The sequence below is a fragment of the Nocardia arseniciresistens genome, assembly GCF_046764875.1.
Taxonomy (GTDB): Bacteria; Actinomycetota; Actinomycetes; order Mycobacteriales; family Mycobacteriaceae; genus Nocardia; species Nocardia arseniciresistens.
In genome coordinates, this window is record NZ_JBKORD010000018.1 from 113,314 (window position 1) to 168,121 (window position 54,808).

The window sequence follows — 54,808 nt, forward strand, 5'->3', positions numbered from 1 at the left end:
AGGTCGAAATTCGCGTCCTCCACCCAGACCGGATGGTCGAGATTGAAGGGCACCTCGTGTACCCGCCGCCGCATCTGCGGGACCAGCGGTAGCCGTCTGCCGAGTTCTGCCTTAAATGTGTCGAATGAGTACTGCGTGCCTCCTGCGGCGGGATCCAGGATCAACAGTGCACACACGTGCAGGTGCTGGGTCCCGGTCTCGAGATACAGGAAGCTGGCATCCAATCCGGTTAGTCGTTCCATAGCAAAACCCTACTAGAACGCGTTCTAGTTTTCTGGGCATTGGGAGGGAGGTCGATCACAGTCTAGTTCTCGATTGTTAAGCGGGCTAACGATGTTGGGATATCGGATGCCACGGGAGTGTTCGCCGGTCGATTGGCGCGTTGTGGCGCTCTCGATTCCTAGCGCTGACCGGGTACGCATTGTGTGTTACCCGCGGTTCTAGATATGTGTATGCTTATCGCTACAGCCACGCAGGAAGGTGTGCAACGAAGCGGCGTGGCTTGTGCGAAAAGGAGTACCGATGAAGCTACTTCGCTGGGCGCAGCGGCCGCCGGACATCGATCCCGGCGAGGTCGCTCTGCATGCCCGCAATGTGCAATTCGACTGGGCGGATACGCCGCTGCACTGGATGCCCGTCGAGCCGATCGCGTCGCATCTGATCAACGCACTGAACCTGCTGCTACCCGAGGGTGAGCGCATGTTCTGTGCCACCTACACGGAGGCGCTGCCGTTCGTGAAGGACGACAAGCTCCGCGAGGCCATGCTCGGCTTCATCGGCCAGGAGTCGATGCATGCCGAAACGCACGACAAGGTGCTGCACGAGGTGCTCGCCGCCAACGGCATCGACCCTGGACCGTATGTACGCCAGGCCGAGTTCCTGTTTCGTAAGACGCTGGGGCCGAAGGATGTAGCGGGCGTAGCGCAGCGTCAGGTGATGGTTGAGCGGCTGGCGTTCATCGCCTGCCTGGAGCATTTCTTCGCCTTCCTCGGCGACTGGGTGCTCAACGCGGATCTGGAAAAATTCGGAGCCGACCCGCGGGTGGCCGACCTGTTCCGCTGGCACGGCGCGGAGGAAGTCGAGCACCGGCACGTCGCCCATGATGTGGCCGTCTACTTCGACGCGGGATACCTGCGGCGTGCGGCGCTCATGACGATCGTGTTCCCGATCTTCCTCACGCTTGTGGTGCGCGGCACGAAATACATGGTGCACCAGGATCCGGCGCTGCCCGACCTCGGCTATCCGCGGTTGATCAAGCGCGTCCTCGGGGCGATGTGGCGCGGTGCGCTGCCCGGGGTGCCGTCGCTGCTATGGAGCGCGCTCTCGACGTTCAAGCCCGGCTACAACCCGGAATCGGTCGGCTCTACCGCGCAGGCTGTCGCGTATCTGGCCAAGTCGCCCGCGGCGCGTGCGGTCGCATCGTGAACAAGCCGAGCGCAGGTCAGGCGGCATCGTGACCTATCTGCCCACCCCGGAACAGCTACCAGCGGACCTGTTCGGCAAGCGCGATCAGGACCGGGCGGTCCGGGTGCTCGACGTGGTCGCCTCGGCGCGGTTGCGGTGGAGCACGCTGATCAACCGCAAAGACTTGGCGCCGCGCATCGACGACCACCGGCTTGCGCTGGTGGTGACCGGTCGACGGATCGAGGCGCACGATCAGGACGTGATCAGTCTGCGGCTGGAAGCATCGGACGGCCGCGAACTTCCGCCGTGGCGTCCCGGAGCGCACCTGGATCTGGAATTGCCCTCGGGCCGGCTGCGGCAGTACTCGCTGTGCGGCGATCCGGCCGATACCCGTGCCTATCGGGTTGCGGTGCGTCGTATTCCGAACGGCGGAGGTGGGTCGATCGAGGTACACGACGAGCTGCCGGTCGGCTCCCGCATCGCGGTGCGCGGGCCACGTAATGCCTTTCCGTTCGCGGTGCCTGGCCGCGGATCATCAGCTGCCCGTTTGCATTTCATCGCGGGCGGAATCGGGATCACGCCGATACTGCCGATGGCACGACTCGCGATGCGGCTCGGTATCGATTGGTCGATGGTGTACACCGGCCGCAACCGTGACGCCATCCCGTTCCTCGACGAGATCGAGACTTTCGGAGATCGGGTCACGGTCCGCACCGATGACGAACACGGACTGCCGGATGCCGCAACGCTATTGGCGGGCGTAGGCGGCGATACCGCCGTGTACTGCTGCGGCCCGGTCCCGATGACCGTCGCCGTCGCCGCCGCGGTGCGCGAAATGTCGGGCGTGGAGCTGCATTCCGAACGCTTCTCGCCGCCACCGATCGTGAACGGTCGACCATTCGAGATCGAATTCGCTTCCACCGGTGAGGTTGTCGAAGTGGCCGCGGACCGTTCCGCGCTCGACACCATCCTCGACAGTCGACCGGACCGGCCGTACTCGTGCCGCCAGGGCTTCTGCCGCACCTGCAAAGTTCGGGTGCTTTCGGGTGCACCCGAACATCGCGAAACCGTGCTCACCGCGGCCGATCACAAGGCGGGCGAGATGCTCGTCTGCGTCTCGCGGTCACAGGGTGGGCGATTGGTAATCGACCTATGAGCGAGCGACCGCTGCACAGCGGCCTGGCGAAGTACGAATCAGGGGAACAAGGAGACACGTCAATGACGACGACCGAAATCGGCACGGTGGTCACGGAGCGGATCGTTCGCAGCGGCGAATTCGATATCGCGGTCTACGAATACGGTGATCCAAGCGCGGAAACTATTGTGCTCGTGCATGGTTGGCCCGATACCCATCACCTCTGGGATGCCGTCGTGCCGCTGCTGACCACTCGGTTCCACGTCGTCACCTACGACACCCGAGGCCACGGCCGGTCCACCCGCACCCAGCGCACCGAGGACTACCGCCTCGACGCGCTCGCGTCCGACTTCTTCGCGGTAGCCGACGCGGTCAGCCCCGACCGGCCGGTGCACGTGCTCGCCCACGACTGGGGTTCGGTGCAGGTGTGGGAGGCGGTGTGCGAACCGCAGGCCGCCGAGCGGGTCGCGTCCTTCACCTCCGTGTCGGGTCCGAACCTCGATCACATGGGTAAATGGATGCGTGACCGGCTTTCCCGGCCGACGCCCCGCAACCTCTGGCAGCCGTTCAGTCAGCTGCTGTCCTCGGCCTACACGTTCTTCTTCATGACGCCGGGACTGCCGCGCGCGACCTTCGGGCTGCTCGGCACCGAGCAGCGTTGGCAACGGGTCGTTTCGATCATGAACGAGACCGCGCCCTCGAACGTCACCCTTGGACCGACCTTCCGCAAGGACATCGTCGACGGTCTGCTCATCTACCGGGCCAATATCGTGCAGCGCATGCTTTCGCCGCGCGAACGGCGCACCGAGGTGCCGGTGCAGCTGATCGTCGCAGGTCGTGACGTCGCGGTTCGTCCGGCGGGCTATGACGACGAGCGCAAATGGGTGTCGCGGCTGTGGCGTCGCGATGTCCCGGCCGGGCACTGGATGCCGTTCTCGCACCCCGAACTCCTCGCTACCGCGACCACCGAGCTCATCGACACGCTCAACGGCGGATCGGTGCCGCGCGGGCTGCGTCGCGCCGAGGTCGGCCGCGGTAAGCGGCCCTTCGAGGATCAGTTGGTCGTCATCACCGGTGGCGGCAGCGGCATCGGCCGTGAGACCGCGCTGGCCTTTGCCGGGCTCGGTGCCGAGATCGTGTTGTCGGACATCAATCTGGTGGCCGCCAAGGAAACCGCGGACCTGATCAGCGCCCAACACGGTATGGCGCACGCCTATGAGCTGGATGTATCGAACGAATCGGACGTGACCGCGCACGCGGCGGCCGTATTCGAGGCGCACGGAGTGCCCGACATCCTGATCAACAACGCGGGCATCGGCCAGGCCGGAGGCTTCTTCGATACCCCGTCGGCGGAGTTCGATCGGGTGCTGCGGATCAATCTGGGCGGCGTGGTCAACGGCTGCCGCGCCTTCGGCTCCGCCATGGCCGAGCGCGGGCTCGGCGGGCACATCGTCAACCTGTCCAGCATGGCGGCCTACAGCCCGCAGCAGGGGTTCAGCGCCTACTCCACCAGCAAGTCGGCGGTGTTCATGTTCTCCGACTGCCTGCGCGCGGAACTGGCCGCCCACAATATCTCCGTGCACACCATCTGCCCGGGCATCGTGCACACGAATATCGTTGCCACCACCACATTCTCGGGTCTCAGCGCCGACGACGAGAAGCGCAAGCAGGAGCAGTACGACAAGCTCTACCGGATGCGTCGCTACGGACCGGAGAAGGTGGCCGAGCAGATCGTGCGGGCCGTGGAACGCGACCGCAGCATTGTCCCGGTCACCCCGGAGGCGCGGTTGCAGTACCAGTTCAACAAGTTCGCACCGGCGGTCGTGCGATTCGTCGCCGCGCGGGTGAAGCTCACCTGAGACCTACCCGGATGTCTCCGACGCCCGGCCGAGTTCGGCTTCGATAGCCGTGACTCGCCGGGCGTCGATGCCCCACGGGTGGTCTACGCCGACTCGGGCATCGAGATCCCAGAGCACGCAGGTTTCCTCGGGTGCCGCGACCATGGACCAGGCGACGACGGTACGGCCGAGCTGTTCGGCCATCGTGCCGTGCGACTTCTTCTGAGGCGAATTCCGCAGGGGCCCAACGCCATCCGGATAGTGGTGCAGGAATCGTCCGTAGGCGGTCGCGCAGAATTCGGCATAGCGCTCGGTGCAGAGGATAAGGCCGTGCCAAGCCTCGTCCACCGCGTGCGACGGCATGCCGATCACCTGGCCGTCGCGCATCGCGGCACCACAGCAGCGCAACCACTGCCGCAAACCGGTTTCCACCAGCTCGCGTGGCTGCCACGGACTGGTCTTGAACACGGCCTCCGGCAATTCGAGTGTGGCCACGGTTCTTTCGACCTCGTGGAGATCGATTCGACGCCGTAAGCGGTTTCGGGGGCGCAAGAGGACCACGATTCACTCTACGACGCTTTCGGACCCCGCCGAGATCTTCCTGGCGCCTGCGGTCAGTTTCTAACGGTTCGGCTACCGGTAGAGAACGGGGCCGCTGAGCCGTTCACGGGGTGGCTTCCGGCCGATACCATTCCCCACATGGTGTCGATCGGCCTCGCGCTCGTGTTTTTCTTCGTCTTGGTGGCGGGGATCGGCGGCTTTATCGCGGTCGTCGTCCTGATCATCGTCAAGGCTTCCAGCGCCCAGCCGTCGCGCCGTCGGCGTCCAGGGCGCGGTTCGGCGTGGATGGCTGGTGATTCGGGCAGTGGTGGTAATTCGGGTAGCGGTTGCGGCGGTGGGAGCAGTGACGGTGGGAGCAGTAACGGTGGCAGCGGTTGTGGTGGCGGCAGCAGTTGCAGCGGCGGCAGTAGTTGTGCCGGTGGCGGAAGTAGTTGCGGCGGCGGCAGCAGTTGCGGTGGCGGCGGTTCCTGATCGATTTCGGCGGCTCAGTCGGTGGATTCGAGCCGTGACCGACGATGAGCGGACGGGGCGAAGCGGAGACGTTCGCGGCGGCGGAAAACTAATACACCATATTGGCGACCCGAGCTATCACCACATCGATGCCACCCGCAATCGGCGTCAGGAACAAGCCGCTTCACCTGTATGCGACGCCCGCGCCCGGCAGCATCTTCGACGAGAAGTGTGATTCAGCGGATGCTCGGTGCTGGTCTATTGGGACGCCGGGCCGTCGATGCTGGTCCGTGTGGCCCCTGGCAATTCTGGTTCCGGTCCCGCGGCGCGTCCATGCGTCCTTCGGCGCCGGGCGATAGGTACGTTGTTGCCGTTGGACCCGCTCGATCGTGCCGATGAATGATCGCCGCGGATCGCTCCGGGTCGCCCCGATGTCCTGGGCAAGTCCACTTCAGGACGACGGAAGAGGTTGCGGCGGACGGCGATCAGAAGTCGCGAAGCGGGAACTTCTGCGGTGGACCGCGGCGGCGGGTACTGGCGGCGGGTGTCGGACTGCTGGCGGGGATGGCGCTGCTCGTGGTGGGGCCAATGTGCGGCTATGGGTGGTCTCGTCCGGGCGCAGATTCGACCCCGCCGCGGCGCCAACGGTTCCGGTGGTGATCGTGCCGGGAGCGAAGGTGGGGCCGGACGGTGCGCCGATGGCGTATTTGCGTGGGCGGCTCGATGTCGCGATCGAGTTGTTGCGGGCCGGGAGGGCCCGCGAGATTCTGGTTTCGGGTGATGCGGCGGGCACCTCTGGGGATGAGATTGTCTCGATGACAAGGTATCTCGCTGAGCACGGTGTCGATCCGGCGCTCGTGCGGTCCGACGGTGCGGGGCTCTCGACGTGGCAGATGGATGATACTTCGATCGGAAGTGTCGGTGTTGTTTGCTGCCGTCGAATTATTGTGGGGAAGCGGCACTTTCGGCCGCTACCGTTTGGGCACCTGCCGAGCTGATCAAATGCGATCGACGAGCATCTCTGGGTATGCCGCATGCGAATTGCCAAGTGCTCGGCCATGGACGCCCGAACCCGATCGAGTTCGAGATAATGTGATTCCCGGGCCGTCGCCTGAATCCGGTATGGCATTGTAAACCTCACGTATATCACGTGCGACTGGCCACATTCCCAGCACTGGGAATGTGGCCAGTCGGCGCGAACAGGGCGCTTGGTATGCTCGGCCGTCACTGCGGCAAAACGGGAGCGTCGGCATGGCTCAGGTTCAGTGTATCGGACCCGGCACGTTGAGTAAGTCGGTCTGGGTATGACTGTCACGCACTGGTCCAAGCTCACGAACAAGGATCAAACGTGACCGGGCACATGACGTCGGCGGAATTCCGAAAGATCGGCCACGAGCTCGTTGATTGGGTGGCCGACTATTGGGACACCATAGAAGAGCGTCCAGTCCTGTCTGCGATCGAGCCCGGCGGTGTCAGTGGACTTCTGCCGAAGAGTCCGCCGGAAAAAGGGGATGGCCTCGGGTCGCTTGTCGCAGATCTCGACGGGATTATTCTGCCTGGACTTACCCATTGGCAGCATCCATCGTTCTTCGGGTATTTTCCGGCGAACACCTCCGGCCCTTCGGTGCTCGGAGACCTGGTGTCTGCCGGGCTCGGGGTGCAAGGCATGCTGTGGACGACGAGCCCGGCGTGTACCGAGCTGGAAACCGTCACCATAGAATGGCTCGCGCAGTTGCTGGACCTGCCGGAACGATTTCGCGCAAATTCCACCGGTGGGGGTGTCATCGAGGATTCTGCATCGTCGTCCACCTTGATCGCTACCTTGGCTGCCTTGAATCGTGTCAGCGGCGGCGCATGGTGCCGTGACGGCCTGGGGGGTCCGGGGGGCCTTGACTACGTCGTATACGCGTCGACGCAGGCGCATTCATCCGTGGAGAAGGCTGCTCGTATCGCAGGCTTGGGCTCGAGGGGCTTGCGGTCGATTCCCGTCGGTGCGGTCGACCTGGCGATGGACGCCGAGCGCTTGTCGGCCCGGATCGCCGAAGACAAGGCGGCAGGCAGAGTTCCCGCACTGGTCGTCGCGACACTCGGAACCACGTCGACTACGGCTTTCGACCCGCTCCCGGAAATTGGGCGGATATGTGAAGAGAATGGTATCTGGCTGCATGTGGACGCAGCTTATGCAGGAGCGGCTGCGATTTGTCCTGAGTTTCGATGGATGCACGAAGGTATCGAATACGCTGACAGCTATTGTTTCAATCCGCACAAGCTGCTACTCACCGGCTTCGATTGCAGTGCCTTCTGGGTGGCGGATCGCAGTTCACTCATACAGGCGCTTTCGGTGCTCCCGGAGTATTTGAGGAATGCCGCCAGCGAATCCGGATCGATCATAGACTACCGTGACTGGCAGATTCCTCTGGGCCGGAGATTTCGGGCGTTGAAATTATGGTTCGTGTTGCGCTGGTATGGAGCAGAAGGCCTCCGGAAGCATATTCGCACGACAATTGGGCTTGCCGAACAGTTCGAGAATCTCGTCCTGGCCGACACGCGTTTCGAGTGCGTCACTACTCGAACACTAGGGTTGGTGTGCTTTCGGCTCCGAGCTGATAACGAGCTGAACGAGGAATTGCTCCACCGGGTAAATTCCGATGGTATGGCTTTCCTGACCCACACGGTCGTGGCGGAACGATTGACGCTGCGGCTCGCTATAGGATCACCGTTCACGGAATCATCGCACGTGTCCGCCGTGTGGTGTCGGCTGCAGAAGTTCGCAACGGAAGTCCTGTCGAGTTGAAGATGACACGCTCGGAATTATTGTCATCAGTGATCGCCTACCGGCATTCGCATCGCTTTTCGAAGGTTTTTTCAATTGAATCTGCTCCATCTGATCCACGGCTTTCACTGTAATTCTAGTCATTTCGCTGCACCGCCTTTTCCGACGAAGGGCTGACAGTGAAAAATTCAATGCGCGGTACGTACGAGCGCGGACGGCACAGTATCCATTTGCTGGCCGATCCGAAGACGATCGCCGATCCCTCGGTCTACCAGCGGGCCGTCCATGAGCTGGATCCGGTCTTCTGGGACGATGTGGGGAAGGTCTGGGTCTGTACGGGATACCGCGAATCACTGGCTGTCCTGCGCGACTCTGCGCGGTTCGGTTCGGCCCGATTGCGCAGTCCAGCGGACCTTTCCGACCAGGGGTTCACCGAGATAGGCCGGATAACCGGGATGCTGTCGCGCCAGATGCTTTTTCTCGATCCGCCCGCACATACCGCGATCCGAACCGTGCTGAAGCCCGCCTTCAACCCCGCGGCTGTGGCTGCGCGGGAAAAGCAAGTGCAGAAGATCGTGGAGGACCTCCTCGCAAAGCTTCCCCAGAGCGGGCGATTGGACATCGTGGAAGGCCTGGCCGGACAACTGCCGACCTTACTGATCGCCTCTCTGCTGGGACTGGACCATCGGGTTTCGGAAGTTTATGCCTGGGCGGAAGCCTATGAAACATTTCTCGGTGGATTATCGACGCTGCCCGATATTCGTGACCAGGCCATCATTCCGATATTGGCGGAAGCGTACGGCGCATTGCGTTCGGAGGCGTCGATCCGGCGGGGTGGCACGGGCGAAGACCTCGTCACGATATTGGCGAACGGACTGGCCGGCGCCGAATTATCCGGCGATACGCTCGCCGAGGCGCTCGACCTGGTCGCCGCGAATGCGTTGGTGCTGATCGGGGGCGGCTATCAAACCTTGACGCAGCTGATCGCGATGGGAATCGTGTTGCTCGCCCGCCATCCCGAGCAGCTTGACATGCTCAGGGCCGAGCCCGAGTTGATCAGTGATGTCATCGATGAGGTCATGCGTATGGAGGGGTCCAGCCAGTACGTTGGCAGGCGCGCCACCGAAGCAGTGTCATTGGCAGGTCATGATATTTCGGAAGGCGAATCGATACTGGTTCTGTTGGCGGCTGCGAACCGTGACCCCCGCCAGTTCTCCGATCCGGATCGGTTCGACATAGTGCGCCGAGAGGGAAAACATCTCGGTTTCGCCAGCGGACGCCACCATTGTGTCGGAAGCGTGGACGCACAGCAAGCGGCCCAGCTGGCGCTGCTCGCTTTTGTGGACAAGTACGAATCGTTCAGTGTGGTCGACGAGGACGATGCAATAATTTGGGGCGGGCATGCGAATACACGAAGCCCACAGCGAGTGTTGCTCACGGTCAGGCCACATGCCGCTGTGGCACACGCTATCGATGCGAAACCGCCAGTCGAAGCCCGAGCCGAAGGGCTCGGGCCTGAACCGGGCACTGAAGCCGAATGGATGCCGACCGACTCGGCACCCGGTCTTGAACTCGAAGCCGAGGCCGCGAGATCCCGGCCCGATTCGGTCCCGGGCCACGTTGGACGGGCACGACCGTGGCATCGAGCGACAACAGCCGAAGTCGACCGATTGCGCTCCCGGAACAACCGACCGATCTCGCTCGATGGTGAACGGCTGTGGATGGACGTAGTGGCCCGCTTCGCGGTCAGCGCGCCGCATTCTGTCGCGCTGCGCCAGGGCGGGCGGCAGATGTCCTACCGCGAGTTGGACCGCGGCGGCGATGTCGTCGCGGGCCGTATGCAGGCGCTGGGAGTCGAGCCGGGCGTTGTCGTCGGTGTGCTGATGCCACGATCGTTCGAGCAGTTTCTCGGCGCCCTCGGCACAGCAAGAGCAGGTGGTGCGCTGCTACTGGCGGACCTCGCCTGCCCGCGTGAGCGATTGCGAACAATGCTTGCCGAGGCGGGTGTCTCGGTGATCTGCGCGCACGCACGCGCACAGTCATTGGCGCAGGACGTATTGCCGGTCGGAGCGCGCGTCGTTGTCGTGGACGCCGATGAGATCAGCGATGCGGAGCGCCCCCGTGAAGTGGTTCCCGGTCTGAGGCTCGGCGACACCGCGTATGTAGTTTTCACCAGCGGCTCGACAGGTACACCCAAGGCTATTTCAGTCGACCACGAGGCGCTGCTGAACCTCCAGGTTGCGGTTCGGCAGGTGTTTCGAGCTACCCCCGCAGACCGGATACTGCAGTGGTTCTCGCCCAACTTCGACGGCTGGCATTTCGATATGACCGTCGGCCTCACCGCGGGCGCGGCTCTCGTGCTCGCACCAGAAGCGAATGTATGCACCGGCCCGACCCTGGCCGGAATAGTTCGTGACGAGGCCGTCACCATCGCCTCGCTCACACCTAGTGCGTGGCAGACATGCTCGTTCGATCAACTGCCTGGATTGCGTATTGCTGCGGCGGCCGGTGAGCCGGTTCCGGCGGGGCTTGTCCGGCAACTGGCTGCACCGAATCGACGGGTGCTCAACCTGTATGGTCCGGCCGAGGCCGCGATCTGGACCACGTGGTACGAATGCCGCGCCGACGAGAGTGATCCACCCATCGGCGAGCCGATCGTGAACAAGTACACCTACGTGCTCGATGCCGACGGCCGACCGGTGGTGTCCGATGAAATCGGTGAACTGTGGATCGGTGGCGTCGGTATCGGACGTTATGTGCACCAACCGGATTTGATGCGAGAGCGCTTCCGCCCTGATCTGCTCGCCGGCAGCGCGGGCAGGCTCATGTACGCGACAGGCGATATGTGCCGGTGGCGTCCCGATGGCCGCCTCGAGTATGTAGGGCGCCTCGACCGGCAGGTGAAAGTACGTGGTCAACGTATCGAGCTCGACGAAGTCGAGCGGATTCTCGTGAACGCGCCAGGTATTCGGCATGCTGCGGTGACCATCGAGGGCGAGCGTCTTGTCGCGACTGTGGTGACCGACGCTTCCGTGTTCGACGAGGCGGCGGTGAAAGCGCACCTGCGGGGGCGACTCCACAGCGGGATGATTCCGGCACTGTTCCGCGTGGTGGACGAGCCGCGATTGTCGATCAACGGAAAGCTGCGACTTTCGCCCGTCGGCCTGCCGACGCCGAGCGTCAGCCCACCAGAGGCCCAGACGGCGGGTATCGAGTCGGGTATGCCCGAGCGGCCCACCGCTTCGGCCCGATGGACTCATACCCGATTGGTATGGGCTTTGGCTCAACTTTTCGCCACATGCCTCCGACTGCCGCAGATGCGTGTGCGAGACACTTCCGACTTTTTCGAGCTTGGAGGTGACTCACTGTCGTTTGTCGATCTTTTGTCCGGTATCGAGCAACGATTGGATCTTGTCGTCACGGTCGACTCGATTCTGGAAACTTCGACGCCGGCTGGCGTCGCCGATCATGTGCTGGCGCAACAACTTCGGCTGGCGGAATGACCGGCCTGGAACTGCGCACCAGAAAAGCCGTCGATGGTGAATCGTTGGCACATGTTGTGCTGATTCATGGTTCGCTGGACGACAGCAGTAGCTTTCGTCGTGTCTTGGACGCGCTTCCTACCTACCAGCTGTCGTGGTATGACCGGCGCGGCTGGGGTAAGGCCGCCGACCTCGGAATCGGTAGTGTTACCGATCATGTCCAGGACTTGATTGCCCTTCTGCCTCCCGATCCCGTTATCTTGGTCGGCCATAGTTTCGGGGGAACTGTTGCCCTTTCCGCAGCGCAGACGTGTCCGGAGCGGGTGCTCGCCGTTATCGCATACGAGCCGCCTTTACCGTGGCTGCCGTGGTGGCCCGATATCGCACCGTGGGAAGAAATAGTGTTCGCACAGGGGCGCAGCCCTGAGGACGCCGCCGAGGCGATGATGCGCCATGTGCTCGATGATGCGAGGTGGGAGCAACTGCCGAAACGCATCAAGGAGCGGCGTCGTAACGAGGGGTCGGCATTGGTTACCGAGATGAAGACTCTGCGCGACGTCGGCCCTACGTTCGATCCGGTGACCCTGGTCCCCCACATCTACACAAGCGCCGGAAGCGAGAGCTTGCCACACCACAAATTGGTCAGCGAACGGCTGGCCGAGCTGGCACCGCGAGGTGGATATCAGGAGCTGCCCGGCGCAGCCCACAGTGCGCACGTCACGCATCCGATGACCTTCGCACAACTGATTGATGGTGTCGCCAGGGCCGTGCGGTCAGCGTAGAGCAGCCCTCGCCTGTGGGCCGGCTCCGACGTCCAGGGCGCGGCTCGGTGTGGATGGCTGGAGATTCGGGCAGCGGCAGTAGACGACCCGAGCGATCACCACATCGGTGCCACCGACAATCGGCGTCAGGAAGAAGCCGCTCCACCTGTACGCGACGACCGCGCCTGGCAGCATCTTCGACGAGAAGATGTGATTCAGCGGGATGCTCGGTGCGCAAAGGTCTATTGGGACGCCCGGCTGTCGATGCCGTTCCGTGTAGCCCCTGGCAATGCTGGTTCCGGCCCGGCAGCGCATCCATGCGTTGCCCGAGTTGGCCTGTCGGCAATCAGGCCTGTATCGACCGAGCCGCCGCCGACTGATTCTGCGCAGAGCGTAATCGGCCTTCGTCGACTTGACCTGAACAGTGCTTAAGGTTCCATGCTGAGTCGCGACCGATCAGGCAGTGAAGCGATGGAGGATGACATGCGTGCTGTGCAGGCGACAGAGTTCGGTGGACCGGAAGTGCTCTCGATGCGTGAGGTGCCGGAGCCGGTGGCAGGGCCGGGTGAGGTGGTCGTCGACGTCGCGGCCGCCGACGTGATGTTCCTCGACACCCAACTGCGGAGTGGCTGGGGCGCTGAGTTCTTCAAGCTGGAACTGCCGTACGTGCCCGGCGGCGCGATCGGCGGGGTGGTCTCGGCGGTCGGTGCCGATGTGGACCAGGCCTGGCTGGGCAAGCGGGTCGCCACCGCGACCGCGGCGAGTGGCATCGGGGGCGGGCAGCCGATCGGGGGATACGCCGAAAAGGCACTCGCGAAGGCGGACACCCTGGTTGCCGTGCCCGAGGGGCTGAGCGTGCCGCAGGCCGTCGCGCTGGCACACGACGGCAGGACCGCCCTCGCGGTGTTCGACAAGGCGGAGTTCGTGCCGGGGGAATGGGTGCTGATCACCGCGGCGGGCGGCGGCTTGGGCACCCTGCTGATCCAATTCGCCCGCGCCGCAGGCGCACACGTGATCGCCGCGGCGCGCGGTGCGGCGAAGCTGGCACTGGCCACACGGCTGGGCGCGGACGTCGTCATCGACTACTCCGATCCCGATTGGCAGGCCGCCGCGCGTGCCGCGACCGGTGGAGCGGGCGTGAGCGTCGTGTTGGACGGAGCGGGCGGCGCGCTGGGCGGTGCCGCCGCCGAGGCAGCCGCCGACGGCGCTCGATTCATCGGATATGGCGCTGCCTCAGGCGGATTCGCCGAGCTGGACCGGACGGCCGCCGAGGCGCGCGGCATCACCGCGCTCGGACTGTTCGACATCACCGGTGCCGACACCGATTGGCATGCGCTGGCCGAGCGTGCACAGGCCGCGGTGGCAACCGGAAGCGTGGAAGTGGTGATCGGCCAGACTTTTTCGCTGGAAGAGGCCGACCGTGCGCACGCCGCCATCGCATCCCGCGCCACACTGGGGCGCACCTTGTTGACGGTGTGAGTCGGTGAGCCTGGGAGCGCGTCCGGTCGGCTCCCAGGCCCCGGTTTATTCTTCGCAAAGCCGGTTCGCAAGTCACACAACCGGTTAGCGCATCACACAGTCCCCGCTGGCGGTTCGCTATGTGATCTGACAAGCAAAGGTTCGCAAAGTTACTGCGGCAGTGGCCAACTGGTCGCTCGACCCGATGCGTGCTGCTCGACTCGGCGCTACTGTGCCTGCGTGCACACTCTGATCGTCGTTGTCGCTATCGTCGCGGTGCTCGCCCTCTGTGCCGCGGTCGTGCAGTTCGCCAGCAGGCCGCCGAAAGACGGCGGTCGTTGGGACAGAGATGATTTCGACGAGGACTGGGACGACAGCGACCGCTGAGATCGCGAAAGCGGCGACCCCTCAGCCGACCGGCGACAACACCACCACCGCGATCGGCCGCTTGGTCATCTTCTGATACGCGCTGTAGCGCCCCTGATTCACCTTGTCCACAATCTTCCACCGCCGCGCATAGTCCGGATCATCCGGCAACGTCGGCCGCGCGAGCGCCTTCATCTTCCGCCGCCCAACCTGAATCTCACACTCCGGCTCAGCCTTCAGATTCGCCAACCACCCCGGCGGTCGAGGCGACCCGCCATTCGAAGCGGTCACCAAATAATCGTCCCCATCCCGCCCATACGTCAGCGCCGAGGTCCGCTCCAGCCCCGTCTTCCGCCCCACACACCGCAACAACAACGTCGGATTCCCGAACAACACCCGATGCCCCACCAGCCCACCACTGTTCTCATAAACCCACTGATGCACCTTCAGCACAGTCGCGAACACACTGCCCATCGCCCAACCCTCCATATGGTGGTGTTTCCACCCCACCCTAACCATTCCCAGGTATCCGACTGGTGCAAGCCACGCCCCACCCGGTAGCATCCCCCACGCCTGCGGCACACCCGCAGAAGAGGGGCGGTAGCTCAGTCGGTTAGAGCCGTGGACTCATAATCCATTGGTCGTGGGTTCGAGCCCCACCCGCCCCACAAACACCCGCTGACCAGCGGGTTTTTGTTTTCTGGAGAGGGCTCACCGCACACGATCCGCGGCCGTAGCTGCGCACTGCCGTACCGGTTGCGATCGAGGAACCCACGCACCACGCGTCGGCACTCGGTGTAGAGGTCGACCAGTGGGTGCGGGTGGCTGAACTGCTGTGCAGCGCTGACCCGTCCGATCGGCGTGACCCGGAGAAGGTGACCGAGATCCTGCGCCTGCGCCACGCAGGGCTGGGTCGCACGCACGCAGCGCCGAGCACGTCAGCCTCAGCTCGTCCTCATGACCCGCACCCTCACCGCCGCCCGGGAACACATCCAGGAAGGAGTCCACCCGTGACAGCATGACGAGCGAACCCAACACAACCGCAACGCATTCGGCACCTGCGCCACCGTCGAAATCGGGGTCTGCATCCGCGAAGGTGACCAGCAGTAGCCGAAATATCCCGCCGGAAAACTACACATTCGTTGGGTCACCCGTGCGGAAAGTGCCGGGATTTGTCCGGGATAGATCCGGGACTTGTCCGGGACCTACCAAGTCCCGGACAGCCTGCCCGAAAACCCTGTCAGTCGGGTGGAGAGGGAGCCAACACCAAACATTTGAGAGGGGACTGTCTGAACAATGGTTGATCTGATCTCGGTCTAACACATCGAACCTGATGATTCGGCGGGAAGGATCATTCGATGTCCGAGACACTCGATGCCGTGGCAGGCGAGGTGGTGGATCCGAAGAAGCTGGCCAAGCAGCTGCTGGCCCAGGCCAAAGAACAAGGTGTTGATCTGGTCGGCCCGAACGGGTTGCCAATCAGCTGACCAAGACGGTGCTCGAAACCGCTCTGGGAGCGGAGATGACCGAGCATGTCGGCTATGAGAAACACGACCCGGTCGGTCGAGGAACACCGAACTCGCGCAACGGAACTCGGTCTAAGACGGTGCTGACCGAGATCGGATCAGTCGAGATCGACGTCCCGCGTGACACCGGCTCGACGTTCGAGCCGCAGATCGTGAAGAAGCGCCAACGCCGCTTGACCGGGGTGGATGAGATCGTATTGTCGTTGACGGCAAAGGGATTGACCACCGGTGAGATCTCAGCGCACTTCGATGAGATTTATGGCGCCTCGGTCTCGCGCGACACCGTTTCCCGCATCACCGACACAGTGATCGCGGAGATGACCGACTGGTGCAACCGGCCTTTGGAGCGGGTGTATCCGGTGATCTCATCGACGCCATCCACGTCAATGTCCGTGACGGCAGGTCACCAACCGGCCGATCTATGTCGTCATCGGCGTCACCTGCAACGGTGAACGCGACATCCTCGGGTTGTGGGCCGGCGACGGCGGTGAAGGCGCGAAGTTCTGGCTGGCGGTGTTGACCGAGATCAAAATGTCGAGTGCGCACAGCAGTCGCGTAAGAAGCGTCGCCGCTGACCAGGTTCATCCCCTCCGGATCCATTGCCCATCAACTGCTGGTGCCGCGCGGTCTGATTGAGCGAACCCGCCGTGTCCCGTCGATCGAGGCCATTGCCAGCTTGGCACGCACACGATCACGTTCGCGCGGGTCCTCGATAGCGTTGATCATCTCCAGCTTCACCGCCAGGTTCAATGCGTCCTTGGTGCGGCCCGACACGATCAATGACACCCCACCCAACGCGCCTCCGCTCAACGCCGTGTACACAGTCGTGGCGTCGGACACCGATCCCGACACGCCCACACCCACCGACACCACAAACGCCGCCACCGCCGCGAACGCCAAACCTTGCCCGGCCCACAACATGCGCCGCAAGTTGTTGTTCGCGATCTCGGACAACTCCGACCGCGTCACCGCCGACATCGCCGCCCCCACTGTCGGGACCGCCGCCGCCGCGACAGCGGCGATGTCCAGGCCCGGGTCGCCAGTGCCGGACGTGGCAGCGGCCAGCATGATCGCGGTGAGGCTCATACTCAATCCTGTCTCGAGGGAGCGCGCAGCGAGCGAAGCACGCAGATACGACACCAGAGTGCGGCGTCGCGGCGGCCGAATCAGCTTGAGATCAAGATCGGCTTCGTCGTACCGTGTTCGCAATGTGGGTTCGAAAGGATAATGCCCGACCAGGAACGCGGCGTCGGTGAGGACTGCCGGATCAACCGCCACGATATTGGCCCGGTGTAGGCCGCCGACGACGCGGTCATGATTGGCCAACGCGGAGGCCAGATCTCGCCAGAAGTCGTGGTAACGGCCGGGGGTGGCGGTGACATCTGTCCCGTCGAAGTCGATGCGCAGCGCGAAGTAGCGGTCGAGCTGTGTTTTCGCAGCGGCGCGGTGATCGCTGGTGTCGTTCAACCGATATCGAACGCGACACAGCCACGTCGATAGGTCATCGCCAAGCTCATCTACGGGGTTTGCATCGCCGATGCGAGCGAGAAGTCGACCCTGGTACCAGGGCACGATATCCAGGAGGGATCGGTCACGGGCCAGAGTTGCTTGCGTGTCGACGATGGCGGCGGCGAGTAGCTCGCGTAGCAACCTACTCTCCCGCGCGCGCCGATCCCGCGCGCGCCGATCCCGCAGCGTGAGGACCCAATTCCTGGGCCGCGCGGGAGTCGGCATTTCGTGATCATGTCCGCTGCCCATCGTGAATAGATTGTTGCCTGAATAGTCGGTGCGGGAGAGGGTTTCGCTGCCAGTAGCTATCTTGGTGGTTCCCGTTCCGGCGTCAGGTGTCGGTAACAGATCGTTTTTCGACGGTCGTGCGCAGCTGGATGTGTTCTGCCGTCGTGCTGCTGTGTGGACGAACTTCACTATTCGCCACGCACCGCGGTGGCACCCCTGTGCCGGCCCGAGTTGGGCGAGTTCAGCGTCGATGTCGACCTCGATCGCGCCGAAACGCGAACTCGGTGTTGAGCTGTAGGGGTTCCGAACTGGCAGGGACCCCGCGCCAACACCGAGTTCGGCGATGGGGGCGATATGCGGGCGTTCACGCCGGTAGCCCGACTCGAGCCGTCGCATACCGGAGAATGATTGCGATGAAATAGCTATCAAGCGGAATGTGAGCCAACGATTTGCTCTGAACTGCGATATTGTCCGAAGACAAGAAGATAGCCGGGAGCGATCCTGTTCAGTGCCGTTCGCCTGGGAATGTCGAAAATCGGAACGAATGGAAGTGCGGTGAAGATCAAGAAGCTCCTGGCGACTGCGATCTTGGCTATCGCGGCCACCAGCACAACCACCGTCATGGCCAACGGTCAGGCCGGGGTGGCCTCGGACGTCACCGTCGGCTCGAACGCGGGTGCCGTCGCCTACACCACCACCCTCGCCGCCGATCACACCAGCGCGCTGGTCCGGCTGGCATCAGGCAGATTCACGCTCGGCCCCGCCGCGGTCACCGTGACTGCGGACGACGGCACCGTCGTCGGCGCCATTCCGACGACGTTGCAGGCCCAGACCGGGCAGACGTTCAACCTCACGCCAGCGCTGGACAACACCGGCACGGAGTTGACGCTGACCCCGGCGTCGGCCCCCGTGCCCGGGCTGCACCTGGCACAGGGATTCTTCGCCGTCGTCGAGGTCGGCGAGGTGGTCGGTTGTGTCATCGGCATTCTCATCGGGATCTGGTTCTTCCTGGTGGGTGCCATCATCGGCTGTGCGGTCGGTGCGATCATCGGCCAGTTCATCGGCTAGGTGTGCTGTCTCGTGAGATCGGTGTCAGCGGTTGGTCGCTGAGGTAGATCGTCCATGTCGTGAACCAGCCAGCGCAGGAACGCCACCACGTACGCGTTCAGATTCGAGTCGACTTGCGCGACAACTGCTTTCGCGCGTTCGTGTAGATCCGGGTCAGGGCGAACCGTCATGACCGGAAAGCGGTGCTGACTAGGCATTTCCCATTCACTCTCACCGTCACCCGGCAGAGGATTATTCGCCTACTCGCCGATACCGGCTGTCGCGGTGGCGAAGTCGCGAATCTCGGTGTCGACGAGACGCTACCTGCGTGCCGAAGTCAACATCCGTTCGCGATGAAGAGTGAGCGACTGCTATCGGTCTAGCTTGCCTGCCCTCTCCAGCAGGTAACGCTGTTCGGGGAGGCTCGTGGTGCGGCGAGCCGCCAGCAGGTAGTTCGCTCGAGCGGCGGCGTAGTCGCCGGCGAGCTCCTGTAGGTGGGCGCGGACGGCGTAAAGGCGGTGGTGGCGGGCCATTCGGGGGTCGCTGTCCAGTTCTTCCAGCAGTTCGAGTCCGGCCTGAGGGCCGCGGCTCATCGCGACCGCGACGGTGTAATTGAGCGTGACCATAGGGTTCGGTGCGATCCGGCGAAGGATTCCGTACAGGATGCGGATCTGTTCCCAGTCCGTGTCCTCGGCCCGCGGCGCCTGGACGTGCAGTGCGGCGGTCGCCGCCTGGAGCTGGTAGGGGCCCAGAGGTGAGACGGACATGGCGTTGGTCACCAGCCTGGTGCCCTCTTCGATCATGGTGGGGTCCCACCGGCTCCGGTCTTGCTCGGCCAGCGGTATGAGGGCGCCGTCCGGTCTGATGCGGGCCGATCGGCGGGCCTCGGTCAGCAGCATCAGCGCCAGCAGCCCAGCGACTTCACCGTCATCTGGCAAGGATCGGTACAGCATTCGGGTGAGCCGGATCGCCTCTGCGGTGAGTTCGCCGCGGTGCAGCTCGGGTCCGGAGCTGGCGGTGTACCCCTCGTTGAAGATCAGGTAGAGCACGTGCAGGACAGTGTCCAGTCGGTCGGCCCGCTCTTGGGCGCTCGGCATCGCAAAAGACGCTCCGGCGGTCCTTATCCGCTGCTTGGCGCGGCTGATCCGCGGCGCCATGGTGGCCTCCGGCACGAGGAATGCCCGCGCCACCTCAGCAGTGGTGAGCCCGCCGACCGCACGGAGCGTGAGTGCAACCTGAGCGGCGGGCGTCAGCGCCGGATGGCAGCACAGAAACAGCAGCGCGAGCGTGTCGTCCTGTTCGTCGGGGATTTCGTCGCCGGGCATCGGCGCGAGGACGGTGTCCGGCGTCTCCCGCACGGCTGCGGTGACCTCCCGGCGGCGGCGTGCCTGCTCGCTGCGTATCTGATCGACCAGGCGGCGGGAAGAGACGGTGACCAGCCAGGACCGCGGGTTTTCCGGGATGCCCTCGGCAGGCCACTGCATCGCCGCGGCGAGCAACGCCTCCTGGACCGCGTCCTCGCACTCCTCGAACCCGCCGTAGCGGCGCAGCAGCGCGCCGAGGACCTGCGGCGCCAGTTCGCGCAGCAGATCCTCGAGCCGTTCGGGCGTGCTCACATCTCCATCCCGGCCGAATCCATCAGCGGTCGCACCTCAACGCCGACGATCTCACCACTCGATATCAAGCAGGCCAGTTCCACGGCGCGCTCCCGGTTTTCGCAGTCGACCAAGTACTGGCCGGCGACATGATCCTGGGTCGGAAGATACGGACCCTCGGTCACCGTCACTACGTTGTCCCGAACCCGTACCACCGCGCTGATGGACGGATCGGCGAACACGTGACCGCTGATCAGTTCCCCTGCCTGCCCGGCTGCGGCCAGGAACTGCTCGTGGTCGAACTCTTGTCCCGGTAGGGCCGCGGCGTTCAGATAGAGATTCAGCAGGAACTTCACCGCGTGCTCAGCCGTCGGCCGTGCCCGCGAAGACCACCGGCCGCACCTCGATGCCGAGGCCGTCGACGCCGGCGTCGGGGATGAGCGCCGCCAGCTCCAGGGCCCGCTCCCGGCTGTCGCACTCCACCAGGTAGTAGCCGCCGAGGTACTCCTTGGCCTCGAGATAAGGTCCGTCGGTCACAGCAGGGACGCCGGCCCGGACCCTGACCACCGCGGCCTGCGACGGGTCGGCCAACGCGGTGGTACTGATCATCTCCCCGGACTTCGTGATGGTCTCCATGAACGCGCCGTGGCCGCTCATCACCGCGTTGCGCTCCTCCTCCGTCAGCGCATCCCAGATCTGCGGGTTGCTGTGCATGATCAACAAGAACTTCACGTCGTCTCCTTCGATGGTCGGGCAGCCCCTCGGCGCCGTTCACCATCAAGTCGGAGTCGATAGCGCATTCTTGCGGAGCGGACCGCAAGAATCTGCCGCCGACTCCGACTACCCCTCCGAAGAGCGTGCCACCTGGACGTTCCGAACCAACGGCGATCACTGGAGTATATGAATGAACCTGCCACGCATCGGCGTCAGCTTGCCCTACATCGACCCTTACGCCGCCCCCGACGCCGTGGTCACCGTGGCCCAGGCGGCCGAACGGCTCGGATTCCACGCCGTGTCCGCCAGCGATCGGATGCTTATCCCGATCGGACCGCACTGGAACAACGACGCGGGTGTGCCCGAGTCCCACGCCTGGGACTCGCTGGAGATGCTGACCTGGGCGGCCGCGCACACCCGGCGGATCCGCGTGACCACAGACATCGTGAACTCGATCTTCCAGCCGCCCGTCATCCTCGCTCGCAGGCTGGCCACCCTCGATCGGCTGTCCGGGGGGCGATTGGATGTCGGCATCGGCCAAGGCGGCGGAACTCGGCTGCCACCGTTCTACATCCCCGAGGAGTTCATCGCGGCAGGCGTGCCGACCAGCCGCAGAGGCGCTGGATTCGTCGAGCACATCGCCGCAATGCGGGCCTGCTGGGCCCCCGACCCCGTCGAGTTCCATGGTGAGCACTACCGGATCCCACTGTCCACGGTCGGCCCAAAGCCCTGCGGAAGCACCATCCCCCTGTTCATCGGCGCGATAACCCGCCACACCATCGAACGGGCAGCCCGCATCGCAGACGGCTTCGTCACCACCGCGGTCGACTGGGACGACACCCGTACTCACATCCGCTGGTATCGCGAGGCCGGCGGCACCGGCACCGTCGTAGTGAACGCGATGCCGGCCCATCGCGACGGTCAACCATCACCCCGCGCCTTCACCGACGCCGCGCTGAGCGACCTCGACCGCGCGGCGGCCGTCGGCGCTGACGAGATGCACATTGCGCTCCATCTCCTGCCCTGCGCCCCGGAGCAGCAGGTCGAACTGCTGGAAGCGCTCGCGACGGAACTCGACCTGACAACGCCGTAGAACCGATCCAGCGCCCAATCGCCGTCACCGTGCCGATGGACAGCGCGGCGTGCCGCTCCTAGTCCTCTCCTGCGATGTTCGCGAATGCCGACGGCAGGGGCAGGTCAAAGACTCAGCCGAGCCACCATCACTTGCTGGAACGCCCTGTGTTGCCGAATGTCGTGCGTTCCGCGCGGGGGTAAATGGGGTCGAGCGGCGGGGTGTAGGCGATCTAGCATCGCCTGGTGGTGGATGTGGTGGTGAACAGGCAGTGGGTGTTGGGGCGGCGGCCGGTAGGGGCGCTGCGGGACAAGGATTTCGAGTTGAGGAGTGTGCCGGTGCCCGTTCCGGGGCCGGGAGAGGCCTTGATTCGGGTGCATTGGCTGGGGATCGATCCAACCCAGCGGGGCTGGCTCAATGAGGCTGACAACTACATCGACGCCGTGCCGGTCGGCGCGGTGATGCGCGGTAGTGGTGTCGGGCGGGTGGTGCGCTCGAACGATCCGGATTGTCCAGTGGGTAGCTGGGTCGCGGGAATGGTGGGGTGGCAGGACTATGTCGTCCGGTCGGCGGGCGGGTTGTTCGGATTGAACGTGGTGCCCGAAGGTGTGCCGCCTACGTCGATGCTGAGTTTGTTCGGAGCGCCGGGTTTGACCGCGTACTTCGGTATGACGGATATCGGCCGTCCCGAGCCCGGCCAGACGGTGCTGGTTTCGGCGGCGGCCGGTGTCACTGGGTCCATCGCGGGGCAGATCGCAAAAGTCTTGGGCTGCACGGTCATCGGTATCGCCGGCGGCCCGGATAAGTGCTTGTGGATCACCGAGCATGCGGGTCTGGATGCCGCCATCGACTACAAACACGACGATATCGATGCCTGCCTGGCCCGTCTTGCCCCCAACGGCGTCGACGTCTTCTTCGACGGTGTGGGCGGCCGTATCCTCGAGCATGGTTTGGCGCACCTGGCCTGTCGTGCGCGTGTCGTCCTGGCCGGGGCCATCTCCTCCGGGTATCAGGGCGCCGATCCGGCATGTGGGCCGCGGAACTATATGAGGCTCGCGCTGGACCGGGCGCGTATGGAAGGGTTCATCTTCCTCGATTACCTCGACCGTTTCCCGGAAGCCTTTACGGCATTGCGTGACTGGCAGGCCCAGGGAGCGATCACCATTGCCGAGACCGTCAGCAGTGGACTGGAATCCGCGCCGAGCGCGTTGCGTGCCGTCTTCGAGGGTCGCAACCTCGGCAAGCAGCTGGTCAAGATCGCAGAGTCCTGACATGACGGACACGAGATATGGATGCCTCCAGGCCAGCGAACTTCGTTGTGTATGCGCCGTTTCTACCGGAACCCGCGTGAGGCGAGCGCGACCTACAGATCGGCCTTCGCGATGTCGACGTAGGACGTGGCCACTTGCTCCGAACCGCTGTAGCGCATAGCGGTCCGGGGCGCCCATCCCAACCCGCTGTTGCCGGCGGCCAATGCCTCGATCCGCACGTAATCGACCACGTGCCAGATGGCGATCCTTCTGTAGTACCCCGTACGGTCGTTGGACAGTTGGATAGTCGTCTCGACCTCCCGGCTTTGCTCGAGGCTGGTGGCGCTGCCGAGCTTGCGGGTCAACTCGGGACCGACCGAGGGGATCGGTGGTAGGCACAAGTTCACCGTCAGCTCCCGGGATTGCTCCTGTGTGACTCCCATCAGGATGCGCGAGGTCCGGGCCGAACTGGTGCCGGGGGAAAGCTGTTCGATGTGCGCCTCACGTTCCCAGAACTGGCTGACCTGCACCCGGCGGATCTCCTGCGGGGAGTCGGAAGCCTTGTGTTGTTGGTTGCTCTGGCGGCGGGAGACGACGAGCACGGCGAGGACGATCAGGGCCAGGCCATAAGTCAGGACGATGGCACAAATCCACGCGACGGCGTGCATCGCCCCCCGCTGGCTGCGGATATCAACCCAGCTCCGCGAGGACTCGCGGTCGCCGGCGGGGACCTCGAGCGAGCAATCCCTACGTAGCATGTCGATCTGCCGGCGTAGACCAGGATCCTGACCGACCGGGGCCAGCGCCGCCTGATAGCTCGCCGTGAGGCCGAGGATCCGACGGGCGTCGGACTCCTCCGATGCCGCCGGCGCGAGGAAAAAATCGCGATGAACCAGGGCCACGGGGGAGCGCAACGGCGGGTCCTCCCCCTGGGATCCGAACTCCGGTGGCTTTGGCAAACCTGACACCAATCAAACATACGATCACCCTTCGCGTGATGGAAGGGGTTCGGGTAGTGACGGCGAAAAACAACGTAAATGCTGGTCAGCGGCCTATATGGCGAGTAGTTGTCTACTCGTGCCCATCGGGATCTTTCCGGTAGACAATCGTCTCGTCGCGGGTCTTTCGGCCTTCTGTCGATCGTCCGCTCGGGCCGAGGGCGAGATACCGGCCGCCGACTCGTCCTTCTATGGACCGCAGGCGCGTGGTAGGAGGTCGCCGTGAGTGTAGGTGGGCGTCAGGACTTTGCATGGGTTGATAAGCCGGACTTGGAGAAGGATGAGGTCCATATCCCTCCGCGGAAGTGGGCCGCGCCTGTGCCTTCGAGGTGGGAAGACAAGCACAACATCGCCGTGATTGGGCGGGGCACCGCTGGCAAATACTGGGTCCACGTCGGCGGACATGATCCCTTCGCTCCCTATCAGGCTCAGGTCGTCGCGTACGGCAATGACAACACGCGGTGCAAGTTCTACCAGCCGTCGGTGCCCGATTACGAGGAGCTGGGGGGCGCTCTAAGAGGTTGGTATTCCAGGTTCTTCGTTCTCTGCCTCGCCCTCAATGGCACACCTGTCAACTCCAGGTTTGTCTTCTCGTTCAGCGGCTCCCCTCGCCCCGAGGACTCCTCGTGGGCACAACCGCTGGCACCGCCCCCACGGAAGACACCTAAGGCGGCGTTTCTCGAAACGACCGAAGACGGCACGGCGATCGCAAACCACCGTCGAAACCCGAACAGCCCCTATACCCCGACCGCGATGGCCCACAGTTCGGTCGGGTACGTGCCCCCCGGACTGAGTATTCGGCACGAACAGACCGGGATCTACCGGGTAATCCTGCCGGGCCTCGGCACCAAAAATCCGGGTCTTGCGCAGGTCACAGCGGTGGGAGGGTCGGACGCACATTGTGTCGCGGGCTTGCCTTTTCGTTCCTCGAACGACCCGAGCATTCTGGAAGTGGTTGTTCAGGGCTGGAACGAACGGGACCGCGTAGACACGGGTTTCATCCTCAACTACGACGAAGAAGTAACGCGGTCGACTGTGGCGCACCAAGGAGCTCGCGCGTATGCCGGTAACCAATTCGCTGCTTCCTACACTCCGGACCGCTCCTACAACACCGGCCAGGTCAGCGGCTTTCCTGGCACCAACACCGCCTACCACCTCGGAAAGGGTTGGTACCAGATGCATCACAGCGAAATATTCGATACTCCCAACTCTGTGTGGGTGGGTGCCTCCGGCATCTTTCCCAGCTATTGCAAGATCGAGGCGTGGGGTTCTTCGGCGTCAGCGCGGGGAACCGATGTCTACGTCCGCTGTTTCGATGCCGAGGGCAACCCCGCGGATACTCCGTATTTCGAAACGTGTCAAGGCACCGAGATTCGTTCCAGTTGAGTTGTTGTCAGAGGCATGACTTGTAGGGAATTCAGCCCGCCCGCAGTAGGTTTCGTATTTTTCGAAGAGGATCAGGGTCTGGCGCACATGTGAGGACACCTAATCCATTGGTCATCAGATGGTTTCAGCCACGGCTGCGTCCTCGGCATCCGCGCTGATGTAGGTCACCAGCGGGTCTTCATCGGAACTGGTGTTATCAACGTGTCGTTGAATGCGGGAGCCGGGTCTCGCGATTCTCGACCACGGCGTTGTGAGCGAACCCAATTCGGGACGACCCGTACCGGAGCTGTTGATCGCGGACGACATCTGCGGGGGTTGTCCGGAGATGGAGGTGGCACCGGACATGTGCTGCGTGGCGGCGATGCCCGGCGAGTGGGTAGTACCGGGAACCTGCGTCGCGGGGAGGCCATTCGGAGGGAGTGACGGGTTGCCGATCCGATCCTCGTATATAGCGCCTTGGCTGCCGGGCAGGTCCGATAGCCCTTGTGTCAGAGGCATTGCCGTCATGCCCATCGGTGCCATCGCCTGAATCATCCCGGCCAGACCACCGGAATCGATGCCGGCGCCGACACTGTCGATCGGAGCTTTGCCGCTTGCGACAAGCCGGGAGCCGCTCCCATAGGCGATGTCGTTGTTGGTCTGCGACGTCACGTTGACCTTGTCCCACACGGCCTCGACGGCAGCGGCTACTTGCCGCAGCAGGGTTGTCTCCTTTGCGGGCTTCAGCTTGCCGGTACCCGCGGCTTCGACCTTGTCGGCGAGCTCGGTGACGATGGTCTTGATAGAGCTCAGCGTCCGATTCTGTTCGTTGGCCACGAAGACGGACGTATGGAGCACTTTGTCGTCCATCCGCAGCAGCGACTCCTTTTTCGTGTCGACCTCGGCCACGGACTGCATGTATGCCTCGGTGGCCGCGCCGGTGCCGAGATCCTCGGGCGCCACCGATTTCAGAAGTGTGGCCGACTGCGGCGGAGGGGCGGCCGTACCAGGACCGAGCTGATCGACTGCGGTCTGAATCGCGGTCTCAGCCTTCGCGAAATATGCTTTGAAACCATCCGACGCACCGGGCGGGGGTTTCAGCTTTTTCAGCTCTTTCAGCGGTGGTGCGTGGAAGATGTGGACGACTCTGGGTTCGCCTGGTCCGGGTTCATGTCCGTCTTGCCCATCAGAACTGCGGAAAATGCGCGTCAGCCCCGGTCCGTCAGGTTCTCCGAGCACGCTCGTCCCGTCGACGGTATGCAGCACTCGCCCGAGTCCCGGATTGTCAGGTCCCTGAGGCGCAGTCCAATCCCGTTCGGGTTCGAAGAGTTCCCAAGCAGAATCGTCGTCCGTGACGTTTGGCGCCATGCGTCCGTACCGCCTCTCCAAAATCTTCTGTGCATTTCGGGATGGATCCGGCGAGACCGACAATAGGGACGGGATCTTCAGTGCCTCTTCATCAATCGTTAGAGATTTCTTAAACTTCATCGACAGGACTTCGGTCTGCGCTCGTGACGGCAGTTGTCACCGAGTGCAAGGACCAGCGAGGTGCCTCGCCAACCCCGCTGTGCAGCAGTGGCTTTCAATGCAAGACGAGGAGCCGATCAGTCGAGCCAGTCGATCATCTGAACCAGATCCCGGAGCGACACAGTCGCCGCAACCTCTGGAATCGAGAGTGTTGCGACAACCATGCGAACCTGCCATTCGTCGGGCGGCGGGTTTGTGCGCGAGGCGACTACCGGCGATTCTCCATGGCTTCGAGCGGGTTTCGCGTAGAGCGGTCGATCCAGGTGGTGAAGTGGGCGGCGAGATCAGTTGGGGCGGTGGGGCGGATAAGGCCATGTCGGTCGTGGAGTTCGGTGTAGCGGCCGTCGTCGGTGATGTCGTGCCATTGGACGGTGGTGCGGGGTTTGTCCGGTGTGTCGATGGGGCCGGTGTAGAGCAGCGCGGAGCCGCCGCCGTCAGCGGGGCGATGCAAGAGGCGTTGGTAGTGTTCGCGCGGGGTGGTGCTGTCGGGATGGTCGCTGAGGTCTTCGAGGTGGAAGGTCGGTGGCGGTTGAGTGCCTGGATTGCACTGGGGGAGGCAGCCGACGAGTTGCGCGGGTAGGTGGTCGGTGGGGAAGAGGCGGCAGCGGATGGGGCCATTGGTGTCGCCGACAGTGGTTTGAGTCAGCGACATCGCGTGATGGTTGGTGCGTGCGCCGACGATGCGGTAGACCCGCACTCCGCCCTCGGGGTGTTCATGTTGGGTTGTGCCGCCGAAGATTTGGATGCGTATCGTCGAGGTGGTCAAGGTGTGCAGGGCGAGCTCGATCTGTTCGAGTTCGTCGCGGGAGTAGCGCTCGCGCACGGTGGTTCGGTGGGCGTCGAAGTCGTCGCGGCGGGCGAAGCGGCTGGTGAAGCGGAGTGGGTCGGGGAAGCGGTTATACGCTGTGGTGAGCCAAAGTGCTGCGAAATCGTCAGGCTCCCAGGTCCATTCGGACATCGGCAAGATCCAATCGATCGTGAGTGAGAATGGGTTTCGCGCCGCTACGACTTCAGCCACGCGTCGATCTGGTCCAGGCTGCCGCTGTGGATGGGTTCGTCGTCTTCCGCGTCCAGCAGTTTCCAGCCGTATGGTGGATACTCGGCGCGTACTAAGCGATATCCGGCCTGCTCGGCTCTCGCTCGGGCCGAACGCAATTGTGCGGCAATCGAATCCGGTTCGTGGGTCATAGACCGCCCTTCGTGCTGATTCACCAGGGTTTGCCCCAGAGTCGGTGTCGTCGTGCTGAATCGCGGTGGATGCGTCCTGCCGCCACCAGCGCGTCGAATGCGGCGTGCTTGCGCGCGCAGTCGTGCTCGCAATGCAGCTGCATCGCCACATGGGCGTCGGCGAGGGTGAACGGCTCATCGGGTGGGCCGCATGTCCATGCCTTCGGCCATTCGACCGGTCGCAATCGACAGTGCCCGGTGGGCCGGTCGTGACGTGGCAGGTTGATCGGCCACACGCACGCCACCCCGAGCATCGCGAACGTGCCGCCTCCGACGACCGCGAGGATGCCGTGCACCACTTGCCATGCGCTCATGGTGATTCACCGCCCGCATCCGTTGCCCGGTTTGTTGGTAGCGCCAGCTGCGCGAGTCCGTCGAGCACATCTTGGAATGTCTGGAGTTCGGGCGTGCCTTCGGGCAGAGAGGGGATGGCGCCCTTCGGGAACTCGATACCACGCCGATGGGCGCGTTCGCGCGGGCTGAGCGTCGGTGGCGTGATCCGGCTGTGCCGTACAAGCGTGTAGTAGGCGGCTCGCTTCCACACGCACCGCTCGATCCGGCACGCCCGGTGTAGGCGCATCTGTGCGTGCGCCAACTCGACCTCGGCCAAGCCGCAGACATTCGGCGGGATGAGCAGAGCGTCTTCGTTCATCGAGCGGCCCCCATCTCGACGTCGGGCGAGCACTGGGCCGAGCGCGCCCAAGTGCTTTGCGGGCAAACGGTTTCCAGATCGAACCCCTCGTCACAGATCAACGCGGGCAAGCAGTCCACGTGACCGAGGTCGAAGACGACGATCGCTTGCACGCCGATACCAGCTGCCATACCGAGCACATACCCGATCGGATCGTGAACATCGGCCGGTGGCCGGACTGTGTATATGTACTGGTAGCCGAGCGTGCGAGCGTGCCGCTGGATATCGGTGGCGTGACGTGGCGCTGCCTGCCCGGAAACGTCATTGCGCACGAACCCAATGGCTTTCGGTTTGTCGCTCGCATCGATCGTCTGCTGCGGCTCGATGGTGTGCGTAGGTGTCATGGTTCCCCCGGAACCTGGTCGGTGTGGTGGATTGTTATGCGTCCTGAGCATTTCCACGTGGCTGATGCACTTGCGACGGCCACTCTCGAGGCGCATGTTCAGCTCACACCCATGCAGGTGAATTCACAATCTTTACGCCAAAATTCTTCACTTCGAAAAAACGTAGTAATCTAGCGCCAGATTCGCATTTGTCCCGGTCAAAGCGAGGAGAAGATTCCATGCCTGCACAGCCCGCCGTCCCATCGGTCCCTCGTCGTCAGGTTGCTCGCATCCTGTCGAAGCTGCATCGAGAGTCCGGGCTTTACATCAAAGATGTGGCGGAACAGGTCAACCTGCACCACGTCACCGTGACGAAGATGCTCAAAGGGCAGCCGTGCAAGCTCAAGCCGATCTACATCGACAAACTCTGCGAGATCTACCATGCAACACCCGAAACCAGGGCGACGCTGAAAGCCATTGCCGCAGAAGCGGAATCAGCTCGTGGCTGGTGGTATGACTTCAGCGATGTCGTTTCGCCCGACAAGCTCGATGTCTACATCGCCCTCGAAGGCACAGCCACCGCTCTTTCGATATACCAGAACGCCCGCATTCCAGGTTTGCTGCAAACCGAGAGTTACGCCCGCAGTCTGCTCTGCACCAGCCCCGACCTGACGCCCGAGGAGGTTGAGCGTCACGTCCAGGTCCGGATGCGTCGGCAAGGGGTTCTCACCGAATCCAAGCCGAGGTTGGACGCGGTACTCGACGAAAGCGTCATCCGCCGCTTGCTCAGCAATCCCCAACTCGCCGCCGGTCAACTGCACCGCATCGCCGAGGTTTCGAGGCTACCCAACGTCAGTGTCCGGCTCGTGCCATTCGACGCCGGCATCTACCGTGGCACTGAGGAAGGCCACTTCATCATCCTCGACTTCGCGGGGACAGCCGGCCTCGAACCTGAGCCCTCGGTTGCGTTCATCGAAGGAGGGGCCGGGGGCGGCAACCTGTATCTTCAGAAGCCTGACCAGGTGGCGCGGTATCGTCGATCTTGGGCCGACATAGAGCGGTCCACATTGAGCGGGGCCAAGACCCGCGCTTATCTGTCCAAGATCGCGAAGGAGTTACCTCGGTGAACACCGAGTGGTTCAAGAGCAGCTACAGCAAGCAAGGGGGCGACTGTGTGGAAGTCGCCTTCCTTGACCACAGGATGGTCGGAATACGCGACAGCAAGAACCCGACCGGCCCGGCGCTGGTCTTCGCGCCCGGCGAGTGGGATGCCTTCACTGCGGGTGTTGCGGGGGGAGAGTTCGACCGCCTCGTCTGAGCTTGGCGCAATGCCGACCCCAGAGCAGACCTATCCTGATGGGTCTGATGTCGTGTGGGGCCGTTTGTCGTCTGTACGGCGAGCGCACCACTACATACGCGCTAAATCCGAGCTCGCGCATAGCTTCCGGTTTCGGACGAGCGTGTCGTGCGGAAAGCCGGGTGTGCGATCGTGCCGAGGGTATGTGTGAACGCGGAGCCTACAGTCCAGGCCAGGAGAAGATCTTAGGGTTGGTGGGTGCCTGCTTCGGCAGATTCGCCTCCAGGTCTTGGTATTTCGCCGCCTGGTCGGTGTCAACACTGGTGATGCGTTCGCGGACGGTGCGGAAGAGGGTTTGGAAGTCTTCGATGACCTTGTGGTGCGATTCCATAACGGCGTAGACGCTGTTCTCGGAACCTTGGGATTTCTCACGCCAGCGGTGGACCATCGTCTTGGCGGAGAACAGGTCCCGGTCGCCCTGCGCAAGGTAACCCTCGCCGAGACCCCACTTCTCTTGTCTCGAGACCTGGGTCATCGTTCGCTGTATCTGGCGGATCTGGTCCTTGAAGTAGTCGCAGTCACGGTCGATATAGACGAACTTCTCGAGATCCATTCGCACCGACAACCGGCCCTCGCGGGCGTCGCTGATCAGGTTTGCCAGCGGGGTCGCGGGACTCTTGTCATCGTTTGCCATGTCGGTCCTCTCCCCGGTCGATCCGTGGATCAATCAGGCGTTGGCGGGCAGGCTGGGCACAACCTTTTCGGCCAGACCCCGAGCAAGCACACACGAGTCGATGCTGCCTGTGTCTCGATTTGATGGTGGATTACTCAGGTTGAAATCGATACTGCCGTCCTTCATCTCGACATTCACCGTGCACGCCTCTTTGATGAAGGCACCATCGAACTGGCGCGTCGAGATCGCGCGCCTGCCGTTGATCGTGAACTCGGTGGCTTCGGGAAAGTTCCGGCTGCGGGTGAGATCAATGGTGAGGTTGGTGGTGGTGATGCTCACGGCGTAACCGTTCGACCGGACCCAGGCGCAACCACGCCACTTGGCCCCACCGCTTGTATCGCTGTTGGCAAGTTCCTTGCCGTGCAGCTTCTCCGAATCCAGCACGCTCTGCGGGACGTCCTTACACGGGTCATAACCACTGGGTACATCCGCCGCCATCGACGGCCCCGCGCTCGTCGAACTCGCTGCGGGCGTGGCACCCCCATTGGTCGATGACCCACACCCGGACAGCAGGACAGCAGCACCAACCGTGAATGCCGCGCCGACGAGCGCGTTCCCTTTGCGGGCCATGTGATCCTTCCGATGGTCGTCAGGGTCGGATCGGCTCCCCGCCCCCCGTTCAGCTGAAATGACCGTACCGGCGGGTCGACCCGGCGGCAAGCGACCACCGCGCCGCGGGACGGCCCGAGCACGCCTGCATAGCGTGAACGCGCGGGCTCTGGCGCTGATCGCGGAGAAGCTCGGGATGAACTGAGCACTGCCACAACCGAACTCGCGGCCCCAGTGTGATCCCCAGGTCATCGGCCCATGGCTCAATCATAGTCGGGAGCTGAAGCGGCGGCTTCCAAGGCATCGCTACCAATGCCCATACGTCCGATCCTCCACTGCGCGCCTCCGTAAGCCCGGCGTGCCCGCCTTACCGGATCACAGGCCAGGGCAGGTCAGGGTTAGAGAAGCGCGCGAGGAGACACACGAGCGCATCATTTGGCATCTCCGCGCCCGGTATCTACCGCACGGATCGAGATGTCCGGGCATCGACCAGCACCGCGCGGTTCGTACCAGCGGATGTGATAGCTGTGACAGCGGTTTGCTGTCCGTTGTTCCTAGGCGTACGGTCCCAGCGAAGATCTGACGGGACAGCGCGCCCGCTCTGGGCCTGATTGACGAGGGGACTGTCGACTATGGGGGATTCGTCGTCTCTGTCAATTCAGCCTGAGGAAGTCAAAGTGTTGGGGCGCATGGCATTTCAGGTAGCGGAGGAATGTCGGTCCGGGTACTCGTCGCTGGTGACCGATGCGCGGGTCACGATCGACGGCTGGGTCGGGAACAACGCCGGAACTTTTACCGCCGCGTGGGAGGAGTTCCACGAAGGCGCTGACCAAGTGTGGGACGCGTTGTTCGAGCTGGCCGAGAAGCTGGGGGTCACAGCTGAAACCCTCCGTGCGACCGATCAGTCGAACGCGTCCGGTGTCAGCTCCCTGGATCTACCCTGAAATGGGGTTAAACAGCTTATGACCACCGATACGCCAGCATTCTCGGTCGACCTCGACAAGCTCGAGGATTTGGCCGCTCGCGTGCGCGGGTACATGGCGGCCGTTGCCGATCGGCTGGCGGAGCTCGAGGCGAAAGCCAATGACCCTGCGTGCATACGGCACCGCCCTCAATGACGTCGGTTTCGAACATGCCAAGTCCGATGCCACGCTGAAGGGGACAGCGCAACCGGAAAGGCCGAAGGACTCAGCCTCGACGGTGACCTTCGGGCCTTACGCCCTTCCGGCGTCGGCAGCTGGAGGAACTCCGCAAGGCATTGCGAAAGCGTCCATCGAAGTACTCGACGCCATCAATTGCCCGCTCCCGGACGGTAACACCGAGACGCTGGCCAAGGCGGCCGAGGCTTGGGATCGGCTCGGCACGATCCACCAGAACACCAACGCCAAAGACAAGATCACGATCGCGGCCAGCCTTTTCGACGGAGTGACGTCTAAGGACGCTGTGCAGGTCCGTGAAGACCTGAAGACCGTAGAGACCTCCATCGGAGAATTGCTCAACACGTGCAACCAGATCAGCAAGACCTGCACTGACTACAAAGAATCGATCGAAGAACTACGCAACGAGATCAAGGGATTCCTGGAAGCTATCGTCCAGGAAGCTGCGATCGACCTAGCGATCACCGTCGTCGCCACATGTCTTACCGGTGTCGGCGGCGTGATCGCCGGCGCTAAAGCTGTCGAGTCGGCACGAAGATGGGCCGTGAAGATCAAAGCGGCCGTCACCGCCTGGCGAGCACGTAAAGCCTTGCAGCTCAAGGGCCTTGCCGACGGCGCGAAGACTGCGATGACGAAGGCCAAGCAGGCCGTCAAGGACCTATACGATCGGCTAGGGACAGGGAAGGGGAAGAGCCAGCCAACCGTCGCTGCCCTGACCGACGAAGAAGTGCGGGTTCTTAGACAGGGCCCGAGCGACCTCCGCGGCAAGTCCTTGACCGCCCCGGTAACGAGGTTCTGTTCGGGTCGGGGGCAAATTTCCTCGTCCAAAGCAAAACCTTCGATGAGGCAACGCGGCGATGGGTGATCAAGATGGCCGAAATTTAGGAGGACCGGCAATGCCGAAAAAAGTCGGTGGCAAGCTCTTTTACACTGCGGAGGAAGCCGTACAGCTCGGGTTGACACTCTCGCAGGAGGAAATCGCCCAAAACGAAAAGATATTTGCCGAATTCGAGGAGAAGCGCCGAGCCGCTGGCCCGGCACCCGAGGGGAAAATGCCCGGGTTCGGTGGTCGGTTCTCCGATGACCTGGAAGGCACGGAGTTCGAAGGCTGGACTCGAGACCCGAGAACGGACAAGTGGTTCGACAAAGACGGACGACCGGCCTACGACGAGGATGGCCGACGGATCACGTACAACGACTAACCCCGATGGCGTCGAGATATTCAACGGTGACCTCTCACAGCCAACCTCACCCGAGACAGGCACACAGTCTGGAGTCCACGTCGGACACGGCTACATCCTTGCTGTGGGGGCGCTGCCCTCCGGCATGATTACCATGGGTGCGATGCAGGTTGACTTGATGCTCGATTCACTGGACGGACTGTCAGTGGGGGATGCGTTGGGTGCGGAATTCCCCATCATGGGCCGGTCGATTCCGGATCTTCGTGCAGGCAATCTCTCAGCCGGCCAGTGGGGGTGGACCGACGACACCGAAATGGCCTGCACCGTGGTCGCCGAACTCCGCAGTCACGGTGGGATCGATCAGGACCGGCTTGCCGCCGCCTTCGCTGTACGGTTCGAGCCGTGCCGTGACTACGGCTTCGTAACGGTCGATACATTGCGTCGAATCCGCGACGGCGTGCACTGGCGGGAAGCCGCCGAAGCCGCGTTCGATCACCAGGGTTCCTGTGGCAACGGTGCAGCCATGCGGGTCGCTCCGCTGGGTGCCTTTTACGCTGGCGATCCGGAAAAGGTTGCTGCCGAAGCGGTCCTGTCGGCACAGGTGACGCATCTGCATCCCGAAGGGGTCATCGGCGCGGTCGCGGTGGCGCTCGCCGCCAGTCAGGCCGCGCATGCACGCTTGATCGGGACTCGGCCCACACCAACGGCATTCATTACCTCCATCCTCGACCGCATCGACGACGGAGACACGAGCCGACTGATTCGCCGCGCCCGCGCCCTGCTCGGAGCTTCCGCCGAGGAGGCCGCAGATGAGCTCGGCAACGGGTCCCTGGTAACTGCGCAGAACACGGTGCCGTTCACACTGTGGGTCGCGGCAACGCATCTGAACGACTACCCGGCCGCAATCACCACATGTATTGCAGCAGACGGAGATATCGACACCACCAGCGCCATCGTCGGTGGGATCGTCGCCGCTTACACCGGCACCGGCGGACGCCCCGGTCCGATCGTCGGGGTGCCACAGACGTGGCTTGCCGCGCGAGAACCGTTGCCAGGCTGGATCAACCCGGGCCGCCGAACGCGACGGCCAATAATGCCTGGATCCGGCCGCGTTCGACGATGGCTGTTCGGCACTTCGCGAGGATAGCCACCGGTCGATCTCGCTGGTCATCGTAGATCGTCATCATCGCGTGGCCGCATCGAACCCGAATACTGTGGTAATTGCCACGGGACGGTGCGTGGTTAAAAGATGTGCAACGGAGGGGATTTCGGGAAGGAGACCGGGAGTGTGGTCAGCGCGCGCTGGAAGGGGCCGGGACGCCAGGTGAGATCCTCGGCGGGAACGGCGAGTTGCATTTCGGGCAGGGCGTCCAGTAGCTGATCGATCGCGTCCTGCGCGATCATTGACGCTACCGAGCGTGCGGGGCACGCGTGCGGTCCTGCGCTCCAGGCCAGGTGCGAGCGATTGTCGATGTATTCCCCGGTGCTGATCGCGGGATCGTTATTGCTGCCGGTCATGCTGATGACGACCGGCTGGTGGGCGGGCAACCAGACGCCATCGATCAGGATCGGCTGCTTCGGGAAGGTGACGCAGTAGTTCGACATCGGCGGGTCGGTGAACAACACCTCGTCCAGCGCGTCGCACGTCGGGAGGGTCCCACCGATAATGCTGCCACCGAACCGGTCGTCGGTGAGCATCAGCCGCAGTGTGTTGGTGATCAGGTTCTGGGTCGGCTCGATGCCCGCGCCGTAGAACATGAGCACTTGGTGCATCAACTCTTCGTCGTCGAGCTGAGCGGGATGGGCCACTAGTCGAGAGATGATGTCATCGCCCGACTCGGCACGTTTGAGGGCGACCAAATCGCTCATTGCCGAGGCGAGCATCATATTGCCCGCCGCGGCGTTCACGCCTTCGAACATCGCTGCCATGCCGGCCGCGGCGCGCTCACCGATCTCCTGCGGGCAGCCGAGCACGGCATTGATCACCGTGAAGGATAGGGGGAACGCGTACTGACTGATCAGATCCGCCGTGCCGTCCTGGCAGAACGAATTGATCAGCGGTATGGCGATCTGCTCGACAGTGGTATGCAGGGCGAACATGTCGATCTCGCTGACCCCGGCAACGGTCGCCTCCCGGTATCGGGCGTGCTCCGCGCCCGCGGCGCGAATCGCGGCCGGACGCCATTCGAGCATCGGCAGTACCGGACAGTCGCGGGGGACATCTTTCTGCCAGGTTCGCGAATCGGCGGGGAAATGGTCGGGATCGTTGAGGATCCGCAGCGCGGTGTAGTAGCCGATCACCAACGTGGCGGGCACGCCGGGAGCCAGTTCGACCGGTACCAGCGAACCGTATTTACTGCGCATGTCGCGGTAGGCCGAATGCGGATCCGCGGCGAATTCCTCTGAGTAGAGCGGAATGCGGGGGATGTTGGTGTCAATCGGCGATCCGTGCGGGACCGGGCAGGAACGGGTCGTTGCCGACTCTGGCGTGGTCAAAGAGGTGACTCCAGTCAGTGAGCAGGACGAAACAGGCTGCGAGCGTAGCTGTCCCACCCGCGCAGAGCACTGCAAGGTTACGTCGACGGCTAGCTCCGCGCGCGCCGGAGCGGCCGCGTGCACCGGCGTCGGGCACCCGTGCCGAAGCGAGCAGACTCCGACGAAGGAAGGACAGTTCGACCTCGACAGCCTGTTCGTGCGAGTCGAGAAACGGCGCGTAATGCCCGCCCGGCAGGCGAACCACCTCTGCTCGGGAAGCCCGTTGCGCCGCCCGCACTGCGGGCCGCGGCGGAGCGGTCTGATCCTGGTCGCACACGAGCAGCAGGAGTGGGCTCGTGATGCGAGAGGCGTGGCGGCCGGGGCGGTATATGGAGATCCGCAGCCCGGTGCGTGCGGCGATCACCTGCTGCCACTCCGGATACCTGTTGTCCGGGTTGAGCGCTCGGTCGCCGTCGCGACCGTCCGGCGTTGCGAGCAAAGCGACACTGCCGGGCGCGCCGGCGAGCGGCACTAGTAGTGGTTGTCGACTGAACAGTCCGCCGAGGCCATCGACGATGCCTCTGCCCACGAAACGCAGCATGGCGAGTGGCCGCTGATGGCGTCCCGCGATGTTCGCGGCGGCCAATCCGTCGGCGAGCGGTGTCTGGGCGATCACCGCGCCGAGTCGCGGATTGCGGGCCGCGGCCCGCCAAAGATGGCCGCCCGACAGGGAGAAGCCCCAGATCGCGACCCGGTGTGGGTCTACGCCGGGGAGCTTCGAGGCGTACGCGATGGCGGCCTCCAGATCGGCTAGCTGCTCGTTCATCCGGATGACCTGGCGCGGTTGTCCTCCGCTCTCGCCGAGATGCCGGTAGTCGAACGCGAGCACCGTGAACCCGTCGGCATGGAATCGGCGCGCGAACCGATCGGTTCCCGGCTCTTTCGTCACCGCCCCGCCGGCCGCCATGACCACGCAGGCGCCGTTGGTCCCGGGATAGTGCCAGGCGACGCACTCGGTGCCGTCGCTGGCGAAGCGCACCTTCATCCGCTCCGAATTCTCTTGCATGTCAACCTCCGACCAGATCCAGTATCGTACTGATTCAATACTATATGGTACTCATGGAATACGGATCAGATATTTTCCAGGAAGGCTCGTGTCATGAACGCAGACAGCTACCGTCGGATGACCAACACGATCAACAAGGTCATCGTCGGATTGCATCGCAGGGGTATCGTTTTCGGGCCGATGCAACTGCTCACCGTCAAGGGGCGACGGACCGGGCAGTCGCGTACGTTCCCGATCGCGGTGAACACGCTGGGGAACGGCCGATATATCTTCCAGGCCTTTCCGAAGGCCGCGTGGGTGGCGAACGCGCGGGTGGCGGGCACTGTCACATTGACAAGGGGTCGCGTGTCCGCTCTCGCTCGCCTGGTCGAAATGTCGGTGGAGGAACGTCGTCCACTGCTGCATGAATTGGTGACGACCAGCCCGGCGAGTGTCGGCAACCGCTTCGTGACCACCGGCCTGGCCGATGCCGCCACACCGGACGGGATCGCCGCGGCAGCGCATCGGATCGCGGTATTCCGCGTCGAACCAGCCTGATCGAACCAGCGAGGTTCATCGAATACGGGCTGACCGGTCTGCGGGGGAAATCCTTCTCCAGGCTACGTGGGGTTCCGGCTTGCGTGGCGCTGATGCAGGCCACGCATCGTCGTAGCTAGTTCGGGTACCGGTCCTGTGACGGGGATGTTCGGTGCGACCTCGGTAATCGCCAAGGGGAGTACCGGCCCCGGTGCTACTCCGAACTCCTCGCGCCATTCGGCGAGTTGTTGCGTCGAGGCTGCGAATACGATGCGGCCGAGGCCTGCCCATGCGTGCGCGGCGGAGCACATCGGGCAGTGCTCGCCGGAGGTGTAGACCGTGGCGGCCGCACGTGTTGCTGGGTCGAGATGTTGTGCGGCCCAACGGGCGAGCTCGAATTCGGGGTGCTGGGTCGGGTCGCCCGATGCTTCTTCGTTCTTGGCGGTGGCCGCTACCTGATCGTTGACAACGAGTATCGACCCGAATGGGGCATTGCCCGCGGCGAGCGCTTCGTGGGCGAGCTCTACGCACTTGTTCAGATAGTGGCGATCAGCGCCGTTGACCATGTCGCGGATCATAGGCAACGAGGCGCTGGACGAGTCGAATTTCGGGGCACTGTGGCCGTGTTGGAGTGTGGGTAAGGCGTGGTCGACACGCGGCCGACTCGGCTCGATGCCGAGTTTTCAGGGGTTGGCTCGAGTACTGTGCGAGCAATGGCGACTATCGCGAACATCCTGGTCGGCTTGGTGGCCGTGTTGCATGCGTACATCTTGGTGCTCGAGATGTTTTTGTGGGAAGGCAAGCCTGGGCGGGAGTTGTCCGGGTTCGATGCCGAGATGGCGGCGGCTACTGCGCCGTTGGCCGCTAATCAGGGGCTGTACAACGGGTTCCTCGCGGCGGGGTTGGTGTGGGGGTTGATTGCGGCGGACCCGACGGGATTCCGGGTTCAGGTCTTCTTCCTGGCATGCGTGGTGATCGCCGGGGTATACGGTGCTGTGACGGCGAATCTGCGCATCTTGTTCGCGCAGGCAGTACCGGGAGCTCTCGCGCTCACCGCGGTCCTGATCGCGGGCTGACGCCCGAAGCATGTTGTGCTGGTCCGGAGCAGCGAGCGAGGCCGTGTTGTCGGGGTGCGACCGCGGCCCTTGCCTGAGCTCGTCGGTCTCGGGAAGGATCGGGATGGTCACCTCGCGGGTCATGGCGGCGGTTGCGGCACTGTTCGTCGCGTCAGGTGTTTTTGGAGGAGCGGGGCCCGCGCAGGCTGCGCCGACCGCGTGCGCGGTGGGAAATCCCTTGCGGCCCACCGCGGAATTGTTCGCCACCGACAACACCGCGACCATCACCGACCCGGATGATCAACGGCTGCGTGCCCGGCTGGAGGGTTTCGAACTCGCGGTGAGCGGGATCGCCTTGCGGAACATCGGCCTTCCAGTGGGTTCTACGCTGGTCAGCGGTGTCTTCTGGTCGCAAGAGCGACAGCAGGCGACCTACGAGCGGTCCCGCGAGTTCCACCTTGCCTGCGTCGACGCGCCCGATCTGCGCCGCATCGCCGACCAGGTCCGTACGCGCTTCCAGCAGGAATCGGTGCTGACCTTCGAACACCTGGTTGCTACCGCACCGGAAATCGACGCGTTCACCGTCGAGGTCGCCGGTATCGACGTGCGCCGATTCCGTGACGCTTTGATCGCCGACCCGACCATCCGCGACCATCTCGTCGGCGGCTCCGTCAGTGAGGCAGGCACTCTGATCCTGGTAGCCGATCTCGCCGACCTCGCGCTGACCCAACAGTTCGTCGTCGCCCTCGGCGGTACCTGGGTCCCCGACACCATCCAATACGGCGACCGCGAATTCGTCGGCTGACACCGGCGTCGCCCTATTGATCTTCCTCTCGGATCAGCTTGTGCAATTCGACAGCTGCGCGACCAGCCGCGGTGGGATCGGGGTTGTTGACGGCTTCGTCGACGAGGTGGTGCCTGCGCGCTCTGCTGCGATGCTCGAGCAGTTCCCGGAACAGGGCGGCCAGGGTCGGCTGGTAGGCGTCGTTGTAGTAGGCCGGGAAGGTGTTCGATGGCATCGGCCGGTCGGAGTCGTCGGCATCCCAGTCGTATTCGGCGTCATACAGCCATTGCCGTAGTTGCTCGTCTGTTGGGTGTTCGGCCGTCACGAGATCACATCTTTCCTTCGGCGAACATCGCCGCGCAATGGTCTTCCATGGTCATGCGGGCGTCGGCTCGTCGGGGCGGGTGCCGGTGGTGATGGCGACGTAGTCGGCGAGGGTCATGAGCACGAATTGCTGGCCGGGGTCGCTGACGCCGCGGCGCTTCGCGACGACGATCGCGGCGAGAGCCTCGTCGTTGCCTCGCTCCGTCGCGGCCTCCTTCAGCCACGGCCCGGCGAGCATCCTGCCGCCATAGTCCTTGCATTCGGCGACGAGGCGCTTGCCGTGGGCACGGAGACCGCCGATATCGCCTCGATCCTTGGCGCCGTTCTTGGTTCGGCGCTCAATGTGGCCGTCGACATGCTCGGCGAGGTACGCCGCGATACTGGTCTCGAATGTGGCGCCGGCCTTCTTGGCGCTGGCGCGGTTGCGCGTCATGCGTGCCTCCTGCACAGGTATCCGTCGTCGGGTTCCGGCGTCGTCTCCGGGCTGACTGGGGCGGTTGCAGTCGCCGCAGTGGCCGGGGAACGTGGCAGTGAACCATACGAGCGTTTCAGGTTCGGGGAGGTCGGCCTTGCGGCAGTCGGCGCACGCGTACCGGAACTGCACGGGGGCTGGTTGACATCTGGGGTGCGAGCTGTTGGCATGTGGGCGAAGGGCATTAGTCGGGAGTCCGAGTTTGTCAGTTCACTATTGTCACTCTGTGACGTCAGGGCCGGTTCGGTTGGCGTTGTCGGTGGCGGTGGGCGTTGTCGAAAGGCTTTGTAGCACATGATTTTCAGGCGGCAGGGGCAGAGCATTTCGATGCGCGCCGCAATGGTAGGGGTCGCGGTCGTCGGTGTGTTGGGGATGACGGCGGCACCGGGTGGCGCGGCTCCCAGCGACTCGGCCGCGCCGAGCGTACCGGCGGGCACGGTGATCGAACCGGCGATCGACTGCCATCCGAGCGATGTCCGACCGAATCCTGTGATCGTGCTGCCGGGAGCGGACGGGGGTACGGCGGATACCGCCGCGCAATGGGATCCGATGGTTTCGGCGCTGCGCGGACAGGGTGCTTGCACGCTGCTGTTCCAGGGCGGAATCGTCGATGGAAAACGTTGGGCGGGTGATATGTCGAGCGCGGCTCGGCAGCTCGCCCAGTTCGTTGCGAAGGTCAAGGCGGTCACGGGGGCGGCCAAGGTCGATATCGTCGCTCATTCGGCGGGCACGTTCGTCGCGAACTACTTCGTCAAGGTGCTCGGCGGTGCCGCGGATGTGCCGAACATGGTGCTGCTGACGCCGGAGGCTCGCGGTTGTGACGGGGCCGGTTTCCTTGCGCAGTACGGGCTGAAGAACCTGCCGATTACGCCGGTCCAGCTGATAACGGCGCTGCCGTTCCTGGTGCCGGTGCTGTCGACACTGATGCCGAGCATGGCCAACGCACTGCAACTGACACCGGCATCGGACGTCTACAAGGCCGTCATGAACGGACCATTGACCCAGCCCGGTGTCCGCTATTCGGTGATGGCGACCAAGAACGACGCGATCGCGACACCGCCCGGAGTGTGCTCGTTCATCACCGAACCGGGCGTCACCAACGTCTTCTACGAGGACCTGTTCCCAGGTAGCCCCGCAGTCGATCACTCGACCGTCCGTTCGAGCCCGGACACCACGAATTGGGTTATCGAGCAGCTCTACTCATAGCCGCATCCTCCGACGCGGCCGTATCTCAGCCGATGACCGCGTTCATGATGGTGCCCGCGCTGGTGGCGATGACACCGCCGATCATGGCTCCGGCCACCATCTTCGGTGACTCGAGACCGCCGCCGGACCACTTCTCCCAGGCGAAACGACCGCCCGCGTAGATGATGGCGCACACGCCGGCCAATAGCACGAACCAGGTCAGGTAGCGGACAAGCTGGAGGAACTTATCCGAGATGGGCGGGGCTTCCGGTGTCGGATTGCCTATCTGCGCCCAGGTGTCGAAAACGGCGGCCAGGATCATCAGGTGCTGCTCATTCTGGATGTGGGACAGGATGGATTCGCTCACAGGGATGGTATCGGTTAATCCGCAGTGGCGCAGTCACGTCGAAGCAAAGGCGCAGCGAAATCACACCTTGCGGGAGTCGGCGGCGGTGGGATGACGGAGAGAGTGTGCGGTCGAGCAATGGCCGTCGCGAACTGGTGATCCCGCCCATCGGTGTGGTTGCGCCACTGTAGGTACCGCAGGTCGGGCAAATATGTGGCTATACTTCCGCCTGGATCTCTCGAAGGCGTCCGGCTCGATCGGAGAATGGGGAGAAAGACCATGGGCGACGAGCATTCACTCGCACGGCTCTCGCGCCGGACGATGTTCGGGGTGGCCGCCGCGACCATGGCGAGTGTCACCGTGTCGACGGCCTGCGGCACGTCGGACAAGAGCCCCTCGACCAGCGTGACTCTCATGCCCGAGGACCCGAAGACGATCGCCACGGACGCCTACATCTTCGGCTATCCCTTGGTGCTGATGGACGCGACTCGGGTCGCCTCGGAGAAGTTCGCGCCCGCCAACACCTTCCGGCACGCTTCCATCCTGCCGACGCCCGAGACCCGCGATGCCGTTCGCATGAATCTCGACACCATGTACTCCGTCGCCTGGCTCGACGTGTCCACCGAGCCGATCGTGTTGCAGGTGCCCGCTATTGAACAGGGCCGATACTGGCTGATGCAGCTGCTGGACGCCTGGACCAATACCGTGCACAGCCCGAGTAGCATTCGGCCGCAGGTGAAGCCGGGCGCGCAGGCACCGCCCTACACCTACGTCGTCACCGGGCCCCGGTGGAGTGGAAGCCTGCCCGAGGGCGTGACGCAGCTGTCCGCGCCGACCCCGACAGTGTGGTTGATCGGCCGGATTCAAGTGAACGGCGCCGACGACATCCCCGCCGTGCAGGCCATTCAGCAGCAGCTGAAGCTCGTCCGGCTCAACGCATGGGTGGCGGGAGAAATGCCCGAACCAACGGCAGCGTCGGCGGAGGGCCCCGCAATTGCGCCGTCGAGGGAGGTCGTCGAGATGGGCGCGGCCACCTTCTTCGACAGGCTGTGCGCGGTGATGGCGGTGAATCCGCCGAGCGCCGAGGACCTGCCCGCGATGAACCGCTTCGCGACCATCGGGATTCGGCCGGGCGGCAGCGTCACCGGTATCTCCGCCGAGGATCTGACCGCGGCCGCGGATCGGGCGAAAAGGCAGATCCCCGCGAGCTCCACCCCGACCGCGGTGAACGAGAACGGGTGGATATTCGAACGGGACATCGGTACTTACGGAACCAACTACATGCTGCGCGCCAGCACCGCATGGCACGCGTTGGGTGCCAACCTGCCGGAAGACGCGATATATCCGACCCTCTCCGGCAGCGCCGATCTCAATGGCGTGCCCGCGAACTTCCGGCTGCATTTCCCGCAGGGCCAGCTGCCGCCGGTCGATGCGTTCTGGTCGCTGACCGCCTACGGCGCGGACAACTTCCTGGTACCCAACCCGGCGAATATTTACTCGATCGGCCGTCAGGGAACTGTCGTCCTCAACGCCGACGGCTCACTGGATCTGGCGATCCAGCACACCGACCCGGGCGCGAGTGTGCCGACCGGCAATTGGCTGCCTATCCCGGAGTTGGGGCGGTTCTCGCTCACGATGCACTTGTTCGCGCCGAAAGCTGCCGCGCTCAACGGGCAGTGGAGGCCACCCGTGCTGAACGTCGCGCCGTAGGGTCCGCCGATGTCACCGACGCGCTGGCTCAGATGACGGTCGATCTGATCGCGCGACGAATCCCGCCGGGTCAGCGGCTGTCGCCGTCCCACGTCCACCGCGGTACCGCACGGATCGGGTGAAGTTCCTCGTCGGTCTTGGCGTGCGAGTTCTGTTGCGCCACTTTCGAACCGAACTCGGCGTGGGAGCGAACGGCTTCGCGGAAGCCGTCGTTGTCCAGCAGACCCGCTTCCTCGAAGGCTTCCATGTACAGCTCGGTGAACCGACTGCGCTGCTCATCGGTGATCGCCAGATGGCGATGCACCGCGATGATGTAGTCGAAGCCGAGTCGTTCGGTGAAACGGTCCGGTCCACCAAAGGATTCGGCGGTGAACCAGGTGAGGTGGTCGACGTGATCCGGGTGCCGTTCGGTGAACTGAGTTTTCAGCACCGGGTCGGCCAGGACCTTCTCGTAGAACGCCTCTTCGACGCGGTGTAGCACCTCGTCACCGCCCGCGTGCTCGTGCAGAGTGGTCATGGTGAGAGCCTCCGAATGGAGAATAGAGCGAATCTGTCGCCTCCCATTACAAGCCCGATCGCGGTGACCGCGCGCGGTTTGACCGAAATGTCAGGGTTCCTGTGCGTAGCCAAAGAAAAGTAAACGGGTTTTAGTAAACACTGTTCACCTGATGGTGTTCTGTGGTTTTATCTCCTCTGGAACGTGTTCCGCACAACGTTGTGAGGTCTGCAGCCCAGACCGGTAGGAGATAGCCGTGACAACCCCCTCGATCCCCGCAGGATTCGACTTCACCGACCCCGACCTGCTCGCCAGTCGTCTGCCCATCCAAGAATTCGCCGAGCTGCGCCGCTGCGCGCCGGTGTGGTGGTGCGCCCAGCCCGATCGAGCCAGCGGCTTCGACGACGGCGGCTACTGGGTGGTCTCCAAGCTCGAGCACATCAAGGAGATCTCGAAGAATCCGGACGTCTTCTCTTCCCAGGAGAACACCGCGATCATTCGATTCAACGAAGAAACCACCCGTGAGCAGATCGACATGCTCGGCAACATGCTGATGCTGAACCTCGATCCGCCGCAGCACACCAAGATCCGCCGCATCATCTCCAAAGGCTTCACCCCCCGCGCGGTCGAGAACTTGCGCGCCGCGCTCACCGAGCGGGCGGCCAAGATCGTGCACGACGCCAAGAAGTCCGGGCGCGGCGACTTTGTCGAGCAGGTCGCCTGCGAACTGCCGCTACAGGCGATTGCTGAGCTCATCGGCGTCCCACAGGACGACCGCAGGAAGCTCTTCGACTGGACCAATCAGATGATCTCCTACGACGATCCGGAGTTCGACGGCAACCATCACACCGCCACCGCCGAGGTCATGGGTTACGCCTGGAACATGGCAGAAGAGCGGCGCAAGTGTCCAGCCGAAGACATTGTCACCCAGCTGATCAACGCCGACATCAACGGCGAGAACCTGGGCTCGGACGAGTTCGCGTTCTTCGTCATCCTGCTCTCGGTGGCGGGCAACGAGACCACCCGCAATTCGATCACGCACGGTATGAAGGCTTTCGTCGACAATCCGGACCAGTGGGAGCTGTACAAGAAGGAGCGTCCGCGCACCGCGCCCGACGAGATCGTCCGATGGGCCACTCCGGTCACCGCGTTCCAGCGCACCGCGAAACAGGACACCGAGATCGGCGGTCAGCAGATCAAGAAGGGGCAGCGGGTCGGATTGTTCTATAGCTCGGCCAATTTCGACGAGGACGGCTTCGAGAACCCGTTCACCTTCGATGTGTTGCGTAACCCCAACCCGCACGTCGGCTTCGGCGGCACCGGCACCCACTACTGCGTCGGCGCCAACCTGGCCCGCCTGCAGATCGACCTGATGTTCAACGCCATCGCCGACGCGATGCCCAACCTGCGCCAGGTCTCCGATCCGGTGCGGCTGCGCTCGGGCTGGCTCAACGGCATCAAGCGCTGGGAAGTCGAATACGCTTGAATCTCCGTATGAGTAAACCGCGCGGTCGCGCGCCGGTGGTCACCGACGGCGACATCCGGCGGGTGGCCCGCGCGCTGCTGGTCGAGCAGGGGCCCCAGGCGGTCACGTTGCGGGCGATCGCGCGGGAACTCGGGATCACCGCGCCCGCGCTGTACCGGTACTACCGGTCGCTGGAGGATCTGCTCGAGACACTGCGCTCGGAATTCTGCGCGGATCTCGCAGCCGAGCTGTCCGCCGAGATCGCCACCCTGCCCGACGACGGCGCGGTGCAGTTCTTCGCCATCTGCAAGGGTTTCCGGCGCTGGGCGCTGGCGCACACCAGGGAGTTCACCCTGGTGTTCGCCTCGCCCGGCGTGGGCCGCTCCGGAGTTATGCGGCGTTTCGACGAACCGTTCGGGCGCATCTTTCTCGCCGCCGCCGGCCGCCTGCTCGCGACCTACGACATCGTGACGCTGCCGACCGAGGTGATTCCCGTTGACCTGCGCGAGGATCTCGTCGGCTTCCAAACCGAGCTGCTCGCCGCGGTTTCGGAGGCCGGCCAGAAGTTCCCCGCCGAAAAGCTCGACCTCGGCGTGACCTATCTGATGATCCAGATCTGGGCCCGCCTCTACGGCCACGTCACCCTGGAAGTATTCGGCAACTACCCGATTCCGCTGTCGCATCCGGAGATCCTGTTCGACACGATGCTTGCGGAACTGGGTCGGACGGCCGGATTGATCAGCGACTAGTCGATCGCCTGGTTGCTCAGATTCGCGCGCCCTTGGTGCGATTGCAGGCGCGGCAGAGGATTTGAAGGTTCGAGGCGCTCGTCGCGCCGCCGCGGCTGAGCGGGATGACGTGGTCGAACTCGAGGTAGTGGCCGTCGCCGCATTCGACGCATTTGCCGCCGTCGCGTTGCCACACTTCGGCCTTCACCTCCTGCGGGATGCTGCGGGTGTCGCGTTGGCCCGGGGTGAGGATCAGTCGTTTGGCCACCCGTAGCGCGCCTTCCAAGGCCGCGGCGACGTAGTCGGGGTCGGTGACCTCGAAGATCGCGCCACCGCGTGCCGAGGTCGCGGCGAGTACGACGGTGTTCTGTTCGCGGTGCACGGAAACGACTCGCGACCACGGCAGTTCGATGCCGGTGTCGGCACCGACGAAGCGGAGCTTCTTGTTGCTGCCGATTAGTCGGCCGTCGGTGAGCTTCGGGCCCTTGGCCAATAGCCGCACATGGATCGCGGGCAGATCGAGGTGCACCTTCTCCTCGGGATCCAGGTGCAATCCTGGCGTCCTGATCATCGGCAGATCCCCGGCGCGCAGCCGGGACAGGGTGCGGCCGCGGTGCATTCGCCTGCGTAGGTCCTCGATCAGCGGGCCGCTCAGTGCCAGCTCGGCGATGGCGTACTCGAATGCCTCGAACTCGGCGAGCTCCACCTCGCCGTCGGCGAAGGCGAAGGTGACCAGCCGCTCGACGTAACTGAGCGCGCCGGCGTGCAGTGCCTGCCTGCCCGCGCTCTCGTCGATGCGCTGATACCGCAGCGATGCCCACAACGCCTCCCAGTCGCCGCCGCGCGGCCCGGACATGGTGAGCACCCGCCAGGCCTGGGTGTGCCAGTGGGTGAGGAACTCTTCGATCTCGATCTCACACTCTTGGCACGGTGCGAGGCCGCCGAACAGCTTGCGGCGGCGCGGGTTGGCGCACCGTACGCAGTCGCGCGGGCCCGGCTGCCTGCGGTGGTAGGTGGCGTTTGTCCATTCGCTTCCGTCCCACCAGCGCAGCCGCGCCGGGTCTTCCGGATCCGAATGCCATTCGGCGCGTTCGGGATCGGGCGGCGGGGGTGATGGTGGCTGTTCGGCAGATCGGCGATGGCGTTCGAGGTCGACAGACCGTCCCGCTCGACCTGCTGAACGTTCGGGTGCTCGGAAGGTGTTCGCTGTCGATGCCGTGTGTCCATCGGTCGCCTCGAATTCGGGCGGCGCGGGTGACGGCCGCTGATCGAACCCCGGTTCGGTCGACTGTGCCGCGGTTGCCGCCGGTGGCCGGTGATGATCGAACGGTTCGGTCGACTGGCCCGCTGTCGTCGCCGGTGGCTGGTGGTGATCGAACGATGTCGCCGACCGGGATGCGGTCGCCGCCGTCGCTCGACGTCCGTCGTATGGACCGCCCGAATCACCGATGTTCGCGGGTGGCCCTTGTTCATCGAAGGGCTCCGCACGTGTTGGTGTCCGGGAGTCCTGCGAGCGTTGCGAGGCTCGGGGGTCGCGCTCGGCGCCGCGAGAGCGGTCGAAGGGGTCCGCGGCTCGGGGAGTGGTTGTCGCAGACCGGCTCGTGCCGGGAGAACCCGCGAATCGCGGTGCCGTCGGAGGATGTGTCCTGCCGAACGGGTTCGCGGATCTGGAGACGGGTGTGCGGGTAGGCGTCGGCTCGGACGGATCCTCGACGCTGACGCCGAACTCGGTGACGAGCCCGGCCAACCCGCTCGACCACCCCTGCCCGATGGCACGGAACCGCCACTGACCGTTCCTGCGGTAGAACTCGCCGAACATCATCGCGGCCACCGAGTCGGTGTCGGCGATTTCGAACTGGGTCACCGGCCCGTCGGCGGCGTGCACGGTGAGCGTCAAACCGGTGATGCCGCCGAAGGTGCCGTCGTCGACGGAGCCCGCGATGACGATCCGCTGCACCTCGGGCTCGGTTCGCGGCAATGAGACACTCAGCCGAGCGGTCCCCTGCGCGGGCTCCTGGTCGAGCGTCACCGCCTGTGAGACATGCCGTGGCGCGTTGAAGAACACGAGATCGCGATCGGTCCGAACAAGGCCCGAGTCACTCAGCAACAGCGCATGCCCATCGACGACATGTTCCGACTGCCATGAAACAACCACGGCAAGAAGGGATGTCGGTACCGGTGCGTTGGCGCCTTTGCTGAGTTTCATCGTCCTGGAACTATGCCACGAGGGTCCGACACGCCGAATTCCGCGAGGTCGATGCTCGGCGGTGCGCGGCGCACGGGAGTGGCACAGTGGTCTCATGACCACCCGCAAGGGACCGGGCCGCAAGGCCACGCCTCCGAAAGCGACGCCTCCGAAAGCACCGGGCCCGCGTGTGCCGAGCGCCGGCGACATCCTGGCGGCCGCCCAGTCGGCAGCGGCGGCCGCGCAGTCTGCGGCGGGCGCGGCCTTGGATGCCGCACAGCTGACGGCAGGGCAGGCGTTCGACGCGGCGGTGCGGCTGCCACCGGCATCGGCGCAGTTGGCCGCGCAACTGCCCGATCTGATCGCGAACCTCTCGATCGCGATCGACCGCCTCAACTCGACCATCGACCGCCTCGACCGGACCCTGGCCCTGGCCGACCCGGCATTCGCGGCCTACGACCGCCTGCTGCCGCGACTCGAGTCGATGATCGGGCTCGGCGAAGACCTCTTCACCGCCCTGTCCCGGCTGCCCGGCGTCTCGATCCTCGGCCGGTTCACCGGCCGAACTCCCGAGCCGCCCGCCGAGCCCGAGCCGCCCCGCTCACGCGGTCGACGGAAGTAGTCGAAGGTGGCCGGTCCCCACGGTCGAGCCGGCTGACCAGTACTGCGGCCACGTTCGGGGTGCCCGCGCCGAGCTTCCCGGCAACCACCTGGAACTGGCGCAGGGCAAGCGGTCCAGGTGACGTCGCGCCCGAAGCGTAACGCCCTATCGAACGGCCCGGTAGGTGGCGGCCGCTTTCAGCAGGGTTTCGTGGTATTCGTCCTCGGGGTCCGAGTCCAGGACGATGGCGCCGCCCGCGCCGATGCGCCACTGACCGTTGTGGCGGACGGCGGTGCGGATGACGATGTTCAGGTCGGCGGTGCCCGCGAGGCCGAGGAAGCCGATGGTTCCGGAGTAGATACCGCGTGCCTCGGTTTCCAGTTCGTCGATGATTTCCATGGTGCGCTTTTTGGGGGCGCCGGTCATCGATCCGCCCGGGAAGCAGGCGCGCAGGCAATCGATGGCGTCGACGTTCGGGCGCAGGGTGCCGCGGACGGTCGAAACCAGTTGGTGCATGGTCGAATACGTTTCGGTGGCCATCAGCTTCGGGACATGTACGCTGCCGATCTGGCAGACCCGGCCGAGATCGTTGCGCAGCAGGTCGACGATCATCAGGTTCTCGGCGCGGGTTTTCGGGCTGTCGGCAAGCTCGCGACGCAGTCGCTCGTCCTCGGCGGCGGAGTTCCCCCGGGGCGCGGTGCCTTTGATCGGCTTGCTCTCCACGGTGCGGGCGCGATCGACCTTGAGGAAGCGTTCCGGTGAGGAGCAGGCGATTTCGAGGTCGTCGAAGCGCAGATAGGCCGCGTACGGCGCGGGATTGCCGCGGCGCAGGCGGCGGTAGAAGTCGAGTCCGTCGGATTCGGTGGCGGGGAAGGTCGCGTTGTCGGTGAGGCAGATTTCGTAGGACTCGCCCGCATGCAGCTTCTCGTGGCACACGGCGATATCGGCCAGGTAGCGATCGCGGCCCCTGGTGAACAGCGGTGCGACGGCGGCGGTGTCGGCGGACGCCTCGAGCGGCGGCGGATTGGCCCAGGTGGGTAGGGATTCCAAGATCTCGCGGGTGTCGCGCAGCCAGTCCGCGCCCGCTCGCAGCGCATCCGGAGTGGGATCGGTGAGCGCGAGCAGATGGGTGTGCCCACCCACGTGGTCGACCACGACGATCCGATCCGCGAAGATCCACTGCGCGTCCGGTGTCGGCGCGCGATGCGCGGCCTCGGCGCCGCAATCGGCCTTCACCTCGTAGCCGAGGTATCCGACGTAGCCGCACGCGAAATCGAAAGGCAGGTCGGGAAGTTCGACATATCGCCGCCGCAATTCGGCGGCCAGATATTCGAGGATCGTGCCAGCGACGCTGCGCCGACCACCGTTGGAGGACTCGACGGTGACCGCGCCCTCGCCGACCCGATAGCGAACCACCTCGGCCAGCGGCCCGCTCGCGTCGCCGAGGAAGGAGAACCGGTCGAGTCCGGGTTCGACGTGCTCGCTGTCGAGCCAGAATGCGGTGGGGGAGTTGGCGTACAGCCGAACGAAGGCGGCCTCGGAATCGATGGCGCGCTCGATGACACTGTGTTGGAGCTGCCTTTGGCGTGGGGTCTCGTGGTAGCCGAGCCGGGTATCCCGGTCGTCGAGCGCGGGCGTGAATCGCTCGGCTGCTCGGACGAATCCTGTTGTGCCTGAAGCTACTTGCTCTCTAGCCCTGGTGATGGAGCCGGACTGTCCGACTATCGAGGGTCGACCGGTCCCTGATCTGCCTGCCGCGAACCGATGAACGTGGGGCGGGGTCGGCTGGGCCGCGGTCAGTTTGGCGAAATTCCGTAGTAGCGCCGCGCCGTACTCGCTGGCTATCGATTCGGGATGGAACTGCACGCCCCACTGCGGTCTGTCGCGGTGGCGCACGCCCATGATCACCCCGTCGGCGGAAACCGCCGTGATTTCGAGGCTGTCGGGCAGCGGGCGTTGAGCGCTCAATGAGTGATATCGCACGGCGGTGAAACCATGCGGGATGCCCGTGAACAGGTCACTGTCGTCGTGCTCGATGTGATCGAGGTAGCCGTGTCGGGCCTCCGGCGCGCCCGCGACCACGCCGCCTGCCGCGACGACGATTCCCTGATGGCCGAGGCATACGCCGAGCAGCGGTAGGCCGGTCCGGGCGATCACCGCGGCCGAGATGCCGACATCGCGGGCGACGTCGGGGCGGCCGGGCCCAGGGGAGATGACGACGTTGTCGAAGCGGGAAAGGTCCAGCTGCTCGAGATCGTCGACCTCGTCGTTGCGCACTACCGTCGGTTCGGCGCCGTTCACCTCGCTGATCAGCTGATACAGGTTATAGGTGAACGAGTCGTAATTGTCGATCAACAACGTGTGCATGGTGCCTGAAACCCTACGCCCAGCCTCGAATGGCTAACTGTTGTCAACTGCCTTCAGTTATCCGGTATCGATGAGGCACAATGTCGAACATGTCTGTTGCGCAGCCGGTCGACGTGGATCGTGACCTTGTCGACTTCACCGTGGTCGGGAAGTGGATGGACGAGCAGGGCCTGCCTGGTGGTGAGTTCGAGGAGGTGGCTCCGCTCGGTGGCGGAACGCAGAACATCATGTTGCGTTTCCGCAGGGGTGGTCGTGACTACGTGCTGCGCCGCGGCCCGAAGCATCTGCGAGCCAAGAGCAACGAGGTGATCCGTCGCGAGGCCAGGCTGCTCGGTGCGCTCGACGGTGCCGACGTGCGCACCCCGCGGATGATCGCGGCGTGCCCGGACGAAACGGTTCTCGGTGCTGTCTTCTATCTGATGGAGCCGATCACCGGATTCAACCCACAGAACGAGTTGCCCGAACTGCACGCGGGGGATCAGGAGATCCGGCGGCAGATGGGCCTGTCGGCGGTGGAGGCCATCGCGCGGCTCGGCGCGCTCGACTACCAGGCGCTCGGACTCGCCGATTACGGCAAGCCCGACGGCTTCCTGGAACGGCAGGTGCCGCGCTGGCTCGGTGAACTCGAGTCGTATTCGTCCAACGAGGGCTACCCCGGCCCCGAGATTCCCGGCGTCGAGCGGGTCGGCGAGTGGCTCGACCGCAATCGTCCCGCCCGGTGGAGTCCAGGGATCCTGCACGGTGACTGCCATCTGGCGAACATGATGTTCTCCTTCGACGGCCCCGAGGTCGCGGCGATGGTGGACTGGGAGATGTCCACGATCGGCGATCCACTGCTCGACCTCGGCTGGCAGATCGCGACGCGCCCCGAGCCGGGCACCGCCGGTGCGGCGCTGGTCGGCAAGCTCGGCGCGGTCGGCGGGCTGCCGACCGCGGCGGAGATGATCGAGCACTACGGCAAGTTCTCCGACCGCGATCTCAGTGTTGTCCCGTGGTACACGGTGCTGGCCTGCTTCAAACTGGGCATCGTGCTGGAAGGCACCCATGCTCGCGCCTACGCGGGCAAGGCGCCCAAGCAGGTCGGCGATTTCCTGCACGCGATCACCCTCGAGCTCTTCGAGCGCGCGCACGGCTTGATGGAGTAAACGCACTCGGCGCAGCGACTGTCGGAATCTTGCGGACACGTGGCTGTTTTTGTGTGGCTGATGATATGCGGCCAATCGTATGGTGGGCGCATGCCGATCGTGCCTGATGTGAAGAACTGGACCTGGGTCCTCGAACGATCCTGTCCGGAATGTGGATTCGACGCGGCCGCGACGTCGTATGCGGACGTCGCCGACCTGGCTCGCGCTTATTCGGGTCGGTTGACCGCGACGTTGGCGCGGGCCGATGCGGCCACTCGCCCGGATACGGCGACATGGTCGTCGCTGGAGTATGCCGCCCATGTGCGCGACGTATGCCGAATCTTCGCCTACCGCACCGCCGTTGCCGCGTGCACCGAGGCGATCGCGCCGCTGATTCCCGGCTTCGAGGGGCGGGGTCTGGAAGCCTCGGAGACCGCCGACGGGCTGCCGGTGTTCGCGAACTGGGATCAGGACGAAACGGCGGTCGCCGACGGATATGGCGAGCAGGATCCGGCCACCGTGGCCGCCGAGTTGACCGAGGCCGCCGAAACAGTCGCGCGAGCGATCGAATCAGTGCCTGCCGCTGACCGGGGACTCGAGGTGCGCCGCAGCGACGGATCCACCTTCACCGTGGAAACCCTGGCGACCTATTTCCTGCACGACTTGATTCATCATGTTCACGATGTGCGCGGCTGAAGTCGGGCAGAATCTACTGCGGCCGGGGCCCAGAGCTGGGGGAAAGGGTGCCCACCGGCGAGTTCGGCCGATCTTGGTCGACGAATTTTCGACCCGGTACTAGAACGCGTTCCAGTTTTCTCGTAGTGTGGGTGCAGTCACATAGAAGCCCGTGCATGCGAGAGGTCTACACGAATGAAGACGAAAGGCGCGATCCTCTGGGGGATCGACCAGCCATGGTCGGTGGAAGAGATCGAGGTCGGTGACCCGGTCGCCGGTGAGGTCCAGATCCGGATGGAAACCGCCGGAATGTGCCACTCGGACCACCACATCGTGACCGGCGCGACGCCGATGCCCGGCTATCCCGTCATGGGCGGCCACGAGGGCGCCGGCGTGATCACCAAGCTCGGGCCGAACTGCCCCGCGGACTTGGAGATCGGCGATCATGTGATCCTGTCGTTCATCCCGGCCTGTGGTCGCTGTCCGGCCTGCGTCAGCGGCAATATGGCGCTGTGCGATCTCGGCGCGGGTCTGCTGATGGGTCAGGCCATCAGCGACGGCACCTACCGGATCCAGGCGCGCGGCGAGAATGTCATCCCGATGTGCCTGCTCGGCACCTTCGCGCCGTACATGACGGTGCATCACACCTCGGTGGTGAAGATCGACCCGTCCATCCCGTTCGAGGTGGCCTGCCTCGTCGGCTGTGGCGTGCCGACCGGCTTCGGGTCCTCCACGCACGTCGCCGAGGTCAAGCCGGGCGAAACCGTGGTGATCGCGGGCATCGGTGGTGTCGGCATGAGTGCGCTGCAGGGCGCGGTCATCTCCGGCGCGTCGAAAGTCGTTGCTATCGACCCGAACCCGTGGAAGCGGGAGCAGGCGCAGAAGTTCGGCGCGACCCACACCTACGAGAGCATGGCCGCCGCGATCATGCCGTTGATCGAAATCACCGAGGGACGGATGGCCCACAAGGTCATCCTCACCATGGGTGAAATGCACGGCGACTACGTCGAAGAGGGC

At 64.2% G+C, this 54,808-nt stretch carries 57 protein-coding genes, 1 tRNA gene and 1 pseudogene (2 of these 59 running past the window's edge); 33 read left to right on the plus strand and 26 right to left on the minus strand.

The annotated features are described in order from the left end of the window. On the minus strand, nt 1-242 hold the start of the coding sequence (locus ACLMAJ_RS29940; protein WP_412017202.1) for a WS/DGAT/MGAT family O-acyltransferase. 1,156 nt of this gene lie to the left of the window's left edge; only the first 242 of its 1,398 coding nucleotides appear in the window; its start codon is at nt 240-242; its stop codon lies off the left edge, out of view. A 280-nt stretch (nt 243-522) separates the two neighbouring features. Here ACLMAJ_RS29940 and ACLMAJ_RS29945 point away from each other — a divergent pair, with 280 nt between their 5' ends. The 3 genes from ACLMAJ_RS29945 (at nt 523) to ACLMAJ_RS29955 (ending at nt 4,398) form a co-directional block, all read left to right on the plus strand. Beyond that, on the plus strand, nt 523-1,425 hold the full coding sequence (locus tag ACLMAJ_RS29945) for a metal-dependent hydrolase (protein WP_412017203.1): 903 nt from the start codon (nt 523-525) through the stop codon (nt 1,423-1,425). 25 nt (nt 1,426-1,450) lie between these two features. Then, nucleotides 1,451-2,560: a PDR/VanB family oxidoreductase gene (locus ACLMAJ_RS29950; RefSeq protein WP_412017299.1), complete on the plus strand. Its 1,110-nt coding sequence runs from the start codon at nt 1,451-1,453 to the stop codon at nt 2,558-2,560. 62 nt (nt 2,561-2,622) lie between these two features. Further along, nucleotides 2,623-4,398, plus strand: coding sequence for an SDR family oxidoreductase (locus ACLMAJ_RS29955; protein WP_412017204.1), 1,776 nt, complete (start codon nt 2,623-2,625; stop codon nt 4,396-4,398). A gap of 3 nt (nt 4,399-4,401) precedes the next feature. Here ACLMAJ_RS29955 and ACLMAJ_RS29960 read toward each other — a convergent pair whose 3' ends face one another. Continuing rightward, nucleotides 4,402-4,872 (minus strand): glycine-rich domain-containing protein, encoded by a 471-nt coding sequence (locus tag ACLMAJ_RS29960; protein WP_412017205.1) that lies wholly within the window; start codon nt 4,870-4,872, stop codon nt 4,402-4,404. A 204-nt stretch (nt 4,873-5,076) separates the two neighbouring features. On the opposite strand from ACLMAJ_RS29960, the gene ACLMAJ_RS29965 reads away from it, so the two are divergent. The 7 genes from ACLMAJ_RS29965 (at nt 5,077) to ACLMAJ_RS29995 (ending at nt 14,249) form a co-directional block, all read left to right on the plus strand. Further along, entirely contained in the window at nt 5,077-5,409 is a 333-nt protein-coding gene (locus ACLMAJ_RS29965; RefSeq protein WP_412017206.1) for a hypothetical protein, read from the plus strand. Between the two features lie 410 nt (nt 5,410-5,819). Further along, nucleotides 5,820-6,386 (plus strand): SanA/YdcF family protein, encoded by a 567-nt coding sequence (locus ACLMAJ_RS38080; protein WP_479725044.1) that lies wholly within the window; start codon nt 5,820-5,822, stop codon nt 6,384-6,386. Between the two features lie 350 nt (nt 6,387-6,736). Continuing rightward, nucleotides 6,737-8,182 (plus strand): pyridoxal-dependent decarboxylase, encoded by a 1,446-nt coding sequence (locus tag ACLMAJ_RS29975; protein ID WP_412017207.1) that lies wholly within the window; start codon nt 6,737-6,739, stop codon nt 8,180-8,182. 170 nt (nt 8,183-8,352) lie between these two features. After that, the gene (locus ACLMAJ_RS29980) at nt 8,353-11,664 is read left to right on the plus strand and encodes an amino acid adenylation domain-containing protein (RefSeq protein WP_412017208.1); all 3,312 of its coding nucleotides are present in this window, start codon (nt 8,353-8,355) and stop codon (nt 11,662-11,664) included. Beyond that, the gene (locus tag ACLMAJ_RS29985; RefSeq protein ID WP_412017209.1) at nt 11,661-12,425 is read left to right on the plus strand and encodes an alpha/beta fold hydrolase; all 765 of its coding nucleotides are present in this window, start codon (nt 11,661-11,663) and stop codon (nt 12,423-12,425) included. The genes ACLMAJ_RS29980 and ACLMAJ_RS29985 overlap by 4 nt, the downstream gene beginning before the upstream one ends. 462 nt (nt 12,426-12,887) lie before the next feature. After that, on the plus strand, nt 12,888-13,883 hold the full coding sequence (locus ACLMAJ_RS29990; RefSeq protein WP_412017210.1) for a zinc-binding dehydrogenase: 996 nt from the start codon (nt 12,888-12,890) through the stop codon (nt 13,881-13,883). Nucleotides 13,884-14,102: 219 nt separating this feature from the next. Continuing rightward, entirely contained in the window at nt 14,103-14,249 is a 147-nt protein-coding gene (locus tag ACLMAJ_RS29995) for a hypothetical protein (RefSeq protein ID WP_412017211.1), read from the plus strand. A gap of 21 nt (nt 14,250-14,270) precedes the next feature. Here the strand turns inward: ACLMAJ_RS29995 and ACLMAJ_RS30000 are convergent, their stop codons facing one another. After that, entirely contained in the window at nt 14,271-14,702 is a 432-nt protein-coding gene (locus ACLMAJ_RS30000) for a nitroreductase family deazaflavin-dependent oxidoreductase (RefSeq protein WP_412017212.1), read from the minus strand. A 120-nt stretch (nt 14,703-14,822) separates the two neighbouring features. Here ACLMAJ_RS30000 and ACLMAJ_RS30005 point away from each other — a divergent pair. Beyond that, a tRNA-Ile gene (locus ACLMAJ_RS30005) sits at nt 14,823-14,896 on the plus strand. 690 nt (nt 14,897-15,586) lie between these two features. After that, nucleotides 15,587-16,285, plus strand: a pseudogene (locus ACLMAJ_RS30010) (IS256 family transposase); the annotation flags it as partial. Between the two features lie 75 nt (nt 16,286-16,360). Here ACLMAJ_RS30010 and ACLMAJ_RS30015 read toward each other — a convergent pair. Beyond that, nucleotides 16,361-17,221: a hypothetical protein gene (locus ACLMAJ_RS30015; RefSeq protein ID WP_412017213.1), complete on the minus strand. Its 861-nt coding sequence runs from the start codon at nt 17,219-17,221 to the stop codon at nt 16,361-16,363. Nucleotides 17,222-18,046: 825 nt separating this feature from the next. Here ACLMAJ_RS30015 and ACLMAJ_RS30020 point away from each other — a divergent pair. Continuing rightward, on the plus strand, nt 18,047-18,559 hold the full coding sequence (locus ACLMAJ_RS30020) for a DUF8020 domain-containing protein (protein WP_412017214.1): 513 nt from the start codon (nt 18,047-18,049) through the stop codon (nt 18,557-18,559). On the opposite strand, the gene ACLMAJ_RS30025 is transcribed toward ACLMAJ_RS30020, so the two are convergent. The 4 genes from ACLMAJ_RS30025 to ACLMAJ_RS30040 form a co-directional block, all read right to left on the minus strand. Further along, entirely contained in the window at nt 18,556-18,729 is a 174-nt protein-coding gene (locus tag ACLMAJ_RS30025; RefSeq protein ID WP_412017215.1) for a hypothetical protein, read from the minus strand. The two genes, ACLMAJ_RS30020 and ACLMAJ_RS30025, sit on opposite strands and share 4 nt — an antisense overlap. A gap of 180 nt (nt 18,730-18,909) precedes the next feature. Then, nucleotides 18,910-20,154: an RNA polymerase sigma factor gene (locus ACLMAJ_RS30030; RefSeq protein ID WP_412017216.1), complete on the minus strand. Its 1,245-nt coding sequence runs from the start codon at nt 20,152-20,154 to the stop codon at nt 18,910-18,912. After that, complete coding sequence (locus ACLMAJ_RS30035) at nt 20,151-20,489, minus strand: YciI family protein (protein WP_412017217.1); 339 nt, start codon at nt 20,487-20,489, stop codon at nt 20,151-20,153. Before ACLMAJ_RS30035 ends, ACLMAJ_RS30030 begins: the two co-directional genes overlap by 4 nt. Before the next feature lie 7 nt (nt 20,490-20,496). Next, nucleotides 20,497-20,865: a YciI family protein gene (locus tag ACLMAJ_RS30040; protein WP_412017218.1), complete on the minus strand. Its 369-nt coding sequence runs from the start codon at nt 20,863-20,865 to the stop codon at nt 20,497-20,499. A gap of 172 nt (nt 20,866-21,037) precedes the next feature. Here ACLMAJ_RS30040 and ACLMAJ_RS30045 point away from each other — a divergent pair, with 172 nt between their 5' ends. Both ACLMAJ_RS30045 and ACLMAJ_RS30050 read left to right on the plus strand, forming a co-directional pair. Continuing rightward, complete coding sequence (locus ACLMAJ_RS30045) at nt 21,038-21,940, plus strand: TIGR03619 family F420-dependent LLM class oxidoreductase (protein ID WP_412017219.1); 903 nt, start codon at nt 21,038-21,040, stop codon at nt 21,938-21,940. A gap of 224 nt (nt 21,941-22,164) precedes the next feature. Next, entirely contained in the window at nt 22,165-23,190 is a 1,026-nt protein-coding gene (locus ACLMAJ_RS30050; RefSeq protein WP_412017220.1) for an NADP-dependent oxidoreductase, read from the plus strand. 92 nt (nt 23,191-23,282) lie between these two features. Here ACLMAJ_RS30050 and ACLMAJ_RS30055 read toward each other — a convergent pair whose 3' ends face one another. Beyond that, nucleotides 23,283-24,083, minus strand: a complete 801-nt coding sequence (locus tag ACLMAJ_RS30055) for a PIN domain-containing protein (protein WP_412017221.1) — start codon at nt 24,081-24,083, stop codon at nt 23,283-23,285. 438 nt (nt 24,084-24,521) lie between these two features. Here ACLMAJ_RS30055 and ACLMAJ_RS30060 point away from each other — a divergent pair, with 438 nt between their 5' ends. Further along, nucleotides 24,522-25,553, plus strand: coding sequence for a hypothetical protein (locus ACLMAJ_RS30060; protein WP_412017222.1), 1,032 nt, complete (start codon nt 24,522-24,524; stop codon nt 25,551-25,553). 114 nt (nt 25,554-25,667) lie between these two features. Here ACLMAJ_RS30060 and ACLMAJ_RS30065 read toward each other — a convergent pair whose 3' ends face one another. The 6 genes from ACLMAJ_RS30065 to ACLMAJ_RS30090 all read right to left on the minus strand — a co-directional run bounded on the left by ACLMAJ_RS30065 (nt 25,668) and on the right by ACLMAJ_RS30090 (nt 29,321). Continuing rightward, nucleotides 25,668-27,020 (minus strand): hypothetical protein, encoded by a 1,353-nt coding sequence (locus ACLMAJ_RS30065; RefSeq protein ID WP_412017223.1) that lies wholly within the window; start codon nt 27,018-27,020, stop codon nt 25,668-25,670. Between the two features lie 247 nt (nt 27,021-27,267). Then, complete coding sequence (locus tag ACLMAJ_RS30070) at nt 27,268-28,017, minus strand: ESX secretion-associated protein EspG (RefSeq protein ID WP_412017224.1); 750 nt, start codon at nt 28,015-28,017, stop codon at nt 27,268-27,270. Nucleotides 28,018-28,061: 44 nt separating this feature from the next. After that, nucleotides 28,062-28,247 (minus strand): hypothetical protein, encoded by a 186-nt coding sequence (locus tag ACLMAJ_RS30075; protein WP_412017225.1) that lies wholly within the window; start codon nt 28,245-28,247, stop codon nt 28,062-28,064. Between the two features lie 20 nt (nt 28,248-28,267). Continuing rightward, nucleotides 28,268-28,600, minus strand: coding sequence for a hypothetical protein (locus ACLMAJ_RS30080; protein WP_412017226.1), 333 nt, complete (start codon nt 28,598-28,600; stop codon nt 28,268-28,270). After that, on the minus strand, nt 28,597-28,938 hold the full coding sequence (locus tag ACLMAJ_RS30085) for a hypothetical protein (RefSeq protein ID WP_412017227.1): 342 nt from the start codon (nt 28,936-28,938) through the stop codon (nt 28,597-28,599). The genes ACLMAJ_RS30080 and ACLMAJ_RS30085 overlap by 4 nt, the downstream gene beginning before the upstream one ends. Next, complete coding sequence (locus ACLMAJ_RS30090; protein ID WP_412017228.1) at nt 28,935-29,321, minus strand: hypothetical protein; 387 nt, start codon at nt 29,319-29,321, stop codon at nt 28,935-28,937. The genes ACLMAJ_RS30085 and ACLMAJ_RS30090 overlap by 4 nt, the downstream gene beginning before the upstream one ends. A 218-nt stretch (nt 29,322-29,539) precedes the next feature. Between ACLMAJ_RS30090 and ACLMAJ_RS30095 the strand changes: the two genes are divergently transcribed. Further along, nucleotides 29,540-30,427, plus strand: coding sequence for a Scr1 family TA system antitoxin-like transcriptional regulator (locus ACLMAJ_RS30095; RefSeq protein ID WP_412017229.1), 888 nt, complete (start codon nt 29,540-29,542; stop codon nt 30,425-30,427). Beyond that, on the plus strand, nt 30,424-30,618 hold the full coding sequence (locus ACLMAJ_RS30100) for a DUF397 domain-containing protein (protein WP_412017230.1): 195 nt from the start codon (nt 30,424-30,426) through the stop codon (nt 30,616-30,618). Before ACLMAJ_RS30095 ends, ACLMAJ_RS30100 begins: the two co-directional genes overlap by 4 nt. A gap of 199 nt (nt 30,619-30,817) precedes the next feature. On the opposite strand, the gene ACLMAJ_RS30105 is transcribed toward ACLMAJ_RS30100, so the two are convergent. Beyond that, the gene (locus ACLMAJ_RS30105; RefSeq protein ID WP_412017231.1) at nt 30,818-31,291 is read right to left on the minus strand and encodes a hypothetical protein; all 474 of its coding nucleotides are present in this window, start codon (nt 31,289-31,291) and stop codon (nt 30,818-30,820) included. A 33-nt stretch (nt 31,292-31,324) separates the two neighbouring features. Continuing rightward, nucleotides 31,325-31,900, minus strand: coding sequence for a DUF3558 domain-containing protein (locus tag ACLMAJ_RS30110; protein WP_412017232.1), 576 nt, complete (start codon nt 31,898-31,900; stop codon nt 31,325-31,327). A 611-nt stretch (nt 31,901-32,511) separates the two neighbouring features. Between ACLMAJ_RS30110 and ACLMAJ_RS30115 the strand changes: the two genes are divergently transcribed. The 4 genes from ACLMAJ_RS30115 to ACLMAJ_RS30130 all read left to right on the plus strand — a co-directional run bounded on the left by ACLMAJ_RS30115 (nt 32,512) and on the right by ACLMAJ_RS30130 (nt 35,364). After that, nucleotides 32,512-32,823: a WXG100 family type VII secretion target gene (locus ACLMAJ_RS30115; RefSeq protein ID WP_412017233.1), complete on the plus strand. Its 312-nt coding sequence runs from the start codon at nt 32,512-32,514 to the stop codon at nt 32,821-32,823. Nucleotides 32,824-32,962: 139 nt separating this feature from the next. Continuing rightward, nucleotides 32,963-33,901 (plus strand): WXG100-like domain-containing protein, encoded by a 939-nt coding sequence (locus ACLMAJ_RS30120; RefSeq protein ID WP_412017234.1) that lies wholly within the window; start codon nt 32,963-32,965, stop codon nt 33,899-33,901. Between the two features lie 31 nt (nt 33,902-33,932). After that, the gene (locus ACLMAJ_RS30125) at nt 33,933-34,238 is read left to right on the plus strand and encodes a hypothetical protein (protein WP_412017235.1); all 306 of its coding nucleotides are present in this window, start codon (nt 33,933-33,935) and stop codon (nt 34,236-34,238) included. Between the two features lie 142 nt (nt 34,239-34,380). Next, a complete protein-coding gene (locus ACLMAJ_RS30130) occupies nt 34,381-35,364 on the plus strand; it encodes an ADP-ribosylglycohydrolase family protein (RefSeq protein WP_412017236.1) in 984 nt (327 codons plus the stop codon). Between the two features lie 95 nt (nt 35,365-35,459). Here ACLMAJ_RS30130 and ACLMAJ_RS30135 read toward each other — a convergent pair whose 3' ends face one another. Together ACLMAJ_RS30135 and ACLMAJ_RS30140 are read right to left on the minus strand one after the other, a co-directional pair. Further along, nucleotides 35,460-36,713 carry a cytochrome P450 gene (locus ACLMAJ_RS30135; RefSeq protein ID WP_412017237.1) on the minus strand — a complete coding sequence of 418 codons (1,254 nt, stop codon included), beginning with the start codon at nt 36,711-36,713 and terminating at the stop codon, nt 35,460-35,462. Further along, on the minus strand, nt 36,652-37,758 hold the full coding sequence (locus ACLMAJ_RS30140; protein ID WP_412017238.1) for an alpha/beta hydrolase: 1,107 nt from the start codon (nt 37,756-37,758) through the stop codon (nt 36,652-36,654). The genes ACLMAJ_RS30135 and ACLMAJ_RS30140 overlap by 62 nt, the downstream gene beginning before the upstream one ends. A gap of 93 nt (nt 37,759-37,851) precedes the next feature. Between ACLMAJ_RS30140 and ACLMAJ_RS30145 the strand changes: the two genes are divergently transcribed. Continuing rightward, nucleotides 37,852-38,295 (plus strand): nitroreductase/quinone reductase family protein, encoded by a 444-nt coding sequence (locus ACLMAJ_RS30145; protein ID WP_412017239.1) that lies wholly within the window; start codon nt 37,852-37,854, stop codon nt 38,293-38,295. A 62-nt stretch (nt 38,296-38,357) separates the two neighbouring features. On the opposite strand, the gene ACLMAJ_RS30150 is transcribed toward ACLMAJ_RS30145, so the two are convergent. Further along, nucleotides 38,358-38,840, minus strand: coding sequence for a nucleoside deaminase (locus ACLMAJ_RS30150; RefSeq protein WP_412017240.1), 483 nt, complete (start codon nt 38,838-38,840; stop codon nt 38,358-38,360). 147 nt (nt 38,841-38,987) lie between these two features. Between ACLMAJ_RS30150 and ACLMAJ_RS30155 the strand changes: the two genes are divergently transcribed. Together ACLMAJ_RS30155 and ACLMAJ_RS30160 are read left to right on the plus strand one after the other, a co-directional pair. Further along, nucleotides 38,988-39,350, plus strand: a complete 363-nt coding sequence (locus ACLMAJ_RS30155) for a DUF1304 domain-containing protein (RefSeq protein WP_412017241.1) — start codon at nt 38,988-38,990, stop codon at nt 39,348-39,350. Between the two features lie 121 nt (nt 39,351-39,471). Beyond that, entirely contained in the window at nt 39,472-40,134 is a 663-nt protein-coding gene (locus ACLMAJ_RS30160) for a hypothetical protein (RefSeq protein WP_412017301.1), read from the plus strand. A gap of 13 nt (nt 40,135-40,147) precedes the next feature. Here ACLMAJ_RS30160 and ACLMAJ_RS30165 read toward each other — a convergent pair whose 3' ends face one another. Together ACLMAJ_RS30165 and ACLMAJ_RS30170 are read right to left on the minus strand one after the other, a co-directional pair. Further along, the gene (locus ACLMAJ_RS30165) at nt 40,148-40,438 is read right to left on the minus strand and encodes a hypothetical protein (protein WP_412017242.1); all 291 of its coding nucleotides are present in this window, start codon (nt 40,436-40,438) and stop codon (nt 40,148-40,150) included. A gap of 51 nt (nt 40,439-40,489) precedes the next feature. After that, the gene (locus ACLMAJ_RS30170; protein ID WP_412017243.1) at nt 40,490-40,870 is read right to left on the minus strand and encodes a hypothetical protein; all 381 of its coding nucleotides are present in this window, start codon (nt 40,868-40,870) and stop codon (nt 40,490-40,492) included. A gap of 366 nt (nt 40,871-41,236) precedes the next feature. Between ACLMAJ_RS30170 and ACLMAJ_RS30175 the strand changes: the two genes are divergently transcribed. Next, nucleotides 41,237-42,115, plus strand: a complete 879-nt coding sequence (locus ACLMAJ_RS30175) for an esterase/lipase family protein (RefSeq protein WP_412017244.1) — start codon at nt 41,237-41,239, stop codon at nt 42,113-42,115. A gap of 25 nt (nt 42,116-42,140) precedes the next feature. Here ACLMAJ_RS30175 and ACLMAJ_RS30180 read toward each other — a convergent pair whose 3' ends face one another. Further along, nucleotides 42,141-42,416 (minus strand): hypothetical protein, encoded by a 276-nt coding sequence (locus ACLMAJ_RS30180; RefSeq protein ID WP_412017302.1) that lies wholly within the window; start codon nt 42,414-42,416, stop codon nt 42,141-42,143. A 303-nt stretch (nt 42,417-42,719) separates the two neighbouring features. Between ACLMAJ_RS30180 and ACLMAJ_RS30185 the strand changes: the two genes are divergently transcribed. Beyond that, nucleotides 42,720-44,150: a DUF1254 domain-containing protein gene (locus tag ACLMAJ_RS30185; RefSeq protein WP_412017245.1), complete on the plus strand. Its 1,431-nt coding sequence runs from the start codon at nt 42,720-42,722 to the stop codon at nt 44,148-44,150. Nucleotides 44,151-44,220: 70 nt separating this feature from the next. On the opposite strand, the gene ACLMAJ_RS30190 is transcribed toward ACLMAJ_RS30185, so the two are convergent. Continuing rightward, entirely contained in the window at nt 44,221-44,667 is a 447-nt protein-coding gene (locus ACLMAJ_RS30190) for a globin domain-containing protein (protein ID WP_412017246.1), read from the minus strand. Nucleotides 44,668-44,902: 235 nt separating this feature from the next. Here ACLMAJ_RS30190 and ACLMAJ_RS30195 point away from each other — a divergent pair, with 235 nt between their 5' ends. Then, on the plus strand, nt 44,903-46,132 hold the full coding sequence (locus tag ACLMAJ_RS30195; RefSeq protein WP_412017247.1) for a cytochrome P450: 1,230 nt from the start codon (nt 44,903-44,905) through the stop codon (nt 46,130-46,132). Nucleotides 46,133-46,140: 8 nt separating this feature from the next. Further along, nucleotides 46,141-46,860: a TetR/AcrR family transcriptional regulator gene (locus tag ACLMAJ_RS30200; protein WP_412017248.1), complete on the plus strand. Its 720-nt coding sequence runs from the start codon at nt 46,141-46,143 to the stop codon at nt 46,858-46,860. A 16-nt stretch (nt 46,861-46,876) separates the two neighbouring features. Here the strand turns inward: ACLMAJ_RS30200 and ACLMAJ_RS30205 are convergent, their stop codons facing one another. Beyond that, complete coding sequence (locus tag ACLMAJ_RS30205) at nt 46,877-49,045, minus strand: TerD family protein (protein WP_412017249.1); 2,169 nt, start codon at nt 49,043-49,045, stop codon at nt 46,877-46,879. A gap of 94 nt (nt 49,046-49,139) precedes the next feature. Here ACLMAJ_RS30205 and ACLMAJ_RS30210 point away from each other — a divergent pair, with 94 nt between their 5' ends. Next, nucleotides 49,140-49,646 (plus strand): hypothetical protein, encoded by a 507-nt coding sequence (locus tag ACLMAJ_RS30210; RefSeq protein WP_412017250.1) that lies wholly within the window; start codon nt 49,140-49,142, stop codon nt 49,644-49,646. Nucleotides 49,647-49,790: 144 nt separating this feature from the next. Here the strand turns inward: ACLMAJ_RS30210 and pabB are convergent, their stop codons facing one another. Further along, nucleotides 49,791-51,992: an aminodeoxychorismate synthase component I gene (gene pabB / locus ACLMAJ_RS30215; RefSeq protein WP_412017251.1), complete on the minus strand. Its 2,202-nt coding sequence runs from the start codon at nt 51,990-51,992 to the stop codon at nt 49,791-49,793. An 80-nt stretch (nt 51,993-52,072) separates the two neighbouring features. Here pabB and ACLMAJ_RS30220 point away from each other — a divergent pair, with 80 nt between their 5' ends. From ACLMAJ_RS30220 to ACLMAJ_RS30230, 3 genes are all read left to right on the plus strand, one after another. Beyond that, nucleotides 52,073-53,137 (plus strand): phosphotransferase family protein, encoded by a 1,065-nt coding sequence (locus tag ACLMAJ_RS30220; protein ID WP_412017252.1) that lies wholly within the window; start codon nt 52,073-52,075, stop codon nt 53,135-53,137. Nucleotides 53,138-53,227: 90 nt separating this feature from the next. After that, on the plus strand, nt 53,228-53,812 hold the full coding sequence (locus tag ACLMAJ_RS30225; protein WP_412017253.1) for a DinB family protein: 585 nt from the start codon (nt 53,228-53,230) through the stop codon (nt 53,810-53,812). Between the two features lie 174 nt (nt 53,813-53,986). After that, a protein-coding gene (locus ACLMAJ_RS30230; protein WP_412017254.1) for an NDMA-dependent alcohol dehydrogenase crosses the window boundary here: on the plus strand, nt 53,987-54,808 show its 5' portion. The gene runs 309 nt beyond the window's last position; 822 of the gene's 1,131 nt are visible here — the first part of the coding sequence; it begins with the start codon at nt 53,987-53,989; its stop codon lies off the right edge, out of view.

What these genes read in the sequence shown, in the direction of transcription:
- ACLMAJ_RS30190 (WP_412017246.1), bottom strand. Translation starts at nt 44,667, where the DNA reads ATGACCACTCTGCACGAGCACGCGGGCGGTGACGAGGTGCTACACCGC.
- ACLMAJ_RS30105 (WP_412017231.1), bottom strand. Translation starts at nt 31,291, where the DNA reads ATGGCAAACGATGACAAGAGTCCCGCGACCCCGCTGGCAAACCTGATC.
- ACLMAJ_RS30120 (WP_412017234.1), top strand. Translation starts at nt 32,963, where the DNA reads ATGACCCTGCGTGCATACGGCACCGCCCTCAATGACGTCGGTTTCGAA.
- ACLMAJ_RS30175 (WP_412017244.1), top strand. Translation starts at nt 41,237, where the DNA reads ATGCGCGCCGCAATGGTAGGGGTCGCGGTCGTCGGTGTGTTGGGGATG.
- ACLMAJ_RS30205 (WP_412017249.1), bottom strand. Translation starts at nt 49,045, where the DNA reads ATGAAACTCAGCAAAGGCGCCAACGCACCGGTACCGACATCCCTTCTT.
- ACLMAJ_RS30150 (WP_412017240.1), bottom strand. Translation starts at nt 38,840, where the DNA reads ATGGTCAACGGCGCTGATCGCCACTATCTGAACAAGTGCGTAGAGCTC.
- ACLMAJ_RS30075 (WP_412017225.1), bottom strand. Translation starts at nt 28,247, where the DNA reads ATGACCCACGAACCGGATTCGATTGCCGCACAATTGCGTTCGGCCCGA.
- ACLMAJ_RS30220 (WP_412017252.1), top strand. Translation starts at nt 52,073, where the DNA reads ATGTCGAACATGTCTGTTGCGCAGCCGGTCGACGTGGATCGTGACCTT.
- ACLMAJ_RS30125 (WP_412017235.1), top strand. Translation starts at nt 33,933, where the DNA reads ATGCCGAAAAAAGTCGGTGGCAAGCTCTTTTACACTGCGGAGGAAGCC.
- ACLMAJ_RS30210 (WP_412017250.1), top strand. Translation starts at nt 49,140, where the DNA reads ATGACCACCCGCAAGGGACCGGGCCGCAAGGCCACGCCTCCGAAAGCG.
- ACLMAJ_RS30090 (WP_412017228.1), bottom strand. Translation starts at nt 29,321, where the DNA reads ATGACACCTACGCACACCATCGAGCCGCAGCAGACGATCGATGCGAGC.
- ACLMAJ_RS30130 (WP_412017236.1), top strand. Translation starts at nt 34,381, where the DNA reads ATGCAGGTTGACTTGATGCTCGATTCACTGGACGGACTGTCAGTGGGG.
- ACLMAJ_RS30115 (WP_412017233.1), top strand. Translation starts at nt 32,512, where the DNA reads ATGGGGGATTCGTCGTCTCTGTCAATTCAGCCTGAGGAAGTCAAAGTG.
- ACLMAJ_RS29990 (WP_412017210.1), top strand. Translation starts at nt 12,888, where the DNA reads ATGCGTGCTGTGCAGGCGACAGAGTTCGGTGGACCGGAAGTGCTCTCG.
- ACLMAJ_RS30155 (WP_412017241.1), top strand. Translation starts at nt 38,988, where the DNA reads ATGGCGACTATCGCGAACATCCTGGTCGGCTTGGTGGCCGTGTTGCAT.
- ACLMAJ_RS30095 (WP_412017229.1), top strand. Translation starts at nt 29,540, where the DNA reads ATGCCTGCACAGCCCGCCGTCCCATCGGTCCCTCGTCGTCAGGTTGCT.
- ACLMAJ_RS30170 (WP_412017243.1), bottom strand. Translation starts at nt 40,870, where the DNA reads ATGACGCGCAACCGCGCCAGCGCCAAGAAGGCCGGCGCCACATTCGAG.
- ACLMAJ_RS30110 (WP_412017232.1), bottom strand. Translation starts at nt 31,900, where the DNA reads ATGGCCCGCAAAGGGAACGCGCTCGTCGGCGCGGCATTCACGGTTGGT.
- ACLMAJ_RS30045 (WP_412017219.1), top strand. Translation starts at nt 21,038, where the DNA reads ATGAACCTGCCACGCATCGGCGTCAGCTTGCCCTACATCGACCCTTAC.
- ACLMAJ_RS30200 (WP_412017248.1), top strand. Translation starts at nt 46,141, where the DNA reads ATGAGTAAACCGCGCGGTCGCGCGCCGGTGGTCACCGACGGCGACATC.
- ACLMAJ_RS30000 (WP_412017212.1), bottom strand. Translation starts at nt 14,702, where the DNA reads ATGGGCAGTGTGTTCGCGACTGTGCTGAAGGTGCATCAGTGGGTTTAT.
- ACLMAJ_RS30025 (WP_412017215.1), bottom strand. Translation starts at nt 18,729, where the DNA reads ATGACGGTTCGCCCTGACCCGGATCTACACGAACGCGCGAAAGCAGTT.
- ACLMAJ_RS30160 (WP_412017301.1), top strand. Translation starts at nt 39,472, where the DNA reads ATGGCGGCGGTTGCGGCACTGTTCGTCGCGTCAGGTGTTTTTGGAGGA.
- ACLMAJ_RS29955 (WP_412017204.1), top strand. Translation starts at nt 2,623, where the DNA reads ATGACGACGACCGAAATCGGCACGGTGGTCACGGAGCGGATCGTTCGC.
- pabB (WP_412017251.1), bottom strand. Translation starts at nt 51,992, where the DNA reads ATGCACACGTTGTTGATCGACAATTACGACTCGTTCACCTATAACCTG.
- ACLMAJ_RS30070 (WP_412017224.1), bottom strand. Translation starts at nt 28,017, where the DNA reads ATGTCCGAATGGACCTGGGAGCCTGACGATTTCGCAGCACTTTGGCTC.
- ACLMAJ_RS30145 (WP_412017239.1), top strand. Translation starts at nt 37,852, where the DNA reads ATGAACGCAGACAGCTACCGTCGGATGACCAACACGATCAACAAGGTC.
- ACLMAJ_RS29945 (WP_412017203.1), top strand. Translation starts at nt 523, where the DNA reads ATGAAGCTACTTCGCTGGGCGCAGCGGCCGCCGGACATCGATCCCGGC.
- ACLMAJ_RS29965 (WP_412017206.1), top strand. Translation starts at nt 5,077, where the DNA reads ATGGTGTCGATCGGCCTCGCGCTCGTGTTTTTCTTCGTCTTGGTGGCG.
- ACLMAJ_RS30140 (WP_412017238.1), bottom strand. Translation starts at nt 37,758, where the DNA reads ATGCAAGAGAATTCGGAGCGGATGAAGGTGCGCTTCGCCAGCGACGGC.
- ACLMAJ_RS30180 (WP_412017302.1), bottom strand. Translation starts at nt 42,416, where the DNA reads ATGATCCTGGCCGCCGTTTTCGACACCTGGGCGCAGATAGGCAATCCG.
- ACLMAJ_RS38080 (WP_479725044.1), top strand. Translation starts at nt 5,820, where the DNA reads ATGTCCTGGGCAAGTCCACTTCAGGACGACGGAAGAGGTTGCGGCGGA.
- ACLMAJ_RS29985 (WP_412017209.1), top strand. Translation starts at nt 11,661, where the DNA reads ATGACCGGCCTGGAACTGCGCACCAGAAAAGCCGTCGATGGTGAATCG.
- ACLMAJ_RS30225 (WP_412017253.1), top strand. Translation starts at nt 53,228, where the DNA reads ATGCCGATCGTGCCTGATGTGAAGAACTGGACCTGGGTCCTCGAACGA.
- ACLMAJ_RS30080 (WP_412017226.1), bottom strand. Translation starts at nt 28,600, where the DNA reads ATGAGCGCATGGCAAGTGGTGCACGGCATCCTCGCGGTCGTCGGAGGC.
- ACLMAJ_RS30185 (WP_412017245.1), top strand. Translation starts at nt 42,720, where the DNA reads ATGGGCGACGAGCATTCACTCGCACGGCTCTCGCGCCGGACGATGTTC.
- ACLMAJ_RS29980 (WP_412017208.1), top strand. Translation starts at nt 8,353, where the DNA reads ATGCGCGGTACGTACGAGCGCGGACGGCACAGTATCCATTTGCTGGCC.
- ACLMAJ_RS30065 (WP_412017223.1), bottom strand. Translation starts at nt 27,020, where the DNA reads ATGAAGTTTAAGAAATCTCTAACGATTGATGAAGAGGCACTGAAGATC.
- ACLMAJ_RS30085 (WP_412017227.1), bottom strand. Translation starts at nt 28,938, where the DNA reads ATGAACGAAGACGCTCTGCTCATCCCGCCGAATGTCTGCGGCTTGGCC.